General features: G+C 48.8%; 52 protein-coding genes and 3 tRNA genes (1 of these 55 running past the window's edge). 21 read left to right on the forward strand and 34 right to left on the reverse strand.

Going from position 1 to position 57671, the window contains the following annotated elements; all coding sequences use genetic code 11:
* The 13 genes from ftsA to mraZ form a co-directional block, all read right to left on the reverse strand.
* Positions 1-702: the 5' portion of a cell division protein FtsA gene (ftsA, locus tag NDK19_RS08320; protein ID WP_262910300.1), read on the reverse strand. It extends 612 nt beyond the left edge of the window; 702 of the gene's 1314 nt are visible here — the first part of the coding sequence; its start codon is at positions 700-702; its stop codon lies off the left edge, out of view.
* A 44-nt stretch (positions 703-746) separates the two neighbouring features.
* Positions 747-1508 (reverse strand): cell division protein FtsQ/DivIB, encoded by a 762-nt coding sequence (locus NDK19_RS08325; protein ID WP_250631411.1) that lies wholly within the window; start codon positions 1506-1508, stop codon positions 747-749.
* Positions 1509-1511: 3 nt separating this feature from the next.
* On the reverse strand, positions 1512-2909 hold the full coding sequence (gene murC / locus NDK19_RS08330) for a UDP-N-acetylmuramate--L-alanine ligase (RefSeq protein WP_250631412.1): 1398 nt from the start codon (positions 2907-2909) through the stop codon (positions 1512-1514).
* 6 nt (positions 2910-2915) lie between these two features.
* Positions 2916-4016, reverse strand: a complete 1101-nt coding sequence (gene murG / locus NDK19_RS08335; RefSeq protein ID WP_250631413.1) for an undecaprenyldiphospho-muramoylpentapeptide beta-N-acetylglucosaminyltransferase — start codon at positions 4014-4016, stop codon at positions 2916-2918.
* A gap of 44 nt (positions 4017-4060) precedes the next feature.
* Complete coding sequence (locus NDK19_RS08340; protein ID WP_250631414.1) at positions 4061-5266, reverse strand: FtsW/RodA/SpoVE family cell cycle protein; 1206 nt, start codon at positions 5264-5266, stop codon at positions 4061-4063.
* A gap of 65 nt (positions 5267-5331) precedes the next feature.
* The gene (murD, locus tag NDK19_RS08345) at positions 5332-6657 is read right to left on the reverse strand and encodes a UDP-N-acetylmuramoyl-L-alanine--D-glutamate ligase (RefSeq protein ID WP_250631415.1); all 1326 of its coding nucleotides are present in this window, start codon (positions 6655-6657) and stop codon (positions 5332-5334) included.
* A gap of 4 nt (positions 6658-6661) precedes the next feature.
* Positions 6662-7879, reverse strand: a complete 1218-nt coding sequence (gene mraY, locus NDK19_RS08350) for a phospho-N-acetylmuramoyl-pentapeptide-transferase (protein WP_250631416.1) — start codon at positions 7877-7879, stop codon at positions 6662-6664.
* Between the two features lie 8 nt (positions 7880-7887).
* Entirely contained in the window at positions 7888-9351 is a 1464-nt protein-coding gene (locus NDK19_RS08355; RefSeq protein ID WP_394801679.1) for a UDP-N-acetylmuramoyl-L-alanyl-D-glutamate--2,6-diaminopimelate ligase, read from the reverse strand.
* A 106-nt stretch (positions 9352-9457) separates the two neighbouring features.
* Positions 9458-9877, reverse strand: a complete 420-nt coding sequence (locus NDK19_RS08360; RefSeq protein WP_250631417.1) for a hypothetical protein — start codon at positions 9875-9877, stop codon at positions 9458-9460.
* A gap of 46 nt (positions 9878-9923) precedes the next feature.
* Complete coding sequence (locus NDK19_RS08365) at positions 9924-12020, reverse strand: penicillin-binding protein (protein ID WP_250631418.1); 2097 nt, start codon at positions 12018-12020, stop codon at positions 9924-9926.
* A gap of 123 nt (positions 12021-12143) precedes the next feature.
* Complete coding sequence (locus tag NDK19_RS08370) at positions 12144-12494, reverse strand: FtsL-like putative cell division protein (RefSeq protein WP_250631419.1); 351 nt, start codon at positions 12492-12494, stop codon at positions 12144-12146.
* Positions 12495-12545: 51 nt separating this feature from the next.
* The gene (gene rsmH, locus NDK19_RS08375; protein ID WP_250631420.1) at positions 12546-13451 is read right to left on the reverse strand and encodes a 16S rRNA (cytosine(1402)-N(4))-methyltransferase RsmH; all 906 of its coding nucleotides are present in this window, start codon (positions 13449-13451) and stop codon (positions 12546-12548) included.
* A complete protein-coding gene (mraZ, locus tag NDK19_RS08380) occupies positions 13448-13903 on the reverse strand; it encodes a division/cell wall cluster transcriptional repressor MraZ (protein WP_250631421.1) in 456 nt (151 codons plus the stop codon). Before mraZ ends, rsmH begins: the two co-directional genes overlap by 4 nt.
* 375 nt (positions 13904-14278) lie before the next feature.
* Here mraZ and NDK19_RS08385 point away from each other — a divergent pair, with 375 nt between their 5' ends.
* Positions 14279-18253, forward strand: a complete 3975-nt coding sequence (locus NDK19_RS08385) for a DUF748 domain-containing protein (RefSeq protein WP_250631422.1) — start codon at positions 14279-14281, stop codon at positions 18251-18253.
* Between the two features lie 91 nt (positions 18254-18344).
* Positions 18345-19745: a glycosyltransferase gene (locus tag NDK19_RS08390; protein WP_250631423.1), complete on the forward strand. Its 1401-nt coding sequence runs from the start codon at positions 18345-18347 to the stop codon at positions 19743-19745.
* Here the strand turns inward: NDK19_RS08390 and NDK19_RS08395 are convergent.
* Complete coding sequence (locus NDK19_RS08395) at positions 19742-20380, reverse strand: class I SAM-dependent methyltransferase (protein WP_250631424.1); 639 nt, start codon at positions 20378-20380, stop codon at positions 19742-19744. The two genes, NDK19_RS08390 and NDK19_RS08395, sit on opposite strands and share 4 nt — an antisense overlap.
* Before the next feature lie 118 nt (positions 20381-20498).
* Between NDK19_RS08395 and NDK19_RS08400 the strand changes: the two genes are divergently transcribed.
* The 3 genes from NDK19_RS08400 to NDK19_RS08410 are packed head-to-tail and all read left to right on the forward strand — an operon-like array spanning position 20499 to position 23498.
* Positions 20499-21842, forward strand: a complete 1344-nt coding sequence (locus tag NDK19_RS08400; protein ID WP_250631425.1) for an alkaline phosphatase D family protein — start codon at positions 20499-20501, stop codon at positions 21840-21842.
* On the forward strand, positions 21839-22717 hold the full coding sequence (locus NDK19_RS08405) for a YicC/YloC family endoribonuclease (protein WP_250631426.1): 879 nt from the start codon (positions 21839-21841) through the stop codon (positions 22715-22717). Before NDK19_RS08400 ends, NDK19_RS08405 begins: the two co-directional genes overlap by 4 nt.
* Positions 22707-23498, forward strand: coding sequence for a hypothetical protein (locus NDK19_RS08410; RefSeq protein WP_250631427.1), 792 nt, complete (start codon positions 22707-22709; stop codon positions 23496-23498). Before NDK19_RS08405 ends, NDK19_RS08410 begins: the two co-directional genes overlap by 11 nt.
* Here NDK19_RS08410 and dinB read toward each other — a convergent pair.
* Genes dinB through NDK19_RS08425 form a run of 3 tightly spaced genes read right to left on the reverse strand, consistent with a single transcriptional unit; the run spans position 23487 to position 26632 of the window.
* A complete protein-coding gene (dinB, locus tag NDK19_RS08415; RefSeq protein WP_250631428.1) occupies positions 23487-24710 on the reverse strand; it encodes a DNA polymerase IV in 1224 nt (407 codons plus the stop codon). The two genes, NDK19_RS08410 and dinB, sit on opposite strands and share 12 nt — an antisense overlap.
* Entirely contained in the window at positions 24707-25600 is an 894-nt protein-coding gene (locus NDK19_RS08420; RefSeq protein WP_250631429.1) for a PIG-L deacetylase family protein, read from the reverse strand. Before NDK19_RS08420 ends, dinB begins: the two co-directional genes overlap by 4 nt.
* 51 nt (positions 25601-25651) lie before the next feature.
* Positions 25652-26632 carry a pyruvate dehydrogenase complex E1 component subunit beta gene (locus NDK19_RS08425; protein ID WP_250631430.1) on the reverse strand — a complete coding sequence of 327 codons (981 nt, stop codon included), beginning with the start codon at positions 26630-26632 and terminating at the stop codon, positions 25652-25654.
* A 169-nt stretch (positions 26633-26801) separates the two neighbouring features.
* Here NDK19_RS08425 and NDK19_RS08430 point away from each other — a divergent pair, with 169 nt between their 5' ends.
* Positions 26802-27020 carry a PspC domain-containing protein gene (locus NDK19_RS08430; RefSeq protein WP_250631431.1) on the forward strand — a complete coding sequence of 73 codons (219 nt, stop codon included), beginning with the start codon at positions 26802-26804 and terminating at the stop codon, positions 27018-27020.
* On the opposite strand, the gene NDK19_RS08435 is transcribed toward NDK19_RS08430, so the two are convergent.
* Together NDK19_RS08435 and NDK19_RS08440 are read right to left on the reverse strand one after the other, a co-directional pair.
* Entirely contained in the window at positions 27017-28054 is a 1038-nt protein-coding gene (locus NDK19_RS08435) for a glycosyltransferase family 2 protein (protein ID WP_250631432.1), read from the reverse strand. The genes NDK19_RS08430 and NDK19_RS08435 overlap by 4 nt on opposite strands.
* A gap of 21 nt (positions 28055-28075) precedes the next feature.
* Entirely contained in the window at positions 28076-28411 is a 336-nt protein-coding gene (locus NDK19_RS08440; RefSeq protein ID WP_250631433.1) for a YbaB/EbfC family nucleoid-associated protein, read from the reverse strand.
* 62 nt (positions 28412-28473) lie between these two features.
* On the opposite strand from NDK19_RS08440, the gene NDK19_RS08445 reads away from it, so the two are divergent.
* A complete protein-coding gene (locus tag NDK19_RS08445; protein WP_250631434.1) occupies positions 28474-29586 on the forward strand; it encodes a HesA/MoeB/ThiF family protein in 1113 nt (370 codons plus the stop codon).
* 70 nt (positions 29587-29656) lie between these two features.
* Here the strand turns inward: NDK19_RS08445 and NDK19_RS08450 are convergent, their stop codons facing one another.
* On the reverse strand, positions 29657-30544 hold the full coding sequence (locus NDK19_RS08450) for an FKBP-type peptidyl-prolyl cis-trans isomerase (protein WP_250631435.1): 888 nt from the start codon (positions 30542-30544) through the stop codon (positions 29657-29659).
* A 51-nt stretch (positions 30545-30595) separates the two neighbouring features.
* Complete coding sequence (locus NDK19_RS08455) at positions 30596-31615, reverse strand: DHH family phosphoesterase (RefSeq protein ID WP_250631436.1); 1020 nt, start codon at positions 31613-31615, stop codon at positions 30596-30598.
* A gap of 175 nt (positions 31616-31790) precedes the next feature.
* On the opposite strand from NDK19_RS08455, the gene NDK19_RS08460 reads away from it, so the two are divergent.
* From NDK19_RS08460 to ffh, 3 genes are read left to right on the forward strand one after another with little or no spacing between them, the layout of a single operon-like run.
* A complete protein-coding gene (locus NDK19_RS08460; RefSeq protein WP_250631437.1) occupies positions 31791-32408 on the forward strand; it encodes a uridine kinase family protein in 618 nt (205 codons plus the stop codon).
* Entirely contained in the window at positions 32405-33103 is a 699-nt protein-coding gene (locus NDK19_RS08465) for a potassium channel family protein (RefSeq protein WP_250631438.1), read from the forward strand. Before NDK19_RS08460 ends, NDK19_RS08465 begins: the two co-directional genes overlap by 4 nt.
* 15 nt (positions 33104-33118) lie before the next feature.
* On the forward strand, positions 33119-34447 hold the full coding sequence (gene ffh / locus NDK19_RS08470) for a signal recognition particle protein (protein ID WP_250631439.1): 1329 nt from the start codon (positions 33119-33121) through the stop codon (positions 34445-34447).
* Here ffh and NDK19_RS08475 read toward each other — a convergent pair.
* Positions 34431-35654 carry a glycosyltransferase gene (locus tag NDK19_RS08475; protein ID WP_250631440.1) on the reverse strand — a complete coding sequence of 408 codons (1224 nt, stop codon included), beginning with the start codon at positions 35652-35654 and terminating at the stop codon, positions 34431-34433. The two genes, ffh and NDK19_RS08475, sit on opposite strands and share 17 nt — an antisense overlap.
* Positions 35655-35744: 90 nt before the next feature.
* Here NDK19_RS08475 and NDK19_RS08480 point away from each other — a divergent pair, with 90 nt between their 5' ends.
* Both NDK19_RS08480 and NDK19_RS08485 read left to right on the forward strand, forming a co-directional pair.
* A complete protein-coding gene (locus NDK19_RS08480) occupies positions 35745-37874 on the forward strand; it encodes a tetratricopeptide repeat protein (protein ID WP_250631441.1) in 2130 nt (709 codons plus the stop codon).
* Between the two features lie 12 nt (positions 37875-37886).
* The gene (locus NDK19_RS08485) at positions 37887-38624 is read left to right on the forward strand and encodes a (Fe-S)-binding protein (protein WP_250631442.1); all 738 of its coding nucleotides are present in this window, start codon (positions 37887-37889) and stop codon (positions 38622-38624) included.
* Positions 38625-38629: 5 nt separating this feature from the next.
* Here NDK19_RS08485 and NDK19_RS08490 read toward each other — a convergent pair whose 3' ends face one another.
* The 7 genes from NDK19_RS08490 to phbB all read right to left on the reverse strand — a co-directional run bounded on the left by NDK19_RS08490 (position 38630) and on the right by phbB (position 44641).
* Entirely contained in the window at positions 38630-40477 is a 1848-nt protein-coding gene (locus tag NDK19_RS08490; RefSeq protein ID WP_250631443.1) for an alpha-amylase family protein, read from the reverse strand.
* Between the two features lie 377 nt (positions 40478-40854).
* Positions 40855-42042, reverse strand: coding sequence for an elongation factor Tu (gene tuf, locus NDK19_RS08495; protein ID WP_250631444.1), 1188 nt, complete (start codon positions 42040-42042; stop codon positions 40855-40857).
* 45 nt (positions 42043-42087) lie between these two features.
* Positions 42088-42159: transfer RNA gene (locus NDK19_RS08500), tRNA-Thr, on the reverse strand.
* A 26-nt stretch (positions 42160-42185) separates the two neighbouring features.
* Positions 42186-42258 (reverse strand) — tRNA-Gly (locus tag NDK19_RS08505).
* Between the two features lie 19 nt (positions 42259-42277).
* Positions 42278-42360 (reverse strand) — tRNA-Tyr (locus NDK19_RS08510).
* A gap of 191 nt (positions 42361-42551) precedes the next feature.
* Positions 42552-43730, reverse strand: a complete 1179-nt coding sequence (locus NDK19_RS08515) for an efflux RND transporter periplasmic adaptor subunit (RefSeq protein WP_250631445.1) — start codon at positions 43728-43730, stop codon at positions 42552-42554.
* Between the two features lie 161 nt (positions 43731-43891).
* Positions 43892-44641: an acetoacetyl-CoA reductase gene (gene phbB, locus NDK19_RS08520; protein ID WP_250631446.1), complete on the reverse strand. Its 750-nt coding sequence runs from the start codon at positions 44639-44641 to the stop codon at positions 43892-43894.
* Positions 44642-44748: 107 nt separating this feature from the next.
* Between phbB and NDK19_RS08525 the strand changes: the two genes are divergently transcribed.
* The 3 genes from NDK19_RS08525 (at position 44749) to tpiA (ending at position 48132) form a co-directional block, all read left to right on the forward strand.
* The gene (locus NDK19_RS08525) at positions 44749-46551 is read left to right on the forward strand and encodes a glycosyltransferase (RefSeq protein ID WP_250631447.1); all 1803 of its coding nucleotides are present in this window, start codon (positions 44749-44751) and stop codon (positions 46549-46551) included.
* Positions 46552-46700: 149 nt separating this feature from the next.
* Complete coding sequence (locus tag NDK19_RS08530; protein ID WP_250631448.1) at positions 46701-47147, forward strand: DUF1016 N-terminal domain-containing protein; 447 nt, start codon at positions 46701-46703, stop codon at positions 47145-47147.
* 211 nt (positions 47148-47358) lie between these two features.
* Positions 47359-48132 carry a triose-phosphate isomerase gene (gene tpiA / locus NDK19_RS08535; RefSeq protein ID WP_250631449.1) on the forward strand — a complete coding sequence of 258 codons (774 nt, stop codon included), beginning with the start codon at positions 47359-47361 and terminating at the stop codon, positions 48130-48132.
* 238 nt (positions 48133-48370) lie between these two features.
* On the opposite strand, the gene NDK19_RS08540 is transcribed toward tpiA, so the two are convergent.
* Entirely contained in the window at positions 48371-48985 is a 615-nt protein-coding gene (locus tag NDK19_RS08540) for a hypothetical protein (RefSeq protein WP_250631450.1), read from the reverse strand.
* 133 nt (positions 48986-49118) lie between these two features.
* Entirely contained in the window at positions 49119-49541 is a 423-nt protein-coding gene (locus tag NDK19_RS08545; RefSeq protein WP_250631451.1) for a YybH family protein, read from the reverse strand.
* 59 nt (positions 49542-49600) lie between these two features.
* On the opposite strand from NDK19_RS08545, the gene NDK19_RS08550 reads away from it, so the two are divergent.
* The 6 genes from NDK19_RS08550 to NDK19_RS08575 all read left to right on the forward strand — a co-directional run bounded on the left by NDK19_RS08550 (position 49601) and on the right by NDK19_RS08575 (position 55549).
* Entirely contained in the window at positions 49601-50320 is a 720-nt protein-coding gene (locus tag NDK19_RS08550; RefSeq protein WP_250631452.1) for an OmpA family protein, read from the forward strand.
* A gap of 57 nt (positions 50321-50377) precedes the next feature.
* Positions 50378-50815, forward strand: coding sequence for an FKBP-type peptidyl-prolyl cis-trans isomerase (locus NDK19_RS08555; RefSeq protein ID WP_250631453.1), 438 nt, complete (start codon positions 50378-50380; stop codon positions 50813-50815).
* A gap of 3 nt (positions 50816-50818) precedes the next feature.
* Positions 50819-51628 carry a glycosyltransferase family 2 protein gene (locus NDK19_RS08560; protein ID WP_250631454.1) on the forward strand — a complete coding sequence of 270 codons (810 nt, stop codon included), beginning with the start codon at positions 50819-50821 and terminating at the stop codon, positions 51626-51628.
* A gap of 137 nt (positions 51629-51765) precedes the next feature.
* Positions 51766-53232, forward strand: coding sequence for an alkaline phosphatase PhoX (locus NDK19_RS08565; RefSeq protein WP_250631455.1), 1467 nt, complete (start codon positions 51766-51768; stop codon positions 53230-53232).
* Positions 53233-53306: 74 nt separating this feature from the next.
* Positions 53307-55133, forward strand: a complete 1827-nt coding sequence (locus NDK19_RS08570) for a cytochrome c peroxidase (protein WP_250631456.1) — start codon at positions 53307-53309, stop codon at positions 55131-55133.
* Positions 55134-55138: 5 nt separating this feature from the next.
* Positions 55139-55549, forward strand: coding sequence for a QcrA and Rieske domain-containing protein (locus NDK19_RS08575; RefSeq protein ID WP_250631457.1), 411 nt, complete (start codon positions 55139-55141; stop codon positions 55547-55549).
* Between the two features lie 3 nt (positions 55550-55552).
* Here the strand turns inward: NDK19_RS08575 and ung are convergent, their stop codons facing one another.
* The 3 genes from ung to NDK19_RS08590 all read right to left on the reverse strand — a co-directional run bounded on the left by ung (position 55553) and on the right by NDK19_RS08590 (position 57646).
* A complete protein-coding gene (ung, locus tag NDK19_RS08580; RefSeq protein ID WP_250631458.1) occupies positions 55553-56215 on the reverse strand; it encodes a uracil-DNA glycosylase in 663 nt (220 codons plus the stop codon).
* 104 nt (positions 56216-56319) lie between these two features.
* Positions 56320-56625 (reverse strand): DUF4286 family protein, encoded by a 306-nt coding sequence (locus NDK19_RS08585; protein WP_250631459.1) that lies wholly within the window; start codon positions 56623-56625, stop codon positions 56320-56322.
* 16 nt (positions 56626-56641) lie between these two features.
* Positions 56642-57646 carry a 3-oxoacyl-ACP synthase III family protein gene (locus NDK19_RS08590; protein ID WP_250631460.1) on the reverse strand — a complete coding sequence of 335 codons (1005 nt, stop codon included), beginning with the start codon at positions 57644-57646 and terminating at the stop codon, positions 56642-56644.
* Positions 57647-57671 lie beyond the last annotated feature (25 nt).

Raw genomic sequence — 57671 nt, forward strand, 5'->3', positions numbered from 1 at the left:
GCCGCCAAACGGAATGACAGCAGTGTGGCGGATGATGCCGTCGTGGAAAATGGCAATGTCGGTAGTGCCGCCGCCAATGTCCACAATGGCAATGCCCGCTTCTTTTTCCTCTTCGCTCAAAACGGCAAGGCTGGATGCCAATGGCTCTAAGATAATGTTTTCAATCTGCAAGCCGGCACGCTCTACGGCGCGTTTGATGTTTTTCACCGCATTGGTTTGCGCCGTGATGATGTGGAAATCGGCTTCCAACTTCACCCCTGCCATGCCTACGGGGTCTTTGATGTTTTCCTCGTAATCAACCGTATAGTGTTGCGGCATCACGTGGATAATTTCGCTGCCCGGCGTGGTTACGGTGCGGTACATGTCGTTGGTGAGCCGGTTTACGTCTTCAATGGTAATCTCATCGTCGTTGCGGCTGCGGGTAATGCTGCCTCGATGCAAGTAGCTGCGGATGTGCTTGCCTGCAATACCCACGTTTACCACGCGGATTTCAATACCCGAAGTTTTTTCTGCCTCTGCAATGGCTTCCGTAATGCTGACGGTCGTTTTGCTGATGTTGGATACCACGCCGTCTTTCACGCCTTGCGATTCGGCTTTACCCATTCCGATAATTTCCAATTTGCCGAAATTGTCTAAACGACCGACGATGGCGCATATCTTGGTCGTTCCGATATCCAATCCGACGATGATTTTGTCGTTCATAATGGTAGATGTTTATTAATATTTTTCACGCGTTCAATTTTGGGTTACTCGCAGACAATTTGGTTGTTGAAGCCCACCTTCACTTTTCGGTATGCCGTCCAGCCTTTGGCAGGGACAATTTTTTCGTAGAAAAGTGCCAACCGTCGGAATTTCTTCTCCACATCAACGGGTTCGCCAAACTCAATCAACTGTTCGCCTACGGTCGGGTAAAAGGTTAAGTGTAAGTCTTTGTCAATATCAATTTGTGCAATTTGTGCTTTCCAGAAAGGGTCTTTATCAATGAAATTCAGCACTTCCAGCAGTGCTTTGCCGTAGGGCTGCACCAGCGTATCCAAATTTGAGAGAGAGTCTGTGCCTTCGCCGGTTACAATAGGCACGCGAGCAGTGAACTTATCCGAAGTAGGAATCATTTTGCCCTCGTCGGAAATGTAGTAACTGCCGCCTTTGTTGCGCATCACGCGGGCAACGGGCTTGCGCTGGGTAACGTTGATAACCAGCGTGCCTTTCAGGTCGCGGGAAACCTGACAGTCTTCCACGAAGTTGTATTGCCTGATGCGGTTTTCTAATGCTACCAAGTTGATAGCACCCGGTTCGGTTGCCAACGAATCGCCGCGGCGGAAGTCGTTCACAATTGCTTCTATATCGCTTTCGGTGAGCAGTTGCCCTTCTTCGGCATAATTTAGCTGAATGAGTACCTGCCCGTTGGATACGCGGGCGTAATGCCTGCCCGCAAAGCCGACAGCTGCAAAAATGGCAATGGCTGTCAGTAAAATTTTTGCCCGTTTTTTGAGTCTGAATCTGCGCATCGGTCAAACGGTTTTAAGGGTGAATGTCTCTGTTATTTGCGGCACAAATCGGTCAATATCGCCTGCCCCGACCGTTGCCAGCAAGTCAATATCCAATTGCCGAAGCATCGGCAGCAGTTCCTGTTCGGTTATCAAATGTTTGTCTTGTACGGTGGCACGACGGAAAATCAGTTCCGATGTTACGCCTTCCATCGGCAGCTCTCGCGCCGGATAAATCGGCAGCAAGATGAGGCGGTCTGCACGGCTCAAACTTTCCGAAAAACCCGCTGCAAAGTCGCGGGTACGCGAAAACAAATGCGGCTGAAACACGACCGTCAAATGGCGGTTCGGGTAGCGCATTCGCATGGCGGCAATAAACGCATCTATTTCGGTCGGATGGTGAGCGTAGTCGTCCACATACACCAACTCATCGGTTTCTATGCAAATTTCAAAGCGACGCTTCACGCCTTTGTAAGTTGCCAAAGCCTCGCGAAGGCTTTCGGGCGCAATTTGTGCCACTTTCCAAGCCAGCGTAAGAGCCGCCAGTGCGTTATTGAGGCTGTGCATTCCCGGAACGGCAAGCACGGCATCTTTCAGCATCGTTTTGCCGCGAACCACCCAATCAAAAACGGTGCGCCCGTTCACAACGCGGATATTTTCCGCCCATACGTCCAAACCTGCGGCAGATTGTGCGTCGTATCGCCAAACTTCCGCATTTGCAAAGTCGGCTTGGCGCACTTGTGCCAAGCGGTGCAGCAACAGGAACGATTTTACCTGTTTGCCAAAGTCGGTAAAACTTTCCCGCAATCGGTCGGCTTCGCCGTAGATGTCCAAATGGTCGGCATCGGTAGAGGTGATGACAGCCGCCAAGGGTTGCAGGTGCAGAAACGAACGGTCGTATTCGTCGGCTTCTACCACTGCCCAAGCCTGTGCTGCCTCCCCGCGATTGAGCAGGAAATTGGTTTGGTAGTTTTGCGTGATGCCGCCCAAAAACGCCGCGCAGTCCGTGCCGCTGTGGTGTATCAGGTGCGCCAAAGTGCTGCTTGTGCTGGTTTTTCCGTGCGTTCCCGCTACGGCAAGGCAGCGCATGGCATTGGCAATCAGTCCCAATACGGCAGCGCGTTTGCGGCAGTCAAAACCGTTGGCAATCAGGTAGTTCAGCTCGCGATGGTCTTTCGGAACGGCGGGCGTGTAAACCACCAAAGTTGCCTTCGGATTTTCAAGGAACGGCGCGGGAATCAGTGCGACATCGTCCGTAAAGTGTATGTCCATGCCTTCGGATTGCAAGGCAGCCGTCAGCGGGGTAGCGGTGCGGTCATAGCCGGCAACCTCATAGCCGTTGGCTTTGCACCAACGCGCCAAGTTGCTCATCCCGATGCCGCCGATACCGACGAAATACACAAAACGAATGTTCGCTAACACCTTTTTTTACGCTTTATCAATTTCACTTACAATTACTTCTGCGATTTGCGCCGCCGCATCGGGTCGGGCAAATGCGCGAATGGAATTTTTTAATGCCGCCTGTTTGGCTTCATCTGCCAGCAGTTGCATGAGCATATCGCCCAGCAGTGCCTCCGCCTCGCTGTCTTTGACCATCAGTGCCGCGCCTTTTTCTGCCAAGGCAAGGGCATTTTTGGTCTGATGGTCTTCCGCCACGTTGGGCGAAGGAATCAGGATGCAGGGCTTTTGCGCCACGCAAATTTCCGATACCGAAAGCGCGCCCGCACGCGAAACAACCACGTCGGCAAGGGCATAGGCATAGTGCATTTCATACACAAAGTCGCTGATATACAGCCCCTTTTGCGGCGGAAACAACGCCCGCAGCGCGTCGTAGTAGCCTTTGCCCGTTTGCCAAATGAGCTGATAGCCGCCATCCAACAGCCGAAGGGCTTCTTTCTGTATGCAGCGGTTCACGGTGCGTGCGCCAAGGCTTCCGCCAAGCACCAGCACGGTTTTTCTGTCGGCAGCCAGCCCGAAATGCGCCGCCGCCTTTTCGCGCAAGCCCTCCAAGTGCTGAATATCTTGCCGCACGGGGTTGCCCGTCAGCACGATGCGCTCCTTGGGGAAAAATTTCTCCATGCCCGGATAGGCTACGCAAATTTTCCGTGCATACTTTGCCAGCAACTTGTTGGTCAGCCCCGCAAAGGCGTTTTGCTCTTGCAGGAAAATCGGTACGTTGTTCCAAGCCGCTACCTGCCCGATAGCCCCGCTGGCATAGCCTCCCACGCCGATAACGGCATCGGGGCGAAACTCGCGCAAGATTCGGCGGGCTTTCCAAAGGCTTGCCGCCAAGCGGAAAGGGAAAGTCAAATTGGCTTTCCACTGCCCGCGCTGCAAGCCGCGAATCGGCAGCCCGACGATGGTATAGCCTGCCTTCGGCACTTTTTCCATTTCCATTTTGCCCTCTGCACCCACGAAAAGCAGTTGCAGGTCGGGTATGCGTTGCTGCAAAGCCTGCGCAATGGCAATCGCCGGATAAATATGTCCGCCGGTACCTCCTCCGCTGATGATGACTTTTTGCAACTGCATATTTTTCAACACTAATTTTTCAATGACAAATAACCAACTCTCCCCTATTGAAACCTCAACCTCGCCTGACGCACTTCCAGCGGTTTAATGGTGCGCACACCACGGCTCACGCTGATAATCACACCGATAGATACGCCCGTGAATAACATGGACGTTCCGCCCATGCTAATCAGCGGCAACGGCAAGCCCGTAATAGGCACTATACCCACGGCAACACCCATATTGACCAATGCCTGCACGACCAAACTGAAACTCAAACCTGCTGAAAGCAATCCTCCGAATGCCAATTCACTGTTGGCAGCCGCCAACATTCCACGATAGAGCAAGGTCAGGTACAGCCCAATGACCACTGCCGCACCGATGAATCCGTATTCTTCTACCAAAATGGCAAAAATGAAGTCCGAATAAGGGTGCGGAATGTAGTTGCGCTGGGTGCTTTGCCCGGGTCCCTTGCCGATGAATCCTCCCGTAGCAATGGCAATATGCGATTGCTCGGCTTGGAAAGGCATATCATCTAAGTTAAAAAATGCCTGAATCCGATTTTTGGCAGTTTCGCCGCGCTGACCGACGGCTACGGCAAACATACCCGCCAGCAAACCAACGATGAGCAAAGAGGTCAGGTAGCGGGAAGGCACACGCCCGATGAACATCAGCAGCATACAGGTTGCAAAGAGCAACACCGCCCCCGAAAGGTCGGAAAGCCCGATGAGTCCGCAAATCACGCCGCACCATATTAATATAGGTGTAAAAGCCCGTTGCGTATCGGTGCGCAGAGCATTTTGACGCTTTGCCAGCATACTTGCCACATTGACAATAAGGGCAAACTTTGCCAAGTCGGAAGGCTGAAAGGTTTGGTTGAAATACGGAATCGTAATCCAGCGGGTCGCATCGTTGAGCGTAACGCCGTAGCGCCACGTGACCAACAGCAGCGGCACGGAAAGCAGCAGCGCAAACCGCGACAGGCGCGAATAGACGCGGTAATCTATGCGGCTGCAAAACCACATGGCAATGAAGCCGACCAAAACCAGCAGCGAATGGCGCACCAAGTAGGCTTCCGTATCGCCCTCCATGCGGCGGAATGCCAGCGTACCCGTCGCGCTGTACACCAGCAGAATGCCGATGACGGAAAGGGCAAAAACCACCCCCCAAAGCACGGGGTCGCCCTGAAAGATGTCTTTCAGCTCTATCCTGCGCTGCAAGGCAACGGTTTGACCGCTGTCGTCTGCCGTTTGTTTTGCTGTGTTTTCCATATTTTTTGTTCGTTTATGTCCAAACCTGACGTTTTTTTAGAAACCCGTCAGGTTTACAAAGCGTGTTAAGTCGTTACGGTCTCCCCCAGTTTCCGACAAGCGGCGGCGAATTGCAGCCCTCTGTCTTCGTAATTTTTGAACAAGTCAAAACTTGCGCAGGCAGGCGAGAGCAGTACCACATCGCCGGGGGCGGCAAAGCGGTAAGCGGCAGCCACTGCCTCTTCCATGCTGTGCGTATCGGCTATTTGCGGCACAATCGGCGCGAAATAGCGGTATAGCTTGCTGTTATCTGCGCCCATGCACACAAGAGCTTTTACCTTGCGTTTGACAAGGTCGCGCATCAGGTCATAGTCGTTGCCTTTGTCTTTGCCGCCGGCAATCCATACGATAGGTTCGCGGTAGGCATCCAGTGCGTACATGGCAGCGTCCACGTTCGTAGCTTTGGAATCGTTGATAAACGTAATTCCTTGATAAACATGTACTTTCTGCAAGCGATGCGGGGCATTGACAAAGCCGGGCAGTGCTTCCTGAATGGCTTTTGCGCTCACCCCTGCCAACAGAACCGCCTGAATGGCAACCGCCATGTTAATCATGTTGTGGCGACCGACCAAGGGCAGCCGCTCAAAGGTATAGCCGCCAACGCTGAGCGTGCCGTTACCGAATTGCGCATCGGTAATGGGGTATTGACGGGCGGCGATGCTGCGCTTTGCCAACTCCGATGCAAGAATCGGGTCTTGGGCAAAATAGACAAAGGCATCTTCCGCCTCCATTTTTTGCAACAGTCGGAATTTAGCCGCCGCGTAGAGTTCCATGCTGTTGTCGTAGCGGTCTAAATGGTCGGGCGTGATGTTGAGCAACACGGCAATGTTGGGGCGGAAAGTATAGCAATTGTCCAATTGGAAACTGCTGATTTCCAGCACGTACCAATCAATTTTTCTGCCTTCGGAACGCTCTAATGCCACTTGTCGCGCAAAACTTTCGCCTACGTTGCCTGCCAATGCCACGTTTTGTCCAGTGGCTTTCATCAGGTAATGGGTGAGCAGCGTGGTAGTGGTTTTGCCGTTTGTACCCGTAATGGCAATGAATCGGGCGGGGGTATAACGCGCCGCAAATTCAATTTCGGACAGCACAGGGATACCCTTGGCAAGGGCTGCGGCAACTACGGGAACGGCATCGGGGATGCCGGGGCTTTTCACGATTTGGTCGGCTGCCAAGATGCGCTTTAACGTATGAGTGCCTTCCTCAAAGGCAATGTCGTGTTGTTGCAACTCACGGCGATAGCGTTCGGCAATGGTGCCGCCGTCGGATACGAACACCTCGTACCCTAACTGTCGGGCCAGTACTGCCGCTCCGACGCCGCTTTCGGCTGCACCTAACACTGCAATTTTCATATCGCTATCTGATTTTCAGACTAATAACCGTAAACAATGCAAGTAACACTTGAACAATCAGGAAGCGGTTCACGATTTTTACCTCGTGAATGCCCTTCTTTTGGAAATGGTGATGCAGCGGCGACATAAGGAAAATGCGCCGCCCTTCGCCGTATTTCTTTTTGGTGTATTTAAAATAGGACACCTGAATCATGACCGACAGATTTTCCACCAGAAAAACGCCGCACAGAACGGGAATCAACAACTCTTTGCGAATGGCTACGGCGATAACGGAAATCAACGCGCCCAGCATGAGGCTGCCCGTATCGCCCATGAACACCTGCGCGGGGTAAGAATTGTACCAAAGAAAACCGATGCACGCCCCCACGAAGGCAAGGCAGAAAATAGTCAGCTCGCCCGTATGCGGTATGTACATGATGTTCAGGTACTTAGCCGTCAGCACGTTGCCCGAAACGTACGCCAGCACAGCCAGCGTAACGCCTATGACGGCGGAAGTTCCCGCTGCCAGCCCGTCCAAGCCGTCGGTAATGTTGGCCCCGTTGGAAACAGCGGTGATAATGAACGTTACCACGCCTACGTACAACACCCACAGGAAGGCATCGTTAGCTACCGGCCAGATGTCGGCATAATCAAACTCGTTGTTTTTGACAAACGGAATGGTGGTTTTGGTGGACTTAACATCCTCAAATTTGCCTTGTCGGGTTGCCAACATGACATTTTCGGTAGTTACCTTGTCGTCATAGTCGCGCACGACTACGTACTCGTTGAAGTAGAGCGTTGTGCCTACAATGATGCCCAGCGTAACCTGCCCCACGATTTTGAACCGCCCTTTGAGTCCTTCTTTGTTTTTGAGAAAAACTTTGATGTAATCGTCGGCAAAGCCAATCAGCCCCGCAAAAACAGTGGTAATGAGCAGCAGCACAATATATACGTTGGTCAGACGCGTAAAGAGCAGCACGGGAATCAGAATGGCAGCCAGAATAATCAGCCCGCCCATGGTTGGTGTTCCTTTTTTCTCGGTTTGCCCCTGCAAGCCCAACTCGCGGATGGTTTCGCCGATTTGCTGACGGCGCAGGTAGTTGATGATGCGTTCACCGAAAGTCATCCCAATCAGCAGCGAAACAACCGCAGCCATACCTGCCCGGAAAGAAATATACTGGAACAAGCCCGCCCCCGGCAGGTTGAATTGTTCGTCCAGATATTGAAACAGATAGTAGAGCACTTGTCAGCTTAGTTTAGGTTCTGTAAATATTCGGCTGCAATTTTTTTATCGTCAAAGGGGTATTTCACGCCCTCAATTTCCTGATAGTCTTCGTGTCCTTTGCCTGCAATCAAGATGATGTCGCCTGCTTTTGCTTCGGCAACAGCCGTTGCGATTGCCTGCCTGCGGTCGGTGATGACTTGCACACGGTCGGCGGCATCGGCAGGTACGCCCCTTTCCATATCCGCCAGAATTGCCTCGGGCTTTTCAAAGCGCGGATTGTCGGAAGTGAGCACCACTCGGTCGCTGAATTGGCAGGCGATTGCCGCCATCACAGGGCGTTTGGCTGCATCGCGGTTGCCGCCGCAGCCTACCACGGTGATAATTGCTTCTTTGCCTTGCCCGCGCAGCGACTGAATGGTTTGCAAAACGTTTTTCAGTGCATCGGGCGTATGCGCGTAGTCAATAATTGCAGTGGTGCCGTTGGCAGCTACCACGCGGTCAAAGCGCCCTTGCGCACTGTCCAATTCGCTGAGTATAGTCAACACGGGTTCGGGTTTTTCGCCCAGCAGCACGGCAGCGCCATAGATGCCCAGCAGGTTGTAGGCGTTGAACTCACCGATGAGGCGGAACCAAACCTGCCTACCGTTGATTTCCATTTGCAACCCGCGAACGGTGTTTGCCAGCACCTTGCCTTTGAAGTCGGCGGGCGAATGCAGGGCAAAGGTATAAACGCGGGCGCGCGTATTTTGCACCATCACAGAGCCGCGTTTGTCGTCTTTATTAACCAAAGCAAACGATTCTTTATCCAAGCCGTCAAAAAACATTTTTTTGGCGCGGATATAAGCATCAAAGGTGCCGTGATAGTCTAAATGGTCGTGGGTAATGTTGGAAAAAATCGCCCCCGTGAAGGTTAGCCCTGCGGTGCGGTATTGCACCAGCGCGTGAGAACTCACCTCCATAAATGCATGTGTGCAGCCCTCTGCTACCATCTGTGCCAGCAAGGCGTTGAGCGACACGGCATCGGGTGTGGTATGTGTAGCGGGGATTTCCGTTTCGCCAATCAGGTTGCGAATAGTGGAAATCAGCCCGACTTTATAGCCTAATTTGGTGAAAAGCCGGTGTAAGAGCGTTACGGTTGTGGTTTTGCCGTTTGTGCCCGTAATGCCCGTGATTTTCAGCTTTTTAGAAGGAAAATCGTAGTAAGCCGCTGCCAATTTGCCAAGTGCTTCGGCACTGTTGGCTACTTGCACAAGGCAGCAATTGTCAGTTCCCGTTTCAGGGAGGGTTTCGCATACAACAGCCGCTGCACCGCGCTCCATTGCCGTTGGAATAAAGGCGTGCCCGTCGGATTGTGTGCCTTTTACCGCCACAAAAACATCGCCCGCTGCCACTTTTCGGGAATCAAAAACGATTTGCCCGATAGGAACGGCAGCGTTGCCCTGCACTTGCAGGGGCGTAACGGCGGTCAGTATGTCAGCTAATGTTTTAATAGTCGTCAAAAGTTTGTGTATATGTCAATCACCTGATTTTTTTGTAACCAAACCTGACAGGTTTTCAAAACCCGTCAGGTTTGTTCAGTAAGTTCAAAATATCCTCTTACAGCGCGTACTTGCCAATCAGGTACAGCACCAAGCCCAAGAACAGTGCACCGCCGCCGGCAGGATAACCTCCGCCAATGCCCAGCACGCCCAGAATAATACCCACCAAACCGACAATAATCAGGATGATGCCGATAGTAGTCAGCAGGCTGCCAAGGTCATCTACAGGACGCTTTACTTTGCGCATTTTTTCCACCAACTTATCCATTTGCTGTTGTGCTTTCTCAATCAGGCGGAACTTGCGCTTGTCGGACTTAGCCTCTGTCAGTGCTTGCGGCTGCATTAATTGTTCAATTTGTGCCTTTGCCGCATTGGCTTCCTCCATTTGTACATTCATTGCCTTGGGCGCTGTTGCGGCAAAAGCCTGCCCGAGCGATAAGCCCAACCATAAGAGTGTGAAAATGAGTTTCTTTTTCATTGTTAAATGGTTTTTGAGTGAAAAATTGACCAATATACCGCAAAAATTAGCCCAGCCGCAGGAGTATTCTTTCTCCTTTGGTAAATTTAGTTCCTGCCAATACAGACTGCTGTTTTACTTTGCCTTTGCCGGTGAAAAGCACCTTGAATCCTTTATTTTCCAATATATAAACAGCATCCCGCATGGTCATCCCTACAACATTGGGCACTACATTCGCTTCCATTTTATGCCCTAACATTTTCAATGTATCGCCCGCGGTGCGCACATACACCCACGGTTCTTTTGTTTGTACTGTTTTTTTGATACCGAATTTCTCTGTCAGCAAGTTGAGGTCGGCCTGATACGCTGACTTGGGAACAGGCGGCAATGCGTCTGCTATTTTTGCATTGGGAGTCAGCTCGCGGGTCAGGCGCTGCGAATATGCAAAGTCGGCAATATCCCGAAACACTGGAGCAGCAGCCGTTCCGCCATAGCCCCCGTCAGGATTATCTACAATGACTATGCAACTGTACATGGGGTTTTCGGCAGGGAAATAGCCTACAAAAGAGGTGTAGTGTTGTTCGGTATAAGAGCCGCCCACTACTTTTTCGGAAGTACCTGTTTTACCTGCCATTTTAAAATAGTCGCTGCGAATGCTTTTGGCCGTGCCGTTTTCTACTACGCCTATCATCAACTCGCGCATCTTGGCCACAGTGTTGGCAGATACAAGCCTGCTGCCTCTGACACCCGTTTCAAACTCTTTCACTACGTTGTTGCCGTTCAGCACGCGCTTGACGATGTACGGCTTTACCATATAGCCGTCGTTGGCAAGGGCATTGCAAAAAGTCAGCGTATGCAGCGGCGTTAATTTCAACTCATAACCAATAGACATCCATGGCAACGTAGCGCCGCTCCATGTAGGGTCGCTCGGACGTTTTACAAATGGCGCAGGCTCGCCCAGCATCTGAAAATCCAACTTTTGCGTAAGCCCAAACTTGTCTAAATACTCCACAAACTTTTCAGGATTCTTGCGGAAGTACTTAAAAACCAACTTAGACGTACCAATGTTGGAGGACAGTTCAAATACCTGCTTAACGGTCAGCCGTCCGTGGCCTCCTTTTTTGGTATCCGTCATAACGGCATCCCCGTAGAATCGGTACGTGCCATCACCTGTTTGAACAGTGTCATCAAGGTTGATATTGGCTTCTTCCAATAGGGCTGCCATCGTAGCAATTTTAAAGGTTGAACCCGGCTCGGCAAGGCCTGCAACCGCATAGTTATTGTCTTCTACGAACTCCCCTTTTTTGTCTTTGCTCAAATTGACGATAGCCTTAATAGCGCCCGTTTTAACTTCCATGACTATGACCGAACCAAAATCAGCATTTTTGGCAGCCAGTACTTTTTGCAATGCCTGCTCGGCATGTGCCTGCAAGTCCACATTGATGGTCGTCTGAATATCTAACCCGTCTTCGGGGCGGATGTAGGAGCCGTCGTTGATAGGTTTCCACTGTTCGGCACCCACTTTTTGGAAAATCGCCTGCCCATCGCGCCCGGCCAGCACATGCTGAAAACTGAACTCCAAACCGCGCCCGAAAATGTTTCTGCCGCTGTCTTGCTGTACAAAACCGATGGTACGGCGTGCCAGATTATCAAAAGGACGGAAACGGCGCTCTGTTTTTTCAAAGAAAACGCCGGCCTTTTTACCCATGCTAACCATTGGCCAAACACTGATTTCATCTTTCAGTAAGTGGTCAAAAGGTTCTTTGGTCAAAATTTTATAGCGTTTTTTGTCTGCACGTGCTGTTTTGAGCTCCAGCACCCATTGCTCTTTTGACTTTTCTCCGAATCGCTGTGCCAACAGTGCAGCCAATGTATCTACATACTGGTTGAAGACAGTATCCTTGGGGAAATAGGGGTCAATGGCAAGGCGGTAGTAGGGCAAATTGGTTGCCAGCAGGCTGCCGTCATCTGCCAGAATGTTGCCTCGGTTGGCTTTAATGGTCTGGAAGGATACGCCGTTTTCACTGGCCTTTTTCTCCCAAAGTTCGCCCTGCCAAACCTGAATCACCAGAATTTTAAACAGGACGAGGGCGGCAATGCCTACCATACCGTAAAAGGCAAGGCGTACACGCGACAAAATAGAATTGCGAATGCTTTTGCTCACTTTTTCCTGTTTTTAAATGGTACAAAAATTCATCAGGCCTTTGTCAGGTCTTAGTCGGTTTTGGAACGTATTTATTTGGTTAATCGGGTTGAAGTAGTACAGCAATAAGGGGTAAATTTATTGCTACTTATCAGCCGCCAGTTCATAGGCGGGCTTTTCGTTTTCGGTCAGTCCCAATTGATTGACCTTTGTTTTAATGATGCTTCGTTTGCTGCCCAAAATAAATTGTGCACGAAGCATGGTATATTCGGTACGTAACTCGGCCACCTCTTTGCGTAAGTGATTCAGTGTCCGTACACTTCGGTCGGCATAGTGCAGGTTGGCGATGTAAAGAAGCCCGCACAAGGCGATGAGTAAAAAATAGCCCATCCACCCGTTGAAAAGTTTCCCTAATTGCACCGTCTGCACTTGCGCAAACAGGCTACCCTGAGCGCCTTGCTGTTGCCTTTTTGGCCTGTTTACTGCTACTGCCATATGCTAATTTTTTTATTTGTTTATAAAAATGCCGTAAGCATCGTACGCAAACTATATCTTGACTGCGACACGCATTTTCGCACTACGGGCACGATTATTCATTTTTATTTCCTCTTCCGAAGGTTCTATTACCTGCCGGTTGAGTGCTTTGAATGGTTTAATATCATTGCCGTAAATATCTTTTTCTACTTCTCCTTCAAATTTTCCTTTGTTAATAAAATTTTTCACCAACCTGTCTTCCAGCGAATGGTAGGAAAGCACTACAAGCCTGCCACCCGGTTTGAGCAACTCTGCTGCCTGATGGAGCATGTCGCGCAGCGCCCCCATTTCATCGTTCACTTCAATGCGCAATGCCTGAAAAACCTGCGCGTAATACTTGTACTCCCTGAATCGGGGGGCAAATTTTTCCAAGACTGCCAGCAAGTCGGCAATGGTTTGAATAGGTTTGCGCGCCCTTGCCGAAACGATGCCTTCTGCCAGTGTTTTGGCGTTGGTTACTTCGCCATAGCGCCCCAACATTTTATGCAGTGCCGTTGCATCATAATTGGCAATTATATCGGCTGCCGAAACGGGTTGCTCTCTGTCCATTCGCATGTCTAGCGGCGCATCAAATCGGATGGAAAAGCCCCGTTCTGCTTCATCAAACTGATGCGAAGAAACACCCAAGTCGGCCAAAATGCCGTCTAATGCCGTTACGCCATAGACCTTTAAGTAGCGTTTGGCAAAGCGAAAATTGGATTTAATGAAGGTAAAACCTTCAAAGTTGATTTTCGCTGCCTGTTCTGCTGCGTCTTGGTCTTGGTCAAAAGCGAAAAGCCGCCCTTTGTCAAGTTTTTCAATGATCGCACGGCTGTGGCCGCCGCCGCCAAAAGTAAAGTCTGCATAAGTGCCGTTCGGGTCGGTAACCAATGCCTCTACGCTTGGTTGCAAAAGCACCGGAATATGGTATTCGCTCATAAATTGCCCTCCCTACCAAAAACACGCTCTGCCATTTGCGAAAACTGCTTGGAGTCCTGCACCAGCGCGGCCTCGTATGCATCGGGTTGCCAAATTTCTACGCGATTGCCCGCACCGACTACGATAGCGTCTTTCTCAATATTGGCATACTTCAGCATTGTACGCGGCACCAAAAAACGCCCTGCCGAATCCAACTCCACTTCGGTATTGCCCCGAAAGAAGTTCCGCTGAAACGTGCGGTATTCTTCCACAAATTCGTTGAGGGCAATGACCCGCTCGGAAAGTTCTTTCCAGTGAACCAATGAATACAAGATGATGCAAGGCTCGAAACCACGCGTCAGCACGATGGTTTCTGCCGATTCGGGAGGCAGTGCCGCCTTGATTTTGGCCGGCAAAACCAATCGCCCTTTGGCATCTAACTTACATTCATATTCGCCACTAAATGCAGGCATCTTTTTGCGCTTAAAGCATTACTTTAACTTTTTAAGACAAAGCTAAGAATTCATTTTTAAAAATCAACCACAATTTACCACTTTTTACCACTTTTTGCTCTTTTTATCCCACAATGCGCAATTTTAACGCCACTTTTACACTAAAAATGACCTTTTTATTGCCGATGTCTTAATTTTCTTAATTGCAGAAAACCCAAAAATTAAATATTAAAATACTGATTTACAGTTATTTAAAAACTTACTTTTAAACTTAAACTTTAACTTTTGTATTCGTGGCAATGTATTTTTAATTTGTGAGAGCATTTCCCAAAAAACACACCCTTACACAAGTTTTAGAATTGCTACTTGCAGTATAAAGCAGTTGATTTTACAGCTATGATTCGCCACTCAGGTTTTATGTACTTATTCAGGAAACGTAAGCGCTTTCGGATGATAGCAGGTCTGGTGGTCTTTTCGCTTGCTTTTCTTGTTGCAAAATGGGTACAATCTTACACCGACCGACTGCTGGGGCAGGCAATCGTAGCGCTGATTGCACAAGAAACACGGGGCAATTATGGCGTAAGCTATGAGGATTTGCAGTTTGAGGTATTAAAAAACAGGTTACAACTTAGCGGGCTGGCTATTTTCCCTCATAAGCAGGACACGAGCACCACCGCTAACCGTTACAGGCTTCGTGTCAAATCGGTTTCATTAGAAACAGAAAGCCTGTGGCAAATCTATTTCACCAAAGAGTTGAAAATTATAGGCTTAACGCTTATCAAACCTGAAATAAAAGTAGAGAACTTTGCCGACCGCGAACAAAAGGGATTTACTTTTTCCCGCCAAACAGGCAATCTGTACCTGCTCATCAGAAACTATTTGGACAAGTTTCAAATTCGCCACTTTGCCTTGTATCAGGCTTCGCTTGCTTTTGTGCACCATGGCGCAAACCGCACGTCCGACTACCAACTGCGGCACGTCAATTTCGTATTGCAAAATCTGGTTATTGACTCTGCCTCTGCACACAACAAAAAGAAAATTTTCTATGCCGATGGTTTTGACCTGAGCATTGACGGTCAGGAAATTATGCTGCCGGACAGCCTTCATGCGTTTACTTTTGACAAGTTGGAAATCAGTACGCAAAAGGCGGCTATTACCTTCCGCAACTTTCGTTTATTGCCCCGCAACGGTTTGCCCGATTCTGAAAATGCTTACCGAATGAGTGTGCCCGAATTAAGTTTTCAAGGGGTGGACTTCGCCATTGCTTACAATGACAATAAACTGATTATCAAAAATTTAAATATTCAACAGCCGGACATTGCCATTGCACGGGCGGCTCGCAAAAGCAAAAAGCCTGCGGGTAAGTCTTGGCAGGCAGACCGCACTTTTCTGAAAATCATGGCGGCAATTTTTGACAGTGTCGCCATAGAAAAATTCAGGCTTGCGAAGGGGGCATTTGTATTGAATGAAGGCAGGCAACCCAAATTACTGTTGCCGCAAGTAGATTTTGCGCTGGATTCGTTCGCTTTTGCCGTGCCTGATACCTCGGAAACTGCCGGTTTTCCTGCTTTGCGAAATGCGGAATTAACACTGCGCAACCAGCGCTTTTTTTTCGGGGACAGCCTCTACATGGTGCAGATGCGTTATTTTAAACTCACATCGCATCCGGCAGAGGTGCACGCTTCGGGCATCGCTTTCAACGAATGGCACGGCGGCAGATTTCACAAGCAGTTCAGTACAGACTCGCTGGCAGCCCGATTGTATCGTTGGGAGCAGTTTGCCACCGGAGAAGTACCTGATTTTCAGTATGTACATTTGATAAGACCCGCCGTTCGCCGACAGATGACCCTTGCTGGTCGACAAGAATTTAAACCAAGAAGCAACAAACTGCGCAAAATCAAAAACATCCTGATAGATGATTTCCGAATAACCGAAGGGGATGTATTGCTAACCGGCACAGGGCAGAGTCTGCACCTGAAAGGTTGTCGCTTGCATATGCGCAGGCTTTCTTTGTCCGACAATCCGTCTTTGTGGGCAGAACAACTGCCACAGGCAACCACCGACCTTTTCGTTCGTGAAACTATTTGGCAAAACGAACACCAAAATCTGCAATCGGCAGACATGCACATACGCACCCACAAAGGGCTGTTGCAGGCCGATGGCAAGGGCGTAGTCATTGCCCCGCGAACCGCGGAAGCTGCGCCGATAGCAGGTACTATTCGCCAATTTTTGCTGAAAAACCTGCTCATGAAAGACCTGATGAGCAAAGAGCCTCAGCCTGTATTTGATACGCTGCGACTGACAGGTGCCGATTTGCAATTGCTCATGGGGCGCGGACAATCGGCCAATCAGTCGTTGGCCCGCAACTTACGGGGAACAATTGTTACCGAGCAATCCTCATTGACTGTTAAAGGGCAAGCAGGAGATATGGCGGAATTGTGGGGCATGAACGGCACGTTGGTTTTTCAACCCGATTCGCTGCCGGTGATACGTCAGGAGGCAGCCGCGCTGCAAGGCACTTGGGCAGGCTACCGTTTTGCCGCTCATCTCCCGCTGATAGATACCGAAGACGGCAGTATTTTATTGCATCGGTTTACGCTTAATACCACCCGCAGCGATTCGGCTTTGGTTGCTTTGCAAAAGCTGGCCATACGCGGTTGGGATGCTGCCACATGGAATGATAAATATTTGAAAATTAACACCTTAGAGGTTCAACAACTCAACGGTTATTTCATAGGCAGGGCATTGCAGGCAGGCAAGTCTTTTTTTGACAGCCTCCGCATAGATACGCTGACGGTAACAAGCGATAGTTTCGGTTTGGATTTACCTGTCAATCGTTTGCAAGTACGGCAGTTATACGGCCAACTGGCAGGATTGCGCATGAGTCCTTCGGCTGTGGCCATTCATCAAATCAATGCTTTTCGGGCAGGGTTGGCGGCACTTCGGCTGCAACCTGTTGAACTTCGCTTTTCGGAAGCGCATCTGGCAGATACTGCCGCGCAACTGCTCACATTCACCGATTTGCAACTGATACACAAGGACTTTGACGGCACTTTTCAACAGGCATCACTGGCATTACCCGATAAAGAATGGCTGCCAAACAGCCTGCCCGCAATTGGCAACCTTGTGCTTGCCGACGGGGCAATCCGCCTGCATCCCGATTCGGTACGGCAATCACTACCACCCATCGCACATCCGCGCATTGGCAGCGTAGATATTCAGCGCACCCGCCTAAGCGGCGAGCAACTGAGTGCTGACATCCATCTGCTGCGCTTAGAACAACCTTTTACCGATAATCAGCAGCCGTTTTTTCGTGCGCATGTGGGCAATCTGCGATGGTTGTTGCCCAACGGACGCGATATGTTACAAGTCGGCACGTTGTTTTATGAGCCCGTTACACAACAGTTGCAGGCAGACTCCGTCAGTTTTCGCCCCGCTATGCCTGTGAAAGAGTTTTACCGACGCTATCCGTTTCAGCGGAGTTACAATATCTATCAGGCGCATCGGGCAATTGTCTATGCGCCGCAATGGCAAAAGTTGCTTGCCGGTGAAGGTTTTGCTGCCACATCTGCCGTGTTAAACGGCGTAAACAGCCATGTGTTTCTGGACAAAAACATGCAGCGTTTGAAAGAAGACCGCCTCTTTCCGTTGGAAAAATTCAAACAAATGGCGCTGCCTGTGCGGATAGATACAGTAAAGTTGCTCAACGGCAACCTGTATTACCAAGAGAAAACGCGCCGCCACGAAATCGCCTCGTTCAGTTTGCAAAACATCAGCGGATATCTCTACGGGCTGAACAACCGCCCTGCCCCCACCGACAGCGTCTATTTACGCCTGAATGCGGCTCCGGAAGGCCGAGGCGAAATGGATTTGGACATCTATTTTGCCGCAGGTAATGACCGAGGGATGCATCGCATTGAGGCAACCTTTGACACTATTCCTTTATCTGTATTCAACGGCATGGCAGAACCGCTGGCTGGCATTCGGATTAACCGCGGACAAATCAACAACGGCAGCATGATGGTAACGGCAGACCGCGACCAAGCCTCCGGCAAAATGTGGCTTTACTACAAAAACCTAAAATTCAGAGTGTTAAGCAGAAAAACCACCGGTCAGGACGAGATTATTACCAAAAATAGCCCGCTGCTGACCATACTTGCCAACACACTGATTCGCAATAAAAACCGACGGATTAAACTCTACAAAGGCAAAAGCGGCTACATAGCCCAAGCACGCGAGCCCGAAAAATCGCTGTTTTCTTATTGGGGGCGCATTGTGGTCAATGGGGCACTCAGCAGCATCGGCATCAGCCAGCGCACACAGGCCAAATGGCGGCAACAAATGCGCGAACGTGCCGAAAGACAAGACTAAGCAACCGCAACCTGTCAGTTTTTCGGTGAAATATGCGTTATTTGCATCAGTAATTAATTCAGTAGCAATCTAAACTATTCCTGCAAACACTGTGGTGCGACCAAAGGTATTGATGCTCGGCTGGGAATTTGCGCCGGCTATTTCAGGAGGGCTGGGGCTGGCTACCTATCAGTTGGCAAAAGCTATCAGCAAATATGCAGACCTGACTGTGATAGTGCCTTATCTGCCCGAACAGGCAGCAATGCCCGATGGCTTTGAAACACTTGCCATTAATCGCATGGCAACAGATGAAACCATTGCAACAAACTTGCCCGGCAAGGCGACCGCCTATGGTGCTTTTGCAGAAGTTATGCTCATCACCACCGAACTCAGCCCCTACCCCGTGCCCGTGAGGCGTACGGTGATGGTAGAAACCGATGACTCCCCCGAACTGCTCGCGCCCCAAGAAACGCCTCAACTTGCCGAAAATGAGGCGGCAAACGATAAAATGAGCGCTCGGCAAATCCGTACCCTGTTTGCTTCGGGCGAAGCCTACGGCGACAATACGATGGAAAAAGTCCTTACCTTCACACAAACCGTGTTGCAATTAGTGGAAGGCAGAACTTTTGACGTCATCCATACACACGACTGGCTGACCATGCAAGCCGGCGTAGCATTGAAACACAAGTTGGGTATCCCGCTGGTTGCCCATATCCATTCGCTGGAAACCGACCGCTACGGCCCGGCAGCCTGCCACACGGAAAATGCCATTTACAAGATTGAATACATCGGTATGACAGAGGCCGATTTGGTCATTCCTGTCAGCCATTATACCAAAAACCGCATCGCTGAGTACTACCCGAATATAGACGGCAGCAAGGTGCATGTGGTTTACAATGCGATTAATCCCGATGAGGGCTTATTAGGGCATGCCATTGCTCCCCCCGAAATAGCGCCCGAAGCTCCCAAGCGCAAAATGGTGCTGTTCGTAGGCAGAGTAACTTATCAGAAAGGGCCTGATTTCCTGCTGGAAACTGCCGAAAAAATCATCGCACAAGACCCCGAAGTAATTTTTGTAGTAGTAGGCACGGGCGATTTGTCAAATTGGCTGGCCTCGGAAGTGGTCAATCGGGGTATCGGTGCCAATTTCATTTTGGCGGGCTTTCTAAGCCCCGACCGAGTGGCGGCGCTGATGCGCACGGCAAGCGTTTACTTTATGCCTTCTGCCTCCGAACCTTTCGGGCTTTCTGCGCTAGAAGCAGGTCTGGCCGGAGTACCTACGGTTATTTCCGCACAGTCGGGGGTTGCCGAGGTGCTGGACTTTGTGCTCAAAGCCGACTACTGGGATACCGACCGTTTCGCACATTACATCCTTGCCTTGCTGAACAATCCGGCACTGGCACAGGTACTTTCCGAGGAAAACCGCCGCACCATCGGTAAAATGAGTTGGGACGATGCGGCGATGCAAGTAATGGCACTGTATCGCTATTTACTCAAAAAAAAGGCTGATTAATTTTTTCCGAAAATGTACATACTGCGCTTCAATCCGCTATCGGTTTGGTAGTGAATGGTTTGCAGGTGGTTAAAACCTGCATTTTTGCCATAGGTAAGCAGCTCCTCCTCTGAAGGCAGATAAGCATCTATTCTCCCCCATTCGGTATCAACCACAATTTTGCGCTCATCTACGGGTTTGCCTACGTAGCGTATCTCGCGCGGAATTTCAATTACCAATATGCCGCCCGGGTTCAGGTGATGAAAAAGTTGGTTGATAACTGCCTGCTGTTCCTGAGGCGTAAACTCCAAAATACCCGACCACATCCACAACAACGCATCGGGACTTTGCGAGTATTGCCTGCGCTTAATGTCGGCTTCAAATATTTCGGCCTCGTCGCCACAATCTTCCCGCAGCACGCGGCACAACTCGGGGCAACGTTCTTGTGCAACAATCCGCCCCTGAAAACCATTGGCTTTCAGGGCTTTCACTATTCTTCCGTAGCCTGCACCAATTTCAATCAGCAGGTCGGCATTTTGTATATACGGCATCAACAGCGGTATTTCAGGCCCCTGTGAAAGGCCTTGCAAAGCGGCCATTTCACGTAACTTGTTTGCGCCTATCCGCCGATAAAAATCTATATTTGCATCATTCATAGGGTTGCTAATTTAACTGTTTCTGTTGATTTGGCAGCATGGCTGCAACAAATTGCCATATCTGCCGGCAAATACCTCATTCATTTAGAAGATTAATTTTATTCACATCCCAATTGCAATGAAACATTTATTTTCCGCACTGTTTGCCTGTCTGCTACTGAACGCTGTCGCCTTCGCACAGAATGTTACTTTGTTAAAGTCAGGCCCTATGGTGGGCTACTCGGCCATGAACGAAACGGCCTTGTGGGTACAAACTACCGCACCTGCTACCGTTTATTTTGAGTATTGGGACAAAGCTGCCCCTCAGAAACGCTACCGCACCGAAAGCTACACCACCAAAAAATCGGAAGCCTACACGGCCAAACTCATTGCCGATGAGTTGCAACCGGGCAAAAAATACGCCTACGAACTGTTCATCAACGGCAAAAAAGTGCCACGCGACTATCCGCTGGAGTTTCAGAGTCAGGTTTTGTGGCAATATCGCACCGACCCTCCCGCTTTCAAGTTTGCGCTGGGCAGTTGCAACCATATCAATGACTCCATCAACGACCGCCCGGGCAGAGGCTATGGCAATAATTACGGCATATTTACCAAAATTTATGAGCAAAAGCCCGATTTTATGATGTGGGGCGGCGATAACGTGTACTTGCGCGAACCCGATTTTGATTCAAGAACAGGCATATTGTACCGCAATACGCACACGCGCTCCAACAAAGAAATGCAACCGCTGTTAGGTTCGGTACACCACTATGCCATCTGGGACGACCACGAATTTGGCCCGAACGATTCCGATGGAAGTTATGTGTTGAAACAATACACCGAAGAGGCTTTCAAACTGTTTTGGGCAAACCCTAACTACGGCCCCGGCACAGGCGGCAAAGGTATCAGCGGCTCCTTCCGTTGGTCTGATGCAGAGTTTTTCCTTTTAGACAACCGCTATTTCCGCACCGCAAACGACAACCACATTATGCCGCGCCAAATGCTGGGCGATGAACAAATCAACTGGCTGATTAATGCGCTGATTGCCAGCAACGCTACTTTTAAATTTGTAGTTATCGGTTGTCAGGTGCTGAATCCGGCACAAGTGTTTGAAAATTACGCCACCTATCCCGAAGAGCGCGCCCGCTTGCTGCAAGCCATTCGCGATGCCCGCATCAATGGCGTATTCTTCATCAGCGGCGACCGCCACCACACCGAGCTGACCATGCTCAAAGAAAACGACCGCATGTCGGCACTCTACGACCTGACCGTTTCGCCGCTGACTGCCGGCCCTTCAACCAACGTGGCCGACATTAACCCGCTGCGCGTACCGGGTACGATGGTGAATGACCGCAATTTTGCCACCATAGAAATTACAGGGCCACGCACCGACCGCAAAATGACTATCCGAGTGTTTGACCACAGCGGCAAAGAGCAGTGGACAAAAGACATTACAGCGAAAGAAATCAGCTATACCCGATGATTAAATCCATGACCGGCTACGGTGCCATACAAACCGACAACGACCAACACAGCCTGACAGTAGAAGTAAAATCGCTGAATTCCAAAAGTTTAGACCTTTTTACAAAAATCGGCCACATTTTTTCCGATAAAGAAATTGAGGTTCGCAACTACATCGCTCAACAGTTGGAGCGCGGAAAAATCAGCGTGGTGGTTAATTACACACGCAAAACCGAGGCTGAAGGGCGTGTCAAAATCAACCGTTTGCTGGTAGCACAATACTACCGCGACCTGAAAGAAACGGCCGAGCTGCTGGGAGCAGACAGCCCCGATTTACTGCGGTTGGCGCTCGCCATGCCCGATGCCTACGAACAGGCTAACCCCACACCTGCTTCCGAAAGCGAATGGCAAGCGGTTTGGGAAGGCATCAGCCAAGCAACCGCCCTGTGCGATGCCTTTCGCGCAAAGGAAGGGAAGGCACTGGAAGAAATGCTGAAAGGCAGTATAGCGACCATTCGCAGCCAGTTGGCAACCATTGATGCGGAAGACCCTAAGCGCATGGCACACATCCGCGAAAAAATCAGGCAACAGGTCAGCGAATTGATTGAAAAAAATGCGTTTGATGAAAACCGCTTTGAGCAGGAATTACTTTTTTATGCTGAAAAATTGGACATCGCCGAGGAGAGAGTGCGCCTGAAAAGCCATCTGGATTATTTCTTGGAGGTGATGGATGAGCCCGTTTCCAACGGCAAAAAACTCAATTTTATTGCACAAGAAATGGGGCGGGAAATCAACACCATCGGTTCTAAGGCAAATGACGCGGCTTTACAACGGTTAGTGGTTGTGATGAAAGAAGAACTCGAGAAAATCAAAGAGCAACTCAACAATGTGCTTTAAGCCGTTTGCTGCTTTTGCGGTAGTTGTTTTACTGCCCATCACGATGATACAGGCACAGCCCAACCTGCCTTTGGTGCGCAGTTGGGCTGAAAAGCCCGTATTTTTTGCCACTGCCAACGCCGAACACTACCAAAAGAGCGGCAGTTTTTTGTATGCACAGGTGCAACAGGCACTCAACCAACAGGGGTTTTCAGCGGTGTTGGGTTATGAACAACGCCTGACACGCCACTGGTTTGCCGGCATCAGTGTCATTCCTTCGCTGCTGGGCAACGACTTGAACCGATTTTCATACAGCCTGAACGGCAGCCACACGGGGCGAATCGGTAAATGGCAGTTGCTGAAACAGGCCTCTTACACTTTGCAAAGCGACCTTGTCCGCCTGATAGGTGCTCCTTCCCGAAGGGATTACTACCATGCTTTCGGACTGACGGCAGGTATTGCACGCAATTTTTCAATAGGTACGCAATCCATCCTTCGCCCTGTTGTCAGCTATCAGGCCAACATTTTCCCGCGCAGCGATATCTATCCGCGCACCATTGACCAAACGCGAGCACAAGCCGAATTGGCGTGGTTTCCCAAAGAAAATTACAGCATAGGGGTATTTTTTGCGCAAAGCACGGGGTATTTCATTGCGCTCGGGCGCTTTGATGCCAACGGCAACGTGATAGAACCCGAACGGCGGCTCAACCTGAATACAGCCCTTATCGGTTTGCGGCTGCACCTGCTGCTCAACCTGCAACCGATAGAAAACCGAGAACAGATGCGTATGCTACTCTATTGATGAATCTTCGTCCGAAACTTGAAAGAAGTTGGGCGTGCTGCTTTCGGGGGTTTGGCGCATCCAGCCCGAAGCACGATTAACCGCCGCCTGCCCGTGCTTCTCTTTGATGCGGTCAAGCGCCGCATACAGTTTGCTGTTCTTGATATTGTCCTCAAACAAATTGGTTTGCAGGTTGCCCTCCATCAAGTTGCTGAATCGCAAGCCAATCAGCCGAACGGGTTTGCCGTTGTACAACTGCCGGAACAGTTCTGTGGCAACTGTCATCAGGCGAAAATCATCGGTTGTGTAAGGAATAGTTACCTGCTTGGTGTGCGTGTCAAAGCCCGGGTAACGGATTTTGACCGCTACACAGCCCGTCATCAGTTTTGCCCGCCGCAGTTTGAAGGCCAGTTTTTCTGCCATGCCCTTTAACATCGTATCTATCAGCCGCAGGTCGGTGTGGTCTTCCTCAAAAGTGTGCTCTTTGGAAATGGATTTGCGCTCGTCGTAGGCGGCCACTTGGCTGTGGCAAATGCCGTTGGCACGCTCCCAAACAGATTGCCCGTGTTTACCCAAAAGTTGCTGCAAGTGTTCGGGGGCTGCCTGCTGGATGTCGCGCAGGTAGTGATACCCCATCTTGCGCAGTTGCTCGCCTGTTTTTCCACCCAAAAAAGGCAGTTTGTCTATCGGCAGCGGAGCAAGGAAACTCTTTTCCTCGCCCATAGGAATAAATTTTTCGCCGTTAGGTTTTGCCTGTCCCGTAGCAACTTTTGCCACCGTTTTGCTGCTTGCCATGCCGCAGGAAATTGGCAGCCCTGTTTCGCGGATGATGCGCTGCCGCAGCCGTTGCGTCCATTCCACGGGGTGGAAAAATCGCTCCATGCCGCTCAAATCGAGGTAAAACTCGTCAATGGAAGCCTGTTCAAAAACGGGTGCTTCGGCAGCAATGATATCTCGCACCATGCGCGAGTAATGGCCGTAATCGCTCATACTGCCGCGGACAAAGATACCTTGCGGACAAAGGCGGTAGGCCTGCACCCCGGGCATTGCCGAGTGTACGCCGTATTGCCGCGCTTCGTAGCTGCACGAAGAAACCACACCACGCCCCTCCTTGCTGCCGATGATAACAGGTTTTCCCACAAGTGCAGGATTTTTCAGCCGCTCAACCGACACGAAAAAGGAGTCTAAATCAAAGTGGACAATACAGCGGGAAGTATGGCGCGTGTCTGTCATTTTTTCCAGATGAGTGCATAGTATTCCTCACCAAACAGTCGGAAGTACCACCGCGGACTGATGCGGTCGTGAAAAGGAAAAACATCATCAAAGATGTGCTTCTGGGTGCGGTGCGCCTGAATCGCCCGTAATTTCTCCTCGCCCTGTTGGCTGATATGGATGCCAAAATCGGGGGGCGGAAGTCCTTTGGCCGGGTCTTGCGGATAATTTCGTTTGAAAGTTTGCGAAATAGTCATTGCAAGTTCAATCATGCCATCGGTCAGCGCAGGGCAGTACAGTTGCTGCACGGGAAAGTTTGCGGAGTCGGCTCGTTGGCGGCACAACTCCAACACCCATCGGCCTGTATGCAGGTGGTCGGGGTGGCCATACAGCCCCACTTTGTCATCAAAAGAAATGATGACCTCCGGCCGATAGCGTTCAATCGCAGCCAGCAGGGCGGCTTTTACCGTATCGGGCGAAGTGTTTTTCAAACCGCTATCGGGGAATCCCAGCATTTCGAGCTGCCGAAAGCCAAGGATTTCCCCTGCCTGTTGCAGTTCCTTGGTGCGGGTTTCTGCCAATTTTTCTTTGGGAACAAGTCCCCCCGTTTTGCCTGCCTCACCGGCAGTGAGGTAAATGCCTACTATCTGCAAATTGCGTTGTTGCTTCATTTGGGCAAGCGTTCCGGCAATGGCTATTTCATCATCGGGATGCGCAAATACAATCATAACCGTGCGTGCCGCATCAGGTAAGGGAAATGCCTGATAAATGGGTACGGGCTGCCGATGCTTTTGCAACTGATAGCGAAAATACAGCACAAAAAAACTCAGCAATGCCGCCACCGACAGCAGGAGTATGACAATGACTTTCAGGAACATCCGCATATGGCTGTAAAAAGAAAACTCTGCCAAAGTTCGGAACTTTGACAGAGTTTATATAGCAGGCTACATGCTTTTTATGCCTTAGTTGCGGTATAAAACCGATTTGATGGCTTGCATGGTGCGCTTCACGTTGGGTAATACGGCTTCTATCAACGTTGGAGCATAGCTCAAAGGCACATCCATAGAGTTTACGCGCAGCACGGGAGCATCCAAATAGTCAAACGCCATGCGCTGCACCTGAAAACCTACGTCGGTAGAAATAGATGCCAGCGGCCACGCTTCTTCCACAATCACCAATCGGTTGGTTTTCTTTACGGAGTTCACCACAGTAGCATAATCAATCGGGCGAACGGTGCGCAGGTCAATCACTTCTGCACTGATGCCTTCTTTGGCCGCTTCGTCGGCAGCGTTCAAGGCTACTTTCATCATTTTACCGAATGAAACGAGCGTAACATCGCTGCCTTCACGCACTACTTTGGCTTGCCCTATCGGTATAAGATACTCACTTTCAGGCACTTCGCCTTTATCGCCGTACATGAGTTCCGACTCCATGAATATCACGGGGTCGTCATCGCGAATGGCCGATTTCAGCAAACCTTTGGCATCGTAAGGGTTAGACGGAACAACTACTTTCAGCCCCGGTGTGTTGGCATACCAGTTTTCAAAGTTTTGGGAGTGCTGTGCACCCAATTGCCCTGCATTGCCCGTAGGGCCTCTGAAAACGATGGGGCAGCCGTATTGACCGGCCGACATAGGCAAAATTTTAGCCGCCGAGTTCACTACTTGGTCAATCGCTACCAGCGAAAAGTTGAAAGTCATAAACTCTACGATGGGTCGTAGACCGTTGATGGCCGCACCTACGCCAATGCCTGCAAATCCGAGCTCGGCAATAGGGGTATCTATCACTCGTTCAGGTCCGAACTCATCGAGCATGCCTTGACTTACTTTATATGCGCCATTGTATTCGGCCACTTCTTCACCCATGAGAAATACGCGCGGGTCGCGGCGCATCTCTTCCGACATAGCTTCCCTGAGCGCTTCTCTGAACTGAATTACTCTCATTCGTGTTTATGGTTTGTGATTGAACAGCTAAATTCTTATACTCACGGTTAAAAAACAAGCGACACGCCTTGATAGTTAATCTTTTGCCTGTGTTGCCGTTGAATTTAACCGCAATTTAACAGGTATTTTGATTCGGTGTTTCTCGGATTTACACTAATATTGAGCAAGTATGAAAAGCCTGAGATTTTTCTGGGAGCAGCAGTTGTTCGGCGTTTGTTCTTACATAGGTGAGCGATTCGGTATTTCCATCAGCCGCATCCGCCTGTATTTCATCTACTTATCTTTTCTAACCTTTGGCTCGCCCATATTTGTTTATCTGGTCATGGCATTTTGGTTGAATGTACGTCGGTATGTGCGCCAATATGTCAATCCGCTGAGGGGCGTTTAGCCTGCCCGCAAATCGCTGAACCGCCGAATACCTTTGACAAAATAAGCCCACACAATGCTGCCCTTCCATCGTTCGGGATGTTGGAAGGCGACGGCAGTGCGTTGTGCATGTGCCCGTTTTGCTTTCAACCGACCGATGTTGGCATACAGATAAAAATGGGAGCGCAGCACCGCCCACAAATGTTTCCACTCTCCTTGCAGGAAGAATCGGACACCTGCAATGCCATCCAAACACATCCGCACAAACAGATTCACCCACAGATGTTTAGGATTCTCATTCTTAATCAGCGCTACTAAACTGTTGCGAAAGTTCAGGTACGTTTTACGGGGATTTTGGTAAGCGAGCGTGCCGCCGCCCAAATGGTAAACCGTACTTTCGGAGCAATAGAGCACACTGTATCCTGCATTTTTGGCGCGCCAGCACAGGTCTATCTCTTCCATGTGGGCAAATAAGTCGCCGTCAAATCCGCCGAGACTGTGGAAAAGGTCGGCGCGAACAAGCATACATGCGCCGCTTGCCCAGAAAACGGACTTTGTACCGTTGTATTGCCCCTCATCTTTTTCAGTAGTATGAAACAGCCTTCCCCGACAAAACGGATAGCCGAGTACATCTATCATGCCACCCGCCGCACCGGCGTATTCAAAGTACTGCGGTTCGCGTTTGGAGAGGATTTTAGGCTGGCAAGCAAAAACCTGCGGGTTGCTGCCAATGGTGGCAAACAGCGGCTCGAGCCAGTGTGGGGTTACTTCCACATCGGAGTTCAGCAAGAGGTAATAGTCTGCCTTTACTTGCCGCAAAGCCAAGTTATAACCTTGCGCAAAGCCGCTGTTATGCTGCAAATCAATAATTTCCACAGAGGGAAAACTGCTGCGGAGCAATTGCAGCGAACAGTCGGTAGAGCCGTTATCTGCTACAATAATCCGTACCTGCGGCGGGGTGTTTTGCAATACAGAAGGCAAATATTCGGGCAAAAGGGCAGCGCCATTGTAATTGAGAATGACAATGGCGACCGAAGGCATTGTTGGTTGTTCCATGTCCGACAGTTATACCTGCGGCTATCGCATCAGGCCGCCCAGGTCTAAGCCCGGAATATTGGGAATGAATCCTTCGGTTTGTTTTCTCAAATACTCTTTTGCCTGTTCTTCGGCATTTTCCAATGCCTTGTTGGCCGCTGCCACAATCAGGTCTTGTAAAATATCGGCATCTTCGGGCTTCAAAAGGTCTTTTTCAATCCGCACGGAAAGCAATTGCTTTTTGCCGTTGGCCTTAGCAGTTACCATGCCACCGCCTGCTTCGCCTTCGGCTATAATATTTCCTAATTGTTCCTGAGCTTCTGCCATTTTGCTCTGCATTTCTTTTACCTTGCCGAGCATTTTCATCATATCAAACATCGCAAACCTTGTGTTAATTTTGGCAAAGTTAAGCCAATCAGGCGGAATTGTCAGCAGCGGCTATGCTTACATCGGACGAGCGTTTATACTATTCGCGGCAGTTACTGCTCCCGCAAATTGGTGATGCAGGACAACAGCGACTGCGCAATGCACGGGTATTGGTTGTTGGCGCAGGGGGCTTGGGATGCCCCGTGCTGCTGTACCTTGCGGCGGCAGGCATCGGGCACTTGGGCATTGTCGATGGCGACACCGTAGCGGCTCACAACCTCCATCGGCAGATACTCTATCGCTACACCGACGTAGGGCAGCCCAAGGCAACCGTTGCCGCTGCTTTGCTGCGCGAGCGGAATCCGTTTATCCAAATCAGCATTTTTACGGAATTTCTCACACCCGAAAATGCGGCAAGCATTGCATCGGGCTATGACCTCGTCATGGATTGCACCGACCGATTCGAAGCCCGTTATCTGATTAATGATGTGTGTACGGAACTGGGCAAACCTTTTGTTTACGGGGCTATCCACCGCTTCGAGGGGCAGGTGAGCGTTTTCAACTTGCACGAAAACTCACCAACATACAGATGTCTGTTTCCTACGCCCCCTGCCGAAGGTGCTATCCAAAACTGTGCAGAGGCAGGCGTAATGGGCACTACTGCAGGGCTGATTGGCCTTTATCAGGCAAACGAGGCTGTCAAAATTATCGCACAAACAGGCAACCCCTTAGACGGGCGCTTGCTCATTGTTGATTTACTGAACAACAGCAAGCATATTTTTTTGATAAAGCCGCAAACCAACAAGCGAAAAATACGTATAGAAAAGCAATACACTACTGATTGTCAGACTATTGCAAAACCTGCTATGCGAACCATCAGCCCACAAGAATTATATCAGCAACTAAGCAAAGGCTCTGCTTATTTTCTGCTTGATGTACGCGAGCCTGAAGAATTTGCCATTTGCCATATTGCAAATTCGGTGTTGATACCTATGCACGAGGTTCCGGCGCGCAGCCACGAACTGCCGCAAAATATGGATATGGTGGTTATCTGTCATCACGGCGTGCGCAGTGCACACGTTATTAACTATCTGGAAGCTACGGGACATCAGGGCAAACTCTACAATCTGGCGGGTGGGGTGCACGCTTGGGCATTGGAAGTGGACAATACCATGCCGACGTATTGAGTAGGCCAATAAAAAATCCTGTCGGGTTTTTGCACGCGACAGGATTTTTTTTACTGCTACTTAACCTTTCTTACTTAGCAGGCGCAGGTTTTACTGAAACCAGTTCTACCTCAAATCGCAAAATGCTGTTGGCAGGGATATCAGGAGAAGGAGACTGCGGGCCGTAAGCCAATGCCGAAGGCAGATAGAAAGTAGCTTTGCCGCCTTGCTTCATCAGCATAACGCCTTCGTCAAAACCGGGAATCATCTGACCCATACCGCAGAAAAATTTCAACGGCTCACCGCGTCCGGGGTCTAACGAAGAGTCAAACTTTTTCTCCGTAGGCACAATTGAACCTGTGTAGTGTGTTTGTACCTCATCACCTTTTTTAGGTTGTGCGCCTGTACCTTCTTTGTCGATGGTGTAGTACAAACCTGATTCGGTACGCTGTGCGTTGGTGATACCTTTGTCGGCAAGGAATTTTTTAATGGCTTCTTCGTCTTTGCGCACTTGCTCTTCCTGACGCTTCTTCATCATGGCTTCCAGTGCCTGCTGGTTCATGATGTCCAAAATTTTCATATCAAAGCGAATATCGCTGCCTTTTTTCAGGAACGGAGGCACCATTTGGCCGTAGAGTGAGTCAATAGACTCATAAAACGACACGCTGTCGCCTTTCACCATTTCCTGCAAACCTTTGCCGATACGTCCCAAGGCAGGGTTGTTAGGCATAACAATCATAGGTTCGCCAATGGTTCGAGTGTTTTGAAGCAGGGTGTCTTTACCTTCGGGAGTAGTACCCCACATTTGGAAGTGCAGCGACATGTATTCGCCGTCTTTGGCTTTTTCGCCTTTGTTATCAGTGTGCTTGGCGTAGCGCAAGCCGTTAGGCAAAGTTTGGATTTTACCGCCTTGGCCGCAACCTGTAAAAACAGCCAATGCAGCAATGGCGAATGAAACGGAAACAAAAGATTTGAACATGAATAAAATAATTGGTGTTTAAAATGAAATTTTCTTGCGTGCAAAATTAGCTTATGAGGCCGTTGCAAGTACGTTCGCATAATTTTTTAATGCCTCCAAAAAGGCCGCCTCTGCCTCCTGAATGGACATGTTAAGTCTTCCTCCGGCAGCATTGATGTGCCCCCCGCCGTTGAAATGCGTGCGTGCTACCTCATTAACGGAGAAGTTTCCAACCGAGCGCAAAGACATCTTGACAAAGCCCTCGTCTTCTTTCAAAATAACAGCCAGTTTGATGCCTTTAATGGAAAGACCATAGTTTACCAATCCTTCCGTATCGCCGGTCTGGTGGCGGAATCTGCCCAAGTCGGCTTTGGAAAGCACAAAATACGCTGTATTCAATTCGGGAATTACTTTCAGCCGCTCGCTCAGGGCAAAGCCTTTGAGTTTGAGTCGGTCTAAAGTGCTGGTATCGTAAATATTCCGATGGATGGCGGTATGGTCAATACCTTTTTCCAATAAATTGGCGACTATGCGGTGGATGGCTGCCGTCGTAGCCGGATATTTGAAACTGCCCGTGTCTGTCATGATACCGGCATAGATGCAGGATGCAATATCGGTAGTAATGTCTGCCTCATTACCTAACAAACCAATAAATTCGTAAATCAGTTCGGCAGTAGCGGCTGCCGTTACGCGACAATATTCAACATCGGCAAAATCTTTCTTGTCCTGATGATGGTCTATCATCACTTTTATGGCCGATGTATTGTCATTGATAAAAGTATCCAGCGGTTCGCATCGCTTTAAATCGTTGAAATCCAAGCAAAAAATGATGGCTGCTTCGCTGATGACTTTTGCACAGGCTTCTTTTGTTTTATCCGAACAAACCAGCACTTCGCTGTTGCCGGGCATCCAAAACAAAAAGTCGGGATAGTCCGTAGGAGAAACTACCGTTGGCTGATGCCCCTTGTTTTTGAAGAAACCCCATAATGCCAAACTGGAACCCAATGCATCGGCATCAGGCTTTTGGTGTGGAATAATGGCTATTTTGCGAGGTACTGACAGTTCCTGCCTGAGCGATTCGATACTTAACATGTACAGTAATTATCAACCAAATACAATCGGTATTAAGGCTACTGAAGCAGTGCCTTCACACAAGGCACTTTTGTGCAAAGTTGGCAAGAATACCGTTCAATTACAAATAGTATGCAATCCGAACAAATAAAAAGCGTGGGCAAATGTGCAGAAACACATTAATTTTGCATCCGGTATGAATCATCCTTTCTTAATCGGCATTTCAGGGGGCAGCGGCTCAGGCAAAACTTATTTCCTCAATAAGTTGATGTATGCCTTTGGCGAAGATACAGTTTGCCTCATTTCGCAGGACAACTACTATCGCGACCGCGACCTGCAACCCACCGACGAAAACGGCATCAAGAACTTTGATACGCCCGAATCTATTGATAATCAGCAGTTTGTGCATGATATTATGCAGTTGCGCAACGGCTACGAGGTGCATCGGAAAGAGTACACTTTCAACAATCCGGCCATCGTACCGAAGATGCTGGTTTTCAAGCCTCGCCCCGTTATTATTGTAGAAGGGCTTTTTGTGTTTTATTTTCCTGAAATTGCAAGGCTGATAGACCTAAAAGTATTCATTGAAGCAAAAGACCATATCAAAATCAAACGTCGCATTCTGCGCGATAACGTAGAGCGGGGTTATGATTTGGACGATGTGCTTTATCGCTATGAGCATCATGTAATGCCGGCCTATGAAAAGTACATCAGCCCGCTAAAGAATGAGGTGGATATGATTATTCCCAATAATCAAAGCCCCGACAGAGCGCTGGATGTAATCATCGGCTTTTTACGAAACAAACTCGCATGAGCAACGGAAATCGTTTTGCAGTGATTGGGCTGGGACAGTTCGGCTACTCGGTTGCCCGCAACCTGGCGGCACGCGGAGCAGAAGTGCTGGCCATAGACAAAGACATTGACTTGGTAGAAGAAATCAAAGACGATGTAGCCTATGCCGTAGCCTTGGACGCTACCGACTTTAAAGCACTCAGTTCGCAGAGTATTGCCGATATGGATGCCGTATTAGTGGCAATCGGCGAAAATACCGAGGGCTTGCTTCTGACGGTGGTGCAGTTGCTCGAGCTGAAAGCAAAGCGAATTATTGCACGTGCCATGAGCCAGCAGCAAAAGCTGATTTTGCAAAAACTCGGCATTACCGAAATTCTTTCACCGGAAGAAGAGGTAGGCATGATGATAGCCGAAATGTTGCTCAACCCCAACATGAAGGCCATTATGCCACTGCCCGACAGCTACGAAATAGTAGAAATACAAGTGCCCCGACGCGTATTTAAGCGCTCGCTGAAAGACATCGGGCTGGCAGAAAATTTCCGTTTGGAACTCATCGCCATTAAGCGCAAGTACGAAGAATATTTTGATGCCCGCAAACGCTCCGTGGAGCACCTGATTATCCGCCCTTCGGAAGATACCGAACTGGAATATTCCGACGTGATTATCGTACTCGGCAAGTCGCAGGACGTGGGCAAGTTTATCGAATTCAACAAATAACAAAGATATCCGACTATGTTTGAAAATCTGTCGCAGCGGCTTAATCAGGCGCTGAAAACCCTGAAAGGAAAAGGGGCAATTACCGAAATCAATATTGCCACTACGGTTAAAGAAATCCGCAAAGCCCTTGTAGAGGCAGACGTAAACTATAAAGTTGCCAAGCAGATTACCGACCAAATTAAGGACGAAGCCATTGGGCAAAAGGTACTTATTGCCGTCAATCCGAATGAGTTGTTCGTAAAAATTGTTTACGATAAGCTCGTGGAACTGATGGGCAGCGAACGCCACGACCTGAACATCAAAGGCGACCCTGCCGTAATTATGATTGCCGGTTTGAACGGTGCGGGTAAAACCACGTTTTCGGGCAAATTGGCCAAACTGCTCAAAAGTCAAGGGCGACAGGTAATGCTGGCAGCCTGCGATATTTACCGCCCCGCCGCTATTGACCAGTTGAAAGTATTGGGCTCGCAAATCGACGTAGACGTATATGCAGAACCGGAAAATAAAAACGCCGTAGCCATTGCACGCAACGCCATCCAACAGGCAAAAGCAACAGGCAAAAAGATTGTTATTGTAGATACGGCAGGCCGTTTGGCATTAGATGAGGTGCTGATGACCGAAATAGCCGAACTAAAAGCTGCCCTGCAACCTTCTGAAACGCTGTTTGTGGTAGATGCCATGACCGGTCAGGATGCTGTTAATACAGCGGTGGCATTCAACGAACGTATCAATTATGACGGTGTGGTTCTGACCAAATTGGACGGTGATGCCCGCGGCGGTGCGGCACTTTCTATCCGTGCAGAAGTAAACAAGCCCATCAAATTCATCAGCACAGGTGAAAAGATGGAAGCGCTGGACTACTTCTACCCCGACCGTATGGCACAGCGGATTCTGGGCATGGGCGACGTTCTCTCGCTCGTGGAACGTGCACAGCGTGCGTTTGATGAAGAAGAAGCTCGCCGAATCAATCAGAAAATCCGCAAAAATCAGCTTGACTTTAACGACTTCCTCAGCCAGTTGCAGCAAATCAAGCGCATGGGCAACCTGAAAGACCTTATCGGTATGATTCCGGGGATGAGCGCTATGATGAAGGATGTGGCCATTGACGACGACGCATTCAAGCCCATTGAGGCAATTATTCTTTCCATGACACCCAAAGAGCGCAGCAACCCCGAGTTGGTTAATAATGCAAGTCGGAAAAAACGCATTGCGGCAGGCAGCGGTACCTCCATCGTACAGGTAAACAATCTGCTCAAACAGTTTGATGCCATGCGCACCATGATGAAGAAGATGAACCAAATGAACCCTGCACAGTTGCAGAAAATGGCTAAGAAACGTCGTTAGGCTGCTGTTGCAGAAACTCCCGTACAATAGTTTCAAATTGCCGCGCACGCGCTTCCCAAGTGTTCTGCGCGGCAATTGCCATTCTTTGGGATGCTTTTTCGGGCGAATCGGTGGTTATGGCGCGGCGAACGGCAGCTATAAATGCTTCGTGCGAATCTGCCAACTCCACCACCTCTCCGAAAGAGCGGATGTCTTCCGAAAAAGCCGTTGTTACCACAGGCTTCCCTGCGGCCAAATACTCGTTGATTTTCAGCGGATAAATGCTTTTGGTGAGTGTATTACACAAAAACGGAATCAATGCACACTGTACATGTTGCAGATAGGCGGGTAAATCTTGCATGGGCTTAGTGCCTAAAAAGAACACGTTGGGCAAGCGATGCAGTCCGACGGCATCGGCTTCTATTGGCGAGGTCAGCGGCCCTATCAGTACCAGATTCATATCCGAACATTGCGCGGCAAGTTTTGCCAATAATGCAAAATCGTTGCGGGCAGCGTCTATGTTGCCGATGTAAATCGCACAAGGTTTACTCGATGGCGGCATATCATGGGGGCGCGGCAGCTTCCACACCGCCGCCCGACTGAACAGCGTTACATCTGCCGCATTGGGCAACCAATACGTATGAGGGTTTACGGCACTCATTTTTTGGTACAAAACCTTGCTTGTGGTCAGTACAAAATCGTAACTTGTAGCCATTCGCTTCTCCCCCGCAACACCATGCTTGGCAGTGTAAGATTCTTGCGAAATATCATCCACAGAATAGTAGCATTTCAGCACAGGCTGCAAGTCTTCGGGAAATTCAAATCCTGCATAAGGATAGTAAACGTTCATGAAAACCCAATGCTGCAACCGATAGCGACGCAGAACCGCTCTGAGTGCCTTCCACAGCAATTGTTCATTCAGGCTGTTAATCAGCCGATATAATTTACCCTTCGGTAAAAAATTTACAGGCAAAAAAGGGGGCAAGGTAATCACCGTCAGCAACTCCGGCCACTCGCTGTGGGTATAAAAACCGATTTTTCCCGTAAAAACCAACCTGCGATTTTGCACGGCGGGGCTGTTCCATCGGGTAATCACATCTTTCCATGTCAGCGGCTGTTCTATGTAAAAAACGCGGTTTTTATTTGCCACTGCCTTTGCCAACGAAAACGCCGTTGAGGAATAAGCGCCATCGGTACGGCTGTGTGAAAAAATAACAATGTCCTGCATTACTTGCTTTAAGCACTCTTTGCAACGAATGTAAGATTTTTTGCGTATTTTTGCTTAACTCACTTAATAAAGCAAGCATTGAAACGCCGTTTGATAACCCTTCTGTGGATTGGTTTTATTCCTTTTTTGATTTTTACTCCCCGCTTGGCATTTCCGCAGTTTACCAATGCTGCTTTAGACAGTTTGCGGCGTGAACTTTCCAAAGCATCCTCCGATACCGCCCGCATCCGTATTCAGTTGCGAATGGCCACCATTGCTTGGCGCAATGCCTATAACGAAGAAGCACTTAAATACGCCAAAGAGGCATTAAGTAGTGCAACCCAACTCAATAATGAAGCCTTACAGGCTGATGCACATCGGCTGATGGGGATTGCCTACACCAATAAAGGCGAATATGACAAAGCGATTATTCACTACGAACTGGCGCAAAGCATCTATGTTAATCTGCCTGTTATAGATACGCTCAACCTCGCCCGAACACTGAATAATATCGGCCTGCTGTACAGTTACCAAGGCTACAACTACGTGAGTTTACAATACTATCAGCGCGCCCTGCATTTGCGCAGACTCATCAAAGATAACATCGGTATTTCCAACTCCATTACCAACATCGGGCGTATCAAACTCAACTCCAAAGACTACGACAGCGCCTACTACTATTTCAGACAAGCCTACAACATTCGCCTCAAAGAAAATGATATTTATGCGATTTCGGCATCGCTGGCAGATATGGCCGAAGTTTTTCGCATGTCGGGCAAGAGCGACTCTGCGGTTGTCTATTTTCAGAAAGCCTACGAATTGTCTATCAAAAACAATGTTAAATACAACGCGGCATTTGCCCTGTCTTCCATCAGCAATATCTACGCAAGCCGCAAACAATACGCCGAGGCGCTGCGATACGCTCGCTTATCCGACTCTCTTGCAGTCAATGAGAGCAACTGGCAGCGCGTTCGCTCGCTTAATTCGCTTGCACAAGCCTATGTAGGTTTAGGCAAATTTAAAGAAGCACAGCGCGCACTGCTGGAAGCGCGGCGATTAGGCAATATTTCCCAAGCACGGGTAGAACTTGTCAATACTTATTGGGTACAGTACAAGCTCGACTCTGCCACAGGCAACTATAAAGATGCGCTCGGCTGGCTGATAAGCCATCACAATTTGAAAGACAGCATCGCTACGGCTAACAAAATCAACCAAGCGTTGGAACTGCAATACGTCCAAGAAATTAATGACAAAAATGAGGCCTTGATACTGCTGCGCGCTACCAAACAATTGCAAGAGTTACAGAAAAAGGCGCAGCATCTTTCCACGCAAATTACGTTAATTGTTATTGCTGCCTTGTTGCTTGTGGTGGCGGGAGTAGTGTATATCTGGCTGCAAACCAAGCGACAGCACCGCCAACTTGCCGAACGTCAAAAAATCATAGAGAAGTTTAACGAAGAACTTGCTGCCGGCAGCGAAGCCTACCAGCAAAAAGCATCGGAGCTGGAAGAAGTTGTTTTCCTGCTCAAAAAAACCAATGCGGAACTTAAAGAACTCAACCGCGAAAAAGACGGGTTGATGAGCATTATGGCACATGACCTCAAAACACCCTTAGACGGCATCAAAGGATTGGCAGAGGTTATCAGAATGCCGAATAACTTAGACGAAAACCAGTTGGAATGTTTGCGGCTGATAGAACTTTCGGTAGAACGGGGCGTTTCATTAATTGAAGATATTTTATTCCTCAATGCACACGAAGGCCACCATCAGCCCCCCAAATTTGAACAAATTGACTTGCGGCAGTTGCTGGAATCATACATGCAAACACACATTAACCACGCTGCCAAAAAACAGATTGAGTTTGAGTGGCAAAACGAAGTGTATGTACCTATCATATCAGATGCAAAACTTCTGTTGCGAATTATTGACAACCTCCTCTCCAATGCCATTAAATTCACCTTCACAGGCTATAAAGTCAGTTTTCATGCAGGCATTGACGACGAGAAGTTAGTTATCAGCGTTTCCGACCAAGGACAAGGCATCCCGATTGATGAACAAAAATGGTTGTTTACCAAGTTCAAACGCCTCAGTGCCATCCCCACCGGCAACGAAAGCAGCACAGGTCTCGGGCTTGCCATCGTCAAGCAACTGGTAGATGAACTGCACGGTGAAATAAAGGTAGACAGTGCCAAGGGCGTAGGTTCTACCTTTACCATATATTTGCCGCTGCAACCTGTTTAAGCATAAAACCATATGAAAGTCGGCCTATTTGTCCCCTGCTACATAGACCAGTTCTATCCACAGGTAGCAATAGCTACATTGCAGATATTGGAACGCCTCGGATTAGCGGTAGAATACCCCCTCAACCAGACTTGCTGCGGGCAGCCGATGGCAAACAGTGGCATGGAAAACGAAGCGAAACCGACCATGCAATTGTTGGTGCAAAATTTCAGCAAGTTTGATTACATCGTAGCTCCTTCGGGGTCTTGCGTGTATCATGTGCGGAAACACTACGACATCCTCCCCCAAACCGATGAGGTCTGCCATGTGCGAACCCACACCTACGAGCTCTGCGAATTTTTAACCGACATCCTGAAAATCACCGATTTAGGCTCTTCATTCCCTTTCCGAACAGGTTTGCACCAGAGTTGCCACGGGCAACGCGGCCTGCGGTTGGCGCAATCTTCCGAAATTGCGGGTACTCCTTTCTCAAAAGTTCGCCGTTTATTGGAAAACGTGCAGGGCATTAGCCTGACCGAATTGCGCCGCACAGACGAGTGCTGCGGTTTTGGCGGCACTTTTGCCGTTTCCGAAGAAGCCGTATCGGTTAAAATGGGGCTCGACCGCATTGAAGACCACATTGCCGCGGGTGCGGAAGTCATCACCGGCACCGATACCTCCTGCCTGATGCATTTAGAAGGTCTGCTGAAAAGACAAAAGCGCAATGTACGGGTAATGCACATTGCCGAAATTCTGAACAGTCGCGCCTAAACTTTCTATTCCTTCACTAACTCAAATACTGCCGTGCCTAAAACAGGCAGGTGCAATAAAACCCCTTCCGATTGCGCTTGCCAAGCACTGCAAGGCAACACACTGTCATTAAACAACACCCCGCGCAACTGATAATTGCCGTTTGCATCTAATCCCATTGCCTGCCATGCCGCCTCGGGTATGCGCAGGCGAAAATCTTTCCCTGCAAAAGCGTCAAAATTGACCACAATCAACAATTTTTGCTTGTCGGTAAAGCGCAGAAAAGCATACTGTCGCGCATCGTCATAGCCTGCCGCTTTGCCGCCGTTGTTGGCGGCTTGCAAGTCGTACAGCCTGCCGTTGGTAATTGCTTCGTTGTTTTTGGCAAAATTGAGCAATGCCGCATAGTTAGCCCGAAGCGTTTTCTGCCAACCTTCCAACTGTCCGCCGTCAAATTTGCCGCCGTTCATCCATCGCTGGTGCATCGGTACACCCCAAAAATCAAAGATGGTGGTGCGCCCGTCTTCGCCGGCAAATCCCTCCGCTCCTGCCCCGGGTTCACCAACCTCTTGCCCGAAATACATCATCACGGGGCCGCTGTTCAACATCGCACTGACAGCCATCAACGGGATGCCTTTGTAGGAATCAATCGCAAAAAACGGGCTTGGCAGGCGCTGCTCGTCGTGGTTTTCCAAAAAGCGCAACATGCGGCTGTTCAATGCACCCAATTGTTGCCAATTTTGCGGGATGTCATTGGCACTTGTCCTGCCCTGAATCACGGCTTTGAGCGTATCGTACAAACCGACTTTGTCATACAGATAGTCAAATTTGCCTTTCAAAACATAATTTTCGTACTCATTCGGATTGTAGATTTCGGCTACAAATACCAATTGCGGATATTGTTTTTTCACCTGCGGAATGCACCACTCCCAAAACTCAACAGGTACCATTTCCGCCATGTCGCAACGAAACCCATCTACGCCTTTGGCTGCCCAAAACAGCAGAATATCGCGCATTTTCAGCCATGTATCGGGGGTAGGGTTGAAATATTTGGCTCTTCCGTTTACATAATCCACACCATAATTCAACTTGACAGTTTCAAACCAATCATGAACCGACGGGGTGGCAGAAAAGACATCATTGCCGGTTGCTTTGGCCGGATTTTCGGCAAAAATGCCGTCTTTGCCTTTGATACGGACGCTGTCGGGCAGTTGGTATTCGGCGGGCACCTGAAAGGCCTGCCCGGGCAGGTAGTAAAAATTATTTTGCGGCGAAAACGCCTTCGTGCGGTCATCTTTTTCACCCAAATCAACCACGCCCTTGGGTTTGGCATCCGAGCGATAGCTGCGTGCCACGTGGTTCGGCACAAAATCTATCAATACTTTTAGCCCTTCGGCATGTGTACGCTTCACCAACGCCTCAAACTCTGCCATGCGTTTTTTAGGATTAACGGCCAAATCGGGGCATACATCGTAGTAATCTTTGATGGCATAAGGCGAGCCTGCCCTACCCTTAACCACGTCAGGGTCATCCTGTGGGATTCCCAGTGCCGTATGGTCGCTCATGGTCGCATGTTCTATCACACCCGTGTACCATACGTGCGTAGTACCCAGTTCCTTAATGCCGCGCAGTGCCTCGGAAGTAATGTCGTTAAACTTCCCTACCCCGTTTTCTTCTTTTGAGCCGTAGAATTTATTGGTCGTATTTTTATTGCCGAACAAGCGCACCAGCAGTTGGTACACAATGATTTTATGATTTTCTACGGGGGCTTGTAACAGATTCGGGTCGTTCATATGGTTATTTTTTTGTGCAAAAGTCATACTTTGCCATAAGCAAACGAGCAGCAAAATGCTGCAAAAAGCAGGAAGTTTCATGCAAGCGTTCAGTTTAGCCGATTCAATCTTACAAAGCAGGTCTATAAAAAGCAAACTATTTGCGCCTACGTTCAAATAACCCCTCCAAGTAGTTTCCCCGATGGAAAATCAAGCATAGACAATAACCCTTTTTCGTAGAAGCGCACATCTTGCTGCCGGTTAGTATTAGACTTATACAAGAGAGCAAGGGTTTTACGAAAAGTGATTGTGTAAATATTTGAAAAACAAGCATTTAAACCTGACATGTCTTGAAAATCTGTCAGTTTTGTGTACTTGGATAGTTTTCAGAGGATTTGCAGGATTTACAGATGTCTGAAAAAAGAAAAGCCCTACCAATTGGCAGGGCTTTTTATCTATGAAAGAAAGATTAGTTAGTCTTAGTTGATGATTTCAGTTACCTGACCTGCACCTACTGTACGACCACCTTCGCGGATAGCGAAACGCAGACCTTTCTCCATCGCTACTTCTTTCTGCAATGTTACAGTGATAGTGATGTTATCACCGGGCATAACCATTTCAACGCCTTCAGGCAGAGAGATAGTACCTGTAACGTCAGTTGTACGGAAGTAGAACTGAGGGTTGTAGCCTTTAAAGAATGGTGTATGGCGGCCACCTTCTTCTTTAGACAGAACGTAAACTTCTGCTTTGAATTCGGTGTGAGGCTTCACAGAACCGGGCTTACAGATAACCATACCACGGCGGATAGCGTCTTTGTCAATACCGCGCAGCAGCAGACCTACGTTATCACCTGCTTCGCCGCGGTCTAACAGTTTGCGGAACATTTCCACACCTGTTACAGTTGATTTCAGACCTTGAGCACCCATACCGATGATATCTACTGCATCACCTACGTTTACTACACCGCGCTCGATACGGCCTGTAGCTACAGTACCACGACCGGTGATAGAGAACACGTCTTCAACAGGCATCAGGAATGGCTGATCAATCAGACGCTCAGGCAGAGGAATATAGTTATCAACCGCATCCATCAATTGCTCAACAGTAGCAACCCACTTAGGTTCACCGTTCAGAGCACCCAGTGCAGAACCACGAATTACAGGGATTTCGTCGCCGGGGAATTCGTAGAAGCTCAAAAGCTCGCGGATTTCCATTTCAACCAAATCCAACAGTTCAGGGTCGTCCACCATGTCAACTTTATTCATAAACACCACCAGCGCAGGTACACCTACCTGACGAGCCAGCAGGATGTGCTCACGAGTTTGAGGCATTGGACCGTCAGTAGCAGCTACTACGATGATAGCACCGTCCATTTGGGCAGCACCGGTAACCATGTTTTTCACATAATCGGCGTGACCAGGGCAGTCTACGTGAGCGTAGTGACGCTTTTCAGTTTGATATTCTACGTGAGCGGTGTTGATAGTGATACCACGTTCTCTTTCTTCGGGAGCGTTGTCAATTGAAGAAAAGTCACGCTTTTCAGCAAGACCTTTTTCAGAGAGAACTTTGGTGATAGCAGCGGTAAGTGTAGTTTTACCGTGGTCAACGTGTCCGATTGTACCTACGTTTACGTGAGGTTTGGAGCGGTCAAACGTCTCTTTAGCCATTTTGATAATTAGTTAAAACGATGTTATAAAATTTTTGATGTATTGAGCCGTTGAGCAGAATTGAACTGCCGACCTCTTCATTACCAATGAAGTGCTCTACCCCTGAGCTACAACGGCTTGTTCAAAAGTCGTAGTAAAATAAGAGCGGGAGACGAGGCTCGAACCCGCGACCTACAGCTTGGAAGGCTGTCGCTCTACCAACTGAGCTACTCCCGCATATAAGAAGTAAAACAAGTGGGGAGAGAAGGATTCGAACCTTCGAAGTCGTAAGACAACGGATTTACAGTCCGTCCCATTTGGCCGCTCTGGAATCTCCCCAAGAGTATTATTTCCTCAATGTACTACCGACTTCAATTCTGAAATGGTGCGCAAAGTTATGTGCTTTCTCTATTTCCGCAAAGGTTTGCAAAAAAAAAGTTGAGACTTTTTGTGCCTCAACTTTCAAATATTTTCCAAGTGGCAATTATCTTTTTGATTTTCAACAACTTACAAAAAATACCGACTAGCTTTTATTTCTGCTTTTCTTTGGCATCAGGCACTTTCAGCTTGTCGTTTTTGCCAATACCGCTCAAAATCTCGATGTTGATGCCGTCGGAAAGGCCTGTTTTTACCAAACGTTTCTCAAATTGCTGATTGGCTTTTTCTACTTCTACGAATACGCTGTCCTTTTTGCCGAACTGCAAGGTGCTCTCTTTGATGGCCAATACCTGACGGCGAGTATCGAGCACGATGTCTGCATTGGCACTGTATCCCGCTCGGATGTAGTCGCCGGGCTCGAGCAGTACTTTGGCGCGAATATCAAATTTTACCGCACCTTCCTCGGTTTTTCCCTTGGGGGCGATGTACTCTAATTCTGCTTTAAACGTTTTGTCGGGGATAGCGCCAATGGTCAGGTTGAGGGGCATACCCACCTTAATTTTGCCTACTTCCGACTCATCTATTTTGCCTTCAAAAATGAGGCTGTTCATGTCTGCAACAATAGCTACCGTAGTGCCTTCGTTAAAATTGTTGCGCTCAATAACCGAAGAGCCGGCTTTTACGGGAACATCCAGCACGGTGCCGTCGAGTGTAGAATAGACTTCGTTGGAAATACGTCCGGAGTTTTGCAGCACATTCTGGCGGATAATGTCCAAATCGCGCTCGGCGGCGGCAAGTGCTTCTTTGCGAATGTTGTAATCTAATTGCAACCGCGTGAGTTCCTGTTGAGAAATGGCTTTTTGAGCAAACAGTTTTTCGCCGCGTTCTTTCTCTATGCGGGCAGTTTCAAAGTTGGCACGCGCCGTTTCTAACTGATTTTCGGCGTTATTAATGGTGCGCAGGTCGCTGTTTTTACCTGCCAAGTTTTGCACTACGCGTACTTTGGCTATCAGTTGCCCTGCTTTAACCTGCTGCCCTGCCTCTACGTAAACGGCTTCTACCACGCCCGATACCTGAGGCTTAATTTGCACTTCGCGTCGCGGGATGATAGCACCTGTGGCTACTGTTTTTTTGACGATATCGGTAATAAAGGGCGTTTCGGTTTTGTAAATAACGGTTGGCGTTTTAGAGCGCTGTACAAAATAGTATCCCAACCATACTGTGCCGGCAACAAAGCCGAGTATCAGCAATCCGATAAAAATTTTCTTCACGAGAGCGGCGATGTTAAATCTTTTGGGTTCTTCTAACGTCATGGTGGAAGGCATGCTCATAAGCGTATTGGTTTTCAAAGGTAAATGATGCAAATGAATGTGATAAAGTTGCACCTACCTTCACCAATAGCATACCTTGTTTTGTAAATTACTGATTAACAATATTTTGCGTTTAAGCAACCGTTGCAAACTGTTCGTTAGTGAACAGCGTGGCGTTCAACTTAGTACATGTGCTGCCCGCCATTGATGGCGTAGTTGGCACCGGTGATAAAACTACTGTTAGGCGATGCCAAGAAGGATACCAAAGCGGCAATTTCATCGGTTCCGCCAAACCTTCCTACGGGGATTTCGGGGAGAATGCGCTTGTTGCGCACCTCTTCGGGAATTGCCAGCACCATATCGGTGGCGATGTAGCCCGGAGAGATGGTGTTTACCGTAATGCCTTTGCGCGCTACTTCCAGCGCAAGGGTTTTGGTGAGCCCATGGATGCCGGCCTTTGCTGCCGCATAATTAACTTCGCCAAACTGCCCTTTCTGCGCACTGATGGACGATATATTGATGATTCGCCCGTAACCGCGCTCTATCATGGGGTTAATCACATGGCGGCAGCAGTTAAAAACGCCGTATAAATTAACCTTGATGACCGCATCCCAGCGTTCAAATGTCATTTTGCGAAACTGACCGTCTTGCGTCAGGCCTGCACAATTGACAAGGACATCTATGCCGCCCACTTCCTGCTCAATAGCTTGTATCATTTTGCCCACGCCCTCAAAGTCTGCCACATCTGCTTGGTACATATCGAACTGCAAACCGCTTTCCTGCATCTGCAAACGCCATTTTTCGGCTTTTTCCCATGTTTTGTAGGTAGCTACCACGCGGTAACCATCGGCAGCCAGTTGTTTGCAAATAGCAGTACCAAGCCCTCCGGTAGCACCGGTAACAAGGGCAACGTATCGGTTATGGGCATCCATAGCACAAGTCAGGTTGATTTTTTTTCAGGGTTTCAAAATTAAGCGGATTGTACTAAAAGTAAATTTTTTGTTTAATTTGAACGCGGCGAATTTATCCTCAAAAACTCATGAATCAGGATTCCCCTTTGTTGATAGAAACCGCTTGGGAGGTTTGCAATCAGGTAGGCGGTATTTATACGGTTATCAGAACTAAAATTCCGGCCGCAGTGGCTGCATGGAAAGAAAACTACTGCTGTTTAGGGCCTTATATACATCCGAACGTGCAGGCAGAATTTGAACCTGCCGATTCGGGAGATTATGACAATCCGATAGGCAGAGCCGTACAAAAAATGCGCGAGTCGGGTTTTGAGGTGCATTATGGGTATTGGTTAGTAACGGGCAAACCCCGAGTAGTGCTTTTCAATCCGTACAGCGTCTATCATCGGCTGGGGGACATTAAATACGAACTGTGGGAGCACCACAAAATAGGTACACCCGACAACGTAGAACTGATTAATCAGGTAGTTGCCTTTGGCTACATGGTGAAAGAATTTTTTATTCGCCTTGCCGATGGGCAAAACACCAAGCAAAAAATTATCGGACATTTCCATGAATGGATGGCAGGCACGCCCATTCCCGAAATTCGCTACCTGAATCTGCCTGTTACGATGGTGTTTACCACACATGCCACACTGCTGGGGCGCTACTTGGCAATGAATGACCCCGATTTCTACAACCACCTGCCCTTCCTGAACTGGGCACACGAAGCGCGGCATTTCAATATTGAACCTTCGGTAGCCATGGAGCGGGCAGCAGCACACGGCGCACAGGTATTCAATACAGTAAGCGATGTTACGGGCGAGGAGTGCATTCACTTGCTGGGGCGCAAACCCGACAATGTAGTGCCCAACGGATTGAACATTGAGCGGTTTGTAGCCCTGCATGAGTTCCAAAATTTGCACTTGGAATATAAAAAGCAGATTCATCGCTTTGTGATGGGGCATTTTTTCCACAACTACAAGTTTGATTTGGACAAAACGCTGTATTTCTTCACCTCGGGGCGCTATGAGTACCGCAACAAAGGGTTTGACCTGACACTGGAAGCACTTGCCCGCCTCAACGGGCTGATGCGCCTGTATGATATAGACGTTACGGTGGTCATGTTTTTTGTTACCAAACGTCCGTTTACAAGCATCAACCCCTTTGCACTGCATACCCGCGCCATGCTGGAAGAAATCCGCCAGACCTGTAAATCCATCACCGAACAGATTGGCGAGCGGATGTTTAACGAAGTGGCAGGCGGCATCTCCCCCAAACTGCCACCTTTGGAAACGTTCGTAGATGATTACTGGCGGCTGCGATTGCGCCGTACCGTGCAAAGTTGGCGCAGTAAAACCTTGCCGATGGTAGTTACCCACAACCTTGTGGACGACCAAAAAGACGAAATCCTGAACTTCCTTCGCGTTTCGCAATTGGTTAATCATCCTTACGATAAGGTTAAAATTGTTTACCATCCTGATTTTATTTCGCCCGCGAGCCCATTGTTCGGCATGGAATACAACCAATTTGTGCGCGGTTGCCACTTGGGTATTTTCCCAAGCTACTACGAGCCTTGGGGATATACACCGTTGGAATGTATGGCAAGCGGTGTGCCTTCGGTAACAAGCGACCTTTCGGGCTTCGGCGACTATGCCATGAAAAACCTCCGCGATTACGAAGAGAAAGGTGTTTACATTATCAATCGTTACAATCGCTCGTTCAACGATTCGGCCAATCAGTTGGCAGAGCAGATGTTCCGCTTTGTGCAAATGAGCCGCCGCGACCGCATTTCGCAGCGCAATAAGGTAGAAGCTGCTTCCGTGGACTTTGACTGGAGCCGCCTCTACCGCCATTATCAGGAATCTTATCAGATGGCGCTGGAGCGGTTTTAAGTATCAAACAAAAGCCGCCGCGAAGTAACGCAATGCCTACCGGTAAGTTTTGCAGATTGCTCGCTATTTAACATCGAGCAACCACCTTTGACGCTTTTAGGCTTTTTACGCAGCGGAGTTATGATACAGCTCAAAAAAAGCACAGAGCCATGGATAAAGTAGAAACACAACTTTTTCAGGAAATAAGCCTGATTATAGAGGAGAGTAAAAATGCAGTAGCCGTATCTGTAAATGCAGAAATGACTATGCGAAATTGGCGTGTGGGAAAACTCGTCAAGCAAACAATTTTACAAGGCGAAAGAAGCGAATATGGCAAACAGTTAATTAAGAATATCGCACAGCAACTTTCTTTGAGGTTTGGCAATACATGGAATGACAAAATGCTTTGGCATTGCAGCAAGTTCTTTTCTTCCTTCCCCGATGAGCAAATTGTCGCCGCACTGCGGAGAGAATTAACATGGACGCATCTCAAAAATATTGCTTACATAGATGATCCACTCAAACGCGAGTTCTATCTGGAAATGTGCAAGTTAGAACGATGGAGTACGCGAGCCTTACAAGAACACATCAAATCAATGCTCTATGTAAGCAGGTGAGCAGATTAATGCGTTCTTTTTTATTTTACCGAAGAGTGCGCAAAGGTTTAACCGCAATGTATACAAAGAAAAGACTCATCATAAAAACACTCAGTGCTCTTCGCGTAATACTCAGCGGGCTTTGCGGTAAATTTGAAAGGCCGTTTTAACTTGCTCACTAATACAAAACAATCAATCCAATCATTAACAACCCATCTGAAAAACCTACCCCATGAGAAAAAAAATTGTAGCCGGCAATTGGAAAATGAACCTCACCCGCGAGCAAGGAACTATTCTGATTTCCGAAGTGGTCAATATGGTGCATGACGAGGTAAACTCCCGCGTACAGGTTGTGCTTTGTATGCCTTTCCCCTATTTGGGATTTGCCAAAAAACTTTTCCAATCGCAAGCCAATATTGCGCTGGGAGCACAAAACTGCCACGAAAAACCGGCAGGCGCTTACACGGGCGAAGTATCCGCACCAATCCTCCGCTCGTTTGAAGTGGACTACGTGATTTTGGGGCACAGCGAACGCCGCGAATATTTCAAGGAAACCGATGCGGTGCTGGCCGAAAAAGTGCGGCAAGTGCTGGCCAACGGTATGACACCCATTTTCTGCTGCGGCGAATCGCTGGAATTGCGCCAAAGCGGCGACTATATCGGGTTTGTCAAGCAGCAACTGACCGACGGGCTGTTCCACCTTTCGGCAGAGGATTTCGGCAAAATAGTGATTGCCTACGAGCCCATTTGGGCGATTGGCACGGGGCTTACTGCCAGTGCGGAACAGGCGCAGGAAATGCACGCCGCCCTGCGCGAGCACATTGCAGCGCATTACGGCGCTGCCGTTGCAAGCCATACAACGTTGCTCTACGGAGGCAGTTGCAATGCCAAAAATGCCCCCGAACTCTTCGCCTGCCCCGATGTGGACGGCGGACTGATTGGCGGGGCATCGCTCAAATCGCGCGAGTTTGTCAATATTTGCAAAAGTTTTCCTGCCCAAGGATAATATCGGCGTACGTATTTCGGAGAGTTTGCCGTTGCGCGCCGCCGTTGCATGTCTCTAACCAAAAAAGCCTGACAGGTATTGACGACCTGTCAGGCTTAAAATTTAGTTTTGAATATTTTTTACAAGCTACTTGTGTGTTTGTGTAACCGCCGACTTCATACTGCAAAGTCAAAAAAATACACAAACCTGCATTGTCTGCCTGAAAGTCGCATTTTAAAGAAAAGTTACCGCAAACTGCCTAAAAGCTCCAACCGATGCTGATATGTGGCAGGGGAACCCATTGCAAGCGGTCGGTACTGCGTGAAAAATGATAAATCATCGGATAAGCGCCTGCTTGCCAAGTAAAACCGCCTTCAGGCTTGCGGTAGCGATAACCGATGCGCGGCAACAGCAACTGCTCGCGCTTGGGCTGCCATGCCACGTTTTCCTCAATCACACCTGCCGTGGAAGAGGAAGCAAGTGTGCCCGTCAGCACTTCGGCACGCGAAGCTGAAAAGTGTACCCCAAAATCCAAATGATGGCGATTAGAATTTTTACCCAACACATAGCTGTAATCAACACCCGAAGTAAGGGCATGTGTCCATTCATGGCGCACGGTAAACGGCCTGTCTGAACCTTTCACTACGCTTAAACCATAGTGCAGGCTTGCAAATAATTTATGTCGGGATGCCTGATAAATCAAACGTTCATAACCAAAACCTGTCATAGAAGTACCCAATAAGCCATTTACACTGACTGAGTTCTTAGCTACGGGTGTTTCTGATACATTTAATGTGGTTTGTGCAGAGAGAGTGGAAATAATACAAGCAGAAAATGCCAATAAAATTGCAATAGCAAAAATTGATTGCTTCATTTTTTAATGATGTTTTGTTCGTAAGATGAGAATGCATTTGATGGTGAAGCAAAAATAAGCATACAAATCATAAAAGCTTCAAATTGCAAAAAACTACATGTTGCAACATGTAGTTTTTTGCATATTAGCCTGATTACTTTTTCAACCAATCGCCAATGCCGTATGGGTCTTCCAATGGTGCGGAAACGTGCTCGTGTTTAATCTGCCATTGCCCCTGCGCATTTTGGCGCATCACAAAAGTTGCCCGAAACTTTACGGTAAAATCGCGTTCCCGCACATTGACCGTTAGCACAATCATGCCGCCAATCCATGCCATCGTGCCTTCTGTCTCGCAAAAAGGGCCTTCTACCCACTCAATGGATTTAAGTGTAAGCGGCGAATGGCAGAAATCAGCCCATCCTTTTGATATTTTTTCGTAGCCAAGCGTGGTATAGCGCGGCCCTTCCAAAATCACATAGGTTTCTTCCGAAGGCACATAGCTTGCGCAGATATCAGCTACGCGTTTTTCAATAATAGCCCGATAAAAGGCATCATTAGCGGCTAAAACAGGGTTCATAAGGCAATGAAGGTTAAATTTGCAGCAATTTACGTTAAACCTTAAAAGCAAGATTTATCATGCAAACGAAAACAACCAAAGGAATCGTCTTTTTGCTTCTCTTCACGCTTGCGCTGGGCAGTTGCCAAAAGTGGAAAAGCAGCAGCAATACAGCCAAAGGCGGCGTGATTGGTGCAGGCGCAGGTGCTGTTATAGGCGGTGCAATCGGCAGCCGTTCTAAAAATACAGCCGCAGGTGCCATCATTGGCGGTGCAGTAGGCGGTGTGGCCGGTGCCATTATCGGCCGCTATATGGACAAACAGAAAAAGGAACTGGAAGAACAGATAGAAAAGGATAACAAAAACCGCCCTGCCGACGAACAGGTAAAGGTAGAGCGTGTGGGAGAAGGCATTCAGGTTACGATGGGCTCGGGCATTTTGTTCGATTTCAACAAGGCCACTTTGCGCCCCGAAGCCCGCAAAAGCCTGACTACCATGGCCGAAACTTTTAAGAAGTACAGCGATACCGATATCCTGATTACGGGACATACCGATAACATAGGCTCGGATGAGGTAAACAATCGCCTTTCGCAACAGCGCGCCGATGCGGTTGCCAATTACCTCGCATCGCTGGGCATTGACCGCAAACGCCTGCTGACCCGCGGGTTAGGAAAAACCGAGCCGGTAGCCGACAACAGCACCCCACAAGGCCGCCAACAGAACCGCCGCGTAGAAATGGCCATCTATGCCAATGAAAAATTGAAAAAAGATGCGGCAGAAGGCAAAGTAAAAGTGGACTAAATGCCGATTAGGTAAAGTTTTTTTGTTACCTTGCCTTGCATTTTTAATTACAATACAATGTCAAAAACACAAGCACAAACCGGCGACCGTGTAGCAGTTCATTACACAGGCCGATTTTTAGACGGGCAGGTATTCGATACATCACTGGCGCGCAACGAGCCGCTTGAATTTGTTGTCGGAGCCGGCCAAATGATTAAAGGATTCGACGAGGCTGTTTTGGGTATGATGCTCAATGAACAGAAAACCGTTACGCTTGCTCCCGAAGACGCTTATGGCGTTCGCAACGAACAATATATCATCAGTATTCCTGTTTCGCAATTACCGGCAGACCTCAACCCCCAAATCGGTGATGAATTGGTGCTGCGCTTGCAGGACGGCAACAATTTCCCCGTTATTGTTGCAGACCTGAACGCCGATACCATCACGCTGGATGGCAACCACCCGATGGCGGGCAAAACACTGGTTTTTGATATCCAATTGCTCGAAATCGCATAAAGTATGCCGCCTTTGTGCAGCATTATTACAGTAACTTACAATGCCGCTGCGGCGCTCCGCAAAACAATGGAGAGCGTGGCGGCATTAACTTTTACCAATTTTGAGTGGATTGTCGTAGACGGTGCCTCCAAAGACGAAACAATCGCATTATTGACCCGATTTACCGAACAGCACCCGCATATCCACATGCGATGGGTTTCCGAAAAAGACCGAGGTATTTACGATGCGATGAATAAAGGTATCAACTTGGCACAAGGGCAGTGGGTTTGCCTGATGAATGCAGGCGATGTTTTCCATTCACCGCAGGTTTTGTCGCAAATTTTTGCCGACGGCAGCCCTGCCCCTGATGTCATTTATGGCAATTACCACATCCTGTATCCCTATGGTTTTGCCAAAGCCAAGCATACCCCTGCTGCTCCTCCTCCCTTGTGGCAGGGAATGGTTATCAACCACCAGAGTTTGCTGATACGCACCGAATGGGCGCAGCGTTTCCCCTATCGTTTAGACTCCATTGCCGCCGACTATATCCAACTGGCTACCATGCTGACGCAAGGCGCTGTTTTTCAACATGTTGATATTTTCATTGCCGATTACGAGGACGGCGGGCAGAGTTCGCAACGAAAGGAGCGCTACCTCACCGACTGCCGTGATACAGCGCTGCAACTGTTTCCCGAAAAAGCAACGCATATCCAAAAGCATTTCAAGCGCTTGCTTAAGCAACACCGCTTCAATCAATCTATACAAAGCATACTGCCGCCGAGCATATTCTATTGGCTCATGCGTACCAAATATTTCTTAATGAAGTTTTTGTAAAATTCAACAGGATGAAGTTGAATTTTACTTCAACGCAATGTTAAAAATCGGTCTTTTCTTGACAAAGTCTTAAATCTGCTTTCATGTTGAGTTGATTTTTAATGCAGTCCTTTGCGTCAAAATTGTGCAAGACTGCTATGAAAAAATTCTCTACATTTTACAAAATTGTCGGCTGCCTGTCTGTAACGGCATTGGCACTAACCGCATGTAATTCCTCAAAAAATGAGGAGGTGAACAAGGTCGTATTGAAAGACCACTCCGTTACGCCGGCATTGGTCAAAAAGATGCCCGGATTTGAGAATATCCAAGTTTTTTCACTGTTTGGCAGTGATGATAAATTGGCTGCTTCTCCTAACTTCGTATTTGGCGGTTCTGCCGACGGTGCGGGCATGATGAAACTGCCCAACGGTCAATATGCGCTGCTGGTTAATCACGAAGACAATTTTGCTGTTTCACGGCTTGTATTGGACGAAACTTTCAAACCTGTTTCGGCAGAGTACGTATTAAACTCCACCGGTGGCATCTGGCGTTTGTGTTCGGCAACACTGGCTACTCCCGAAGAGCACGGCTTCGGCCCGCTGTTTCTTACTTGCGGCGAAAGCGGTGAGGAGTCTCGCACGCATGGTTTGAACCCTACCGACCCTGCCACAATGGCAAGCAGCAGCCGCGAGCTGCCCGGTTTGGGTCGTTGGAGTGCTGAAAATGCCGTACCGTTGAACAAAAACGCTTATCCGGGCCGTACAGTTATTCTCATTGGTGATGACGACAGCGGTACTACCGGTGGTGGACAAGTTGCCATGTACGTCAGCGACCGCGTAGGCGATTTGGCCAATGGCAAATTGTACATGATGCGCCGCACCGACCGCAATCAACGTGAAATGGATATGCGCTTAGGCACTACTTACGACGTAGAATTTGTAGAAGTTGAAAATCACACGGCATTGACCGGCCGCCAAATTAACGAAGCCGTAAACCGTTTGGGTGCCATTGCTTTCGGCCGCGTAGAAGATATTGACTACCGCAAGGGTTCTGCTGCCAACAACCGTGAGCTTTATTTCTGCGTAACAGGCCAGAACAACACAGGCGTAAATGCCGGCTACAGCCGCACCAAATACGGCCGTGTTTATAAACTCAATCTGGATGCCAACAACCCGTTGAGAGGTAAATTGGAAGTAATTCTCGACGGCGACGACCGCCAAGGCCCTGCTCGTTTGTTCCAAAACCCTGACAATATTTTCGTAGGGGAAAATTATGTGTACATCCAAGAAGATCCCAACGGTTATGGTGATGAAACCCACGATGCCTATATTTATCAGTACGATATTCGCAGCAAGCAACTGCGCCCCGTGATTGAGTGTGACCATCGCCGAGATGCTCCGGATGCAGCTAAATACAATGTCAATGGTCGTTCCCGATTCGGTTCATGGGAGTACGGTGCTATGATTGACGTTTCTGACCTGTTGGGCAGCCCCGATACGTATGTAATTTGCGTACAACCACACACTTGGCGCGGCACACAATACCGCGGTGTTGATGGTGGTACGCTACGCCCGAACGAAGACCAAGCCAGCCAGCTCATCGTTATCAAAGGTTTACCAAAATAATTTTATCACATCTACAATTTTCAAACCTGTCAGGCCTAAAAATCTGACAGGTTTGTTGCCATAATATCTTGTTTATGACAAAAAATTTACTATTCATCGCTTGCTTGCTATTTGCCGCATCTTGTTATTTCATGGCAGGCCGCCACAAAGAAGATACCGCCGAGTTGAGCTATCGCCTGTACGTGCACTACATCAACCGCCTGATGGCAAGTGCTGAGGTAATGCAGCAAATCGTTCGCCAAACCGATGATGAAAAAGCCGTTCAGGAAAGTTTCAAAAAGGCGCGTTTGATTTACAAAAAAATAGAGCCCATAGCCGAATACTACAACCCGACCACTGCCCGAAGCATCAACGGGCCGGCAATCCCCGAAGCTGAAATCTATGATGCCAAAGTTTTGCCTCCGCAAGGCTTTCAGGTGATAGAAGAACTCATTTTTCCATACGATAAATCGCAAAAAAACGAACTCATAGAACAAGTTAATGCGCTGGTTGTCAATATCAAGCATTTAAAATATACAGCCGAGAGCAATACTTTTACCGATGCGCACCTGTGGGATGCTTTGCGCCTGCAATTGTTCCGCATGGCTGCCATGGGCATTGCAGGGTTTGATTCGCCCGTAGCGTTTCTTTCCATTGAAGAAGCTGCGGCATCTTTGGAAGGCATCAAAGAATTTGTCAGCATCTATACCAAGCAGGAAGCACTAATGAAAAAATTGGACAGTGCTATCCTGTTTTTGCAACAAAACCCTGATTTTGAAACATTTGACCGTTTTCACTTTATCAAAAACCATCTGAATCCGCTGGGGCAACAGATGTTGGCGGCTCAAAACGCCCTTGCCATTCCTGTTTTTGACAAAGAAAATCGCATTTTTTATGCGCAGGCAGCACACTTGTTCCATTACGAATATCTGAATCCCGAATTTTTCAAGCCTGCCGCATCCGTAGCCGGCACTCCCGAATTGCTGAACCTTGGCAAAGCGCTTTTCTACGACCCGCAACTTGGGGGCAACAACAGCCGCAATTGTGCCTCTTGCCACCGTCCCGACAAAGCATTTACCGACGGCTTGGCAAAAAGCAGGGCTTTTAATGGCAAAGATTTTATCAGCCGCAACGCGCCTACACTGTGGAATGCCACTTTTCAGGCCACACAGTTTTTAGACGGGCGGGCTGTTTTCATGGAAGACCAAATCCGCGATGTGTTGGCTGCACCCAACGAGATGCACAGTTCGGTAGAAGAGGTTGTCAAAAAAATCAATGCATCGCCTGCCTATCGGGAACAATTTGCCAAAGCCTTTGGCAGGGCAGCAGACGCACCCGTTTCCGAGCAGGAATTTCTCAATGCACTTGCAGCCTATTTGCACTCGTTGGTTGCGCTCAACTCCCGTTTTGACCGCCATATGCGCGGCGAAGGTGAGTTGCTCACCAAAGAAGAAATCCACGGATTTAATTTGTTCATGGGCAAAGCCAAATGCGGCACTTGCCACTTTATGCCATTCTTCAACGGGTTAGTGCCGCCTCATTTTATTCATACCGAAAGCGAAGTTATAGGTACGCCTGCCCAACCTGACACAATCCATGCAAAAATTGATGACGATTTAGGCAAATATCGCCTGCATCAGTTTGATATTTTTAAATTTTCGTTCAAAACCTCTACCGTTCGCAATACAGCCTTGACCGCCCCCTATATGCACAACGGCGTGTATCAAACATTGGATGAAGTGATTGATTTTTACAATCGGGGAGGCGCTGCCGGTATTGGTATTCAATTGGAAAACCAAACGCTGCCACCCGACCCGCTGAACCTGACTGCTGCCGAGAAAAAAGCACTCATCGCTTTCATGCACAGCCTGACCGATACAGTGCGAACCGCTTACATTTCGTCTAAACAAGTCGTCCAATAAGACCGATGGAAAAACTTACCAAAGACCGCCGCCATGCGTTGAAGTTGGGCGGTATTATGCTGTGTGCCTTTGCTTGCGGGAAACCCGATGCAGTACTGCCTGTTGGGGACAAGCCTTTTGAAATTTTACTTACCGAAGGGCAGGCAAAGGCCTTGCAGCAAGTCGGCGGATTTGTATTTGCAGGGCAGTTTTTTGTCATGCGCCTTTCTGCCGCCGAGTTTCGCGTGCTTTCGCGATGGTGTACCCATGCAGCGGGTGCGCTCCGTTTCAATGCAGGTGCAAACTTGTTGGAGTGCCCCGTGCACGGTTCTGTATTCAGCACGGAGGGGACAGTATTGCAAGGGCCGGCCAATGCTCCGCTCAAACGCTATCGCTATGAGCTGCGGCAAGACAAGCTGCTTGTTTTTCCCGATTAAACCTTACCAGTCAATCTCTTGCAAGCCGCGGCTGCGCAAGTACTCGTTGGCTTTGCTGAAATGTCGGCAGCCAAACCAACCCTTATCGGCTGCAAAGGGCGAAGGATGCGCCGCCGTAAGCACCAAATGGCGGGTTTTGTCAATAAACTTGCCTTTTTCTTGTGCGTATTTGCCCCAAAGCATGAAAACCAAGCCTTCTTTCTGTTCGGCTAACAGGTGAACGACCGCATCGGTAAAGGTTTCCCAGCCTTTTTTCTGATGCGAGCCGGGCGTATTGGCGCGGACGGTCAGCGTGGCATTGAGCAGCAGTACGCCCTGTGATGCCCAGCGTTCCAAATTACCTGTTTTAGGAATCGGCTTGCCTAAGTCGGCATGAATTTCTTTGAAAATATTGACCAATGAGGGAGGTATGGGCACATGGTCGGCTACCGAAAAACACAGCCCGTTGGCCTGTCCTTCGCCGTGGTAAGGGTCTTGCCCAAGAATAACGACTTTCACATCGTCAAATGAGCATTTGTCAAAGGCATGGAAGATGAGCCTGCCGGGAGGATAGACCTTTTGCGTGCGGTATTCGTTTTTGACAAACTCTACCAACTGCTTGAAATAGGGCTTTTCAAATTCGGCAGCCAGATGTTCTTTCCACGAAGGGGCAATTTTTACGTCCATGCGGGGCTATGAATTTTTATGAGAAACAATCCCGACGGGCTTTTGAAACCCGCCGGGATTAAGAGGTACTGATATTTCTTAAAGAAATTTCACAACAGTCATTTTTACACCTCTTCCATGAGCGAGCGGAAGGCATAAAACTTTCCGCCAAACTTGTCTTCGGTATCTTTGCGAAGTGTAGGCGCATATTTAGCCTCGTATTCGCGGAATCGCTCCATGCTTTCGCAAGTGTATTGGATGGTGTAGTTGTGTCCCGTGTCGTCTTCGGCGTTGGTGAGCAGGTGGAACATTTTAGCCCCCGTAAACATGCCAGTTGCCAGCACGTCGGGGATGTGCTTGTGTTTCATCCACTGCACCCACTCTTCGCGGACACTTTCGTCTATACTGACGGTAACGTTGTATGCAATCATCTGATTTTCAATTGTTTTACCAGCGAATCAGCGCCGATGCCCAAGTAAACCCGCTGCCAAAGGAACAGAGACAAACCAAATCGCCTTCTTTAATACGACCGGCTTCCCACGCTTCGCAAAGGGCAATTGGGATGGAAGCGGCTGTCGTATTGCCATAGTTTTGGATATTGCTTACTACCTTCTCATCGGGCAGGCCAAGGCGTTGCTGTACAGCCTGTGTGATGCGGATATTTGCCTGATGCGGCACGAGAATGTCAATATCTTCGGGCTTGTAATTATTGGCTTCCAGTGCTTCCATAATGGCTTCCGGCATACGGGTTACAGCGTGTTTAAACACATACTGTCCATTCATCACCGGATAGAAACCGCCACCGGGCTGCAATTCTTCAATCGGGTTGCGGTTTTTAGCGCTCGATTTCGGATAGATAACCGCAAGTTCTTCGGCATATTTGCCTTCGCTGTGCAGATGAGTAGAAAGAATGCCTTTGCCGGGTTCGTCGGTGGCAGAGAGTACGACAGCACCAGCCCCGTCGCCGAAGATAACAGCCACGTGGCGACCATGGTCGGAGTAGTCCAAACCGCTGGAATGGATTTCTGAACCTACCACAAGCACGTGCTTGTACATGCCTGTTTTGATAAACTGGTCGGCAACAGACAGCGCATAGATAAAGCCCGAACACTGCGCGCGCAGGTCAATGGCAGCAATATTGCGGAAATCCATTGCGCGCTGCAAAAGTACACCGGAGCCCGGGAAGTAATAGTCGGGGCTGAGGGTGGCATATACAATCAGGTCTATATCCTGAGGGGTGAGTCCGGCGCGTTGCAAGGCAATTTCAGAGGCTTTGACGGCAAATCCGAAGTTGGTTTCACCCTTTTCGGGGTCAAAATAATGACGTTGGCGAACGCCGGTTCTTTCTACAATCCACTCGTTGGTAGTGTTTACAAAGGCAGTCAGGTCTTGATTTGTAACAACTTTTTCGGGCACGTAGAAGCCCAAACCTGCAATTTTAGAGCTTTTCATTCAGCAGTGTGCGGTTAAAAATTCC

The sequence above is a fragment of the Rhodoflexus caldus genome (assembly GCF_021206925.1).
GTDB classification, from domain to species: domain Bacteria; phylum Bacteroidota; class Bacteroidia; order Cytophagales; family Thermoflexibacteraceae; genus Rhodoflexus; species Rhodoflexus caldus.

Coding starts and splice junctions, on each gene's coding strand:
- NDK19_RS08325 (WP_250631411.1), bottom strand. CDS start 1,508: ATGCGCAGATTCAGACTCAAAAAACGGGCAAAAATTTTACTGACAGCC.
- murG (WP_250631413.1), bottom strand. CDS start 4,016: ATGCAGTTGCAAAAAGTCATCATCAGCGGAGGAGGTACCGGCGGACAT.
- NDK19_RS08340 (WP_250631414.1), bottom strand. CDS start 5,266: ATGGAAAACACAGCAAAACAAACGGCAGACGACAGCGGTCAAACCGTT.
- murD (WP_250631415.1), bottom strand. CDS start 6,657: ATGAAAATTGCAGTGTTAGGTGCAGCCGAAAGCGGCGTCGGAGCGGCA.
- NDK19_RS08360 (WP_250631417.1), bottom strand. CDS start 9,877: ATGAAAAAGAAACTCATTTTCACACTCTTATGGTTGGGCTTATCGCTC.
- NDK19_RS08370 (WP_250631419.1), bottom strand. CDS start 12,494: ATGGCAGTAGCAGTAAACAGGCCAAAAAGGCAACAGCAAGGCGCTCAG.
- rsmH (WP_250631420.1), bottom strand. CDS start 13,451: ATGAGCGAATACCATATTCCGGTGCTTTTGCAACCAAGCGTAGAGGCA.
- mraZ (WP_250631421.1), bottom strand. CDS start 13,903: ATGCCTGCATTTAGTGGCGAATATGAATGTAAGTTAGATGCCAAAGGG.
- NDK19_RS08385 (WP_250631422.1), top strand. CDS start 14,279: ATGATTCGCCACTCAGGTTTTATGTACTTATTCAGGAAACGTAAGCGC.
- NDK19_RS08395 (WP_250631424.1), bottom strand. CDS start 20,380: ATGAATGATGCAAATATAGATTTTTATCGGCGGATAGGCGCAAACAAG.
- NDK19_RS08400 (WP_250631425.1), top strand. CDS start 20,499: ATGAAACATTTATTTTCCGCACTGTTTGCCTGTCTGCTACTGAACGCT.
- NDK19_RS08405 (WP_250631426.1), top strand. CDS start 21,839: ATGATTAAATCCATGACCGGCTACGGTGCCATACAAACCGACAACGAC.
- NDK19_RS08410 (WP_250631427.1), top strand. CDS start 22,707: ATGTGCTTTAAGCCGTTTGCTGCTTTTGCGGTAGTTGTTTTACTGCCC.
- dinB (WP_250631428.1), bottom strand. CDS start 24,710: ATGACAGACACGCGCCATACTTCCCGCTGTATTGTCCACTTTGATTTA.
- NDK19_RS08425 (WP_250631430.1), bottom strand. CDS start 26,632: ATGAGAGTAATTCAGTTCAGAGAAGCGCTCAGGGAAGCTATGTCGGAA.
- NDK19_RS08430 (WP_250631431.1), top strand. CDS start 26,802: ATGAAAAGCCTGAGATTTTTCTGGGAGCAGCAGTTGTTCGGCGTTTGT.
- NDK19_RS08435 (WP_250631432.1), bottom strand. CDS start 28,054: ATGGAACAACCAACAATGCCTTCGGTCGCCATTGTCATTCTCAATTAC.
- NDK19_RS08440 (WP_250631433.1), bottom strand. CDS start 28,411: ATGTTTGATATGATGAAAATGCTCGGCAAGGTAAAAGAAATGCAGAGC.
- NDK19_RS08445 (WP_250631434.1), top strand. CDS start 28,474: ATGCTTACATCGGACGAGCGTTTATACTATTCGCGGCAGTTACTGCTC.
- NDK19_RS08450 (WP_250631435.1), bottom strand. CDS start 30,544: ATGTTCAAATCTTTTGTTTCCGTTTCATTCGCCATTGCTGCATTGGCT.
- NDK19_RS08455 (WP_250631436.1), bottom strand. CDS start 31,615: ATGTTAAGTATCGAATCGCTCAGGCAGGAACTGTCAGTACCTCGCAAA.
- NDK19_RS08460 (WP_250631437.1), top strand. CDS start 31,791: ATGAATCATCCTTTCTTAATCGGCATTTCAGGGGGCAGCGGCTCAGGC.
- NDK19_RS08465 (WP_250631438.1), top strand. CDS start 32,405: ATGAGCAACGGAAATCGTTTTGCAGTGATTGGGCTGGGACAGTTCGGC.
- ffh (WP_250631439.1), top strand. CDS start 33,119: ATGTTTGAAAATCTGTCGCAGCGGCTTAATCAGGCGCTGAAAACCCTG.
- NDK19_RS08475 (WP_250631440.1), bottom strand. CDS start 35,654: ATGCAGGACATTGTTATTTTTTCACACAGCCGTACCGATGGCGCTTAT.
- NDK19_RS08485 (WP_250631442.1), top strand. CDS start 37,887: ATGAAAGTCGGCCTATTTGTCCCCTGCTACATAGACCAGTTCTATCCA.
- NDK19_RS08490 (WP_250631443.1), bottom strand. CDS start 40,477: ATGAAACTTCCTGCTTTTTGCAGCATTTTGCTGCTCGTTTGCTTATGG.
- tuf (WP_250631444.1), bottom strand. CDS start 42,042: ATGGCTAAAGAGACGTTTGACCGCTCCAAACCTCACGTAAACGTAGGT.
- NDK19_RS08515 (WP_250631445.1), bottom strand. CDS start 43,730: ATGAGCATGCCTTCCACCATGACGTTAGAAGAACCCAAAAGATTTAAC.
- phbB (WP_250631446.1), bottom strand. CDS start 44,641: ATGGATGCCCATAACCGATACGTTGCCCTTGTTACCGGTGCTACCGGA.
- NDK19_RS08525 (WP_250631447.1), top strand. CDS start 44,749: ATGAATCAGGATTCCCCTTTGTTGATAGAAACCGCTTGGGAGGTTTGC.
- NDK19_RS08530 (WP_250631448.1), top strand. CDS start 46,701: ATGGATAAAGTAGAAACACAACTTTTTCAGGAAATAAGCCTGATTATA.
- tpiA (WP_250631449.1), top strand. CDS start 47,359: ATGAGAAAAAAAATTGTAGCCGGCAATTGGAAAATGAACCTCACCCGC.
- NDK19_RS08540 (WP_250631450.1), bottom strand. CDS start 48,985: ATGAAGCAATCAATTTTTGCTATTGCAATTTTATTGGCATTTTCTGCT.
- NDK19_RS08545 (WP_250631451.1), bottom strand. CDS start 49,541: ATGAACCCTGTTTTAGCCGCTAATGATGCCTTTTATCGGGCTATTATT.
- NDK19_RS08550 (WP_250631452.1), top strand. CDS start 49,601: ATGCAAACGAAAACAACCAAAGGAATCGTCTTTTTGCTTCTCTTCACG.
- NDK19_RS08555 (WP_250631453.1), top strand. CDS start 50,378: ATGTCAAAAACACAAGCACAAACCGGCGACCGTGTAGCAGTTCATTAC.
- NDK19_RS08560 (WP_250631454.1), top strand. CDS start 50,819: ATGCCGCCTTTGTGCAGCATTATTACAGTAACTTACAATGCCGCTGCG.
- NDK19_RS08565 (WP_250631455.1), top strand. CDS start 51,766: ATGAAAAAATTCTCTACATTTTACAAAATTGTCGGCTGCCTGTCTGTA.
- NDK19_RS08570 (WP_250631456.1), top strand. CDS start 53,307: ATGACAAAAAATTTACTATTCATCGCTTGCTTGCTATTTGCCGCATCT.
- NDK19_RS08575 (WP_250631457.1), top strand. CDS start 55,139: ATGGAAAAACTTACCAAAGACCGCCGCCATGCGTTGAAGTTGGGCGGT.
- ung (WP_250631458.1), bottom strand. CDS start 56,215: ATGGACGTAAAAATTGCCCCTTCGTGGAAAGAACATCTGGCTGCCGAA.
- NDK19_RS08585 (WP_250631459.1), bottom strand. CDS start 56,625: ATGATTGCATACAACGTTACCGTCAGTATAGACGAAAGTGTCCGCGAA.
- NDK19_RS08590 (WP_250631460.1), bottom strand. CDS start 57,646: ATGAAAAGCTCTAAAATTGCAGGTTTGGGCTTCTACGTGCCCGAAAAA.